We start from the raw sequence: 49,411 nt of genomic DNA, 5'->3' as shown, positions 1-49,411 counted from the left end.
CGGGGCAGGCGCCGGCCCGGGCCCCAGCCCGGGCCTCGGCCCGGGGAGCCGGTCGCCGCCGCCCGGCCGGTCGCGGCGGCGCATCCAGGCCCGGGCCGCGGCACCGGACCCGAGGGCCGTTCTACGGCACCGGGTTGAAGACCGCGTGGAAGCGCCGCGTGTGGTCCACGTGCCGCTCCGGCCCGGTCAGGGTGACCCGCGCGGTGAGGCGGACGTCGGTGCTGGAGGCGGCCAGACGCAGCTCCAGCTCCCCCGGTTCGACCACGCGGCGCCCGTCGCGGCCGGTGAAGGAGGCCACGTCGGCCGGCACGGTCACGCGCAGCCGCCGGGCCTGGCCGGGCGCGAGCGGCACGCGGGTGTAGCCGACCAGGCGCTGCACGGGCTGGACGACGCTGGCGACCGGGTCGTGCAGGTAGAGCTGGACGACCTCGGCGCCGGGGCGCTCGCCGTCGTTGCGGACGGTCAGGGCGAGACGGAACTCGCCGTCGGTGCCGGCCTGTTCGTTCTCCACGGTGAGGTCGCCGTAGGTGAAGGAGGTGTACGACAGGCCGTGCCCGAAGCCGAACGCGGCCGTGGGGTCGATGTTGGAGACCTCGCTGGCCTGGGCGAGGCGGGCGCCGAGGTAGGTTGCGGGCTGGGCGCCCGGTCCGCGGGGGACGCTGACGGGCAGCCGTCCGGAGGGGTTGGTGCGGCCGCTGAGCACCCCGGCGAGGGCGGTGGTGCCCTCGGCGCCGGGGAAGAAGGACTGCACGATCGCCGCGGCCTCGTCCACGGCGCGGCCGAGCGCGTAGGGCCGGCCGGCCAGCAGCACCGCGACCACGGGTGTGCCGGTGTCGAGCAGCGCGTCGAGGAGCTGCTGCTGGGCTCCGGGCAGGGCGAGCGACTCCGCGTCGCAGCCCTCGCCGCTGGTGCCGCGGCCGAAGAGGCCGGCGCGGTCGCCGAGGGCGGCGATCACCACGTCGGCGTCGCGGGCGGCGGCCACGGCCTCGGCGATGCCGAGGACGTCGCCGTCGTCGACGCCGGTGCCCTGCACCACGGTCAGCTCCGCGTCGGGGAACTCGCGGGCCAGGGCGTCCTGAAGGGTGGGCAGGTCCAGGCCGGCGGGGACGTGCGGGTGGTGGACGCCGACGTGCAGCGGGAAGGAGTAGCAGCCCAGGACGGCCGTGGGCTCGGCGGCGTTCGGGCCGACCAGGGCGATGCGGCGCGGCCGGTGGAGCGGGAGAGTGCCGTCGTTGGCGAGCAGCACGATCCCTTCCTCGGCGACCGCGCGGGCCAGCTCCCGGTTCTCGGGGGTGTCCAGGTCGACCGAACCGCGCAGGGACTCCGGGTCGTCGAGGTCGGCGCCGGCGAGGGCGGCCGGCACCGGGTCCCAGTCCGCGTCCAGCAGGCCGAGGTGGGCCTTCTGGGTCAGCACGCGGCGCAGGGCGCGGTCGATCAGGGACTCCGGCACGCGGCCCTCGGCGACGGCCTCGGCCAGGGGCGCGCCGAAGGTCTTCACGGTGGGCAGCTCCACGTCGACGCCGGCGCGCAGCGCGGCGTGCGCCGCGTCGGCCCAGTCGCCGGCGACGCCGTGCAGCGTGTGCAGGAAGGCGATGCCGAAGTAGTCGGCCACCACGGTGCCGTCGAAGCCCCAGGTGTCGCGCAGCAGCCCGGTCAGCAGGTCCTCGTCGGCGGCCGCGGGGATGCCGTCGGTGTCGGTGTAGGCGTGCATGACGGAGCGGGCGCCGCCCTCGCGCACGGCCATCTCGAAGGGCGGCAGCAGCACGTCGGCGCGCTCGCGCGGGCCCATGCCGACGGGGGCGAGGTTGCGTCCGGCGCGCGAGGCGGAGTAGCCGGCGAAGTGCTTGAGGGTGGCGACGACGCCCGCGGACTGCAGGCCCTGGACGTAGGCGGTGCCGATGGTGCCCACCAGGTAGGGGTCCTCGCCGATGGTCTCCTCCACCCGGCCCCAGCGGGCGTCGCGCACCACGTCCAGGACGGGCGCCAGGCCCTGGTGGACGCCGACGGAGCGCATGTCCCGGCCGATGGCGGCGGCCATGCGGCGGATCAGGCCGGGGTCGAAGGTGGCGCCCCAGGACAGCGGGACGGGGTAGGCGGTGGCGCGCCAGGTGGCGAAGCCGGCCAGGCACTCCTCGTGGGCGACGGCGGGGATGCCGAAGCGGTTGGCGGCGGCGATGCGCCGCTGCGTGCGCAGCAGGGACAGCGCGCCGAGCGCGGGGTCGACGGGGGCGGTGCCGAAGGGGCGGGTCAGCTGGCCGAGCCCGGCGGGCAGCAGGGACTCCAGGTCGACGGCCTCCTCCATCTCGTGCTGGTGGGGGGCGACTTCGCCGCCCTCGGCGGAGGCGCCGACCCAGACGCCGTAGAGCTGGGCGATCTTCTCCTGCAGGGTCATGGCGTCGATCAGGGCCGACACGCGGGTGTCGACGTCGCGGGCGGGATCGTTCCAGACGGGGGTTTCGGGAGTGGTCTCAACTGCCACGTTGGCGGTCACTTTCCTCCGACGCCCATGAGTCCCCGGACCAGGGCTCGGCGGGCGAACAGGTAGACGAGCAGGACGGGCACCATGGACAGCACCACGGCTCCCAGCAGTCCGGGGACGTCGATGCTGTGCGAGGTTTGGAAGTTGTACAGGCCCAGCGTGATCACCTTGGTGGAGTCGGACTGGGTCAGTACGAGCGGGAAGAGGAAGCCGTTCCAGGCCTGCAGCGCGGAGAACACCACGATCGTGGCGAGTCCGCCCCGGGACAGCGGCAGCACCAGCTGGAAGAACATCCGCCGCGGGGTGGCGCCGTCCATGGCCATGGCCTCGAAGAGCTCCCGGGAGATGTCGCGCATGGAGCCGCTGAGGATGAGCGCCGACATCGGCAGGCAGAAGGCGGCGGTCGGCAGGATGACCCCGAGGAGGTTGTCGTACAGGCCCGCCTTGCTGATCAGGTAGAACATCGGGACGATCACGGCCTGCGCGGGGATGGCCAGGCCCAGCAGGAACAGCCGGAAGATCTGCGAGGTGATCCGGCTGGTGCTGCGCACGATCGCGTAGGCGAGCGGCGGCACCAGCAGCAGCACCAGGCCGACCACGCACACGGTGACGACGATCGTGTTGAGGAAGTACCGGCCGAAGCCCGAGTCGAACGCCCCGGTGTAGTGGTCGAGGGTGAAGCTCTTGGGGAAGGCCAGCGGGCCGTTGCCGGCGTAGTCCGCGTGCGTGCGCAGGGTCGCGGCGAGCATCACGTACAGCGGCAGGCCGACCAGGAACAGCCAGACCAGTGAGCCGGCGCCGGCCAGGTAGTGGGGGCGTCGCCTCATGACACGCCCTCCATGGTGCTGCGCATCTTGTCGTAGCCGGAGACCCGCACGACGATCAGCGAGACGACCGTGGCCGCGATCACCAGGACGAGGGCGATGGCGGCGCCGGCGCCGAAGTCGAAGCCCTTGAAGGCCTTCTGGTACATGTAGTAGGCGCTGATCGTGGTGTCGGTGCCCGGGCCGCCCTGGGTGAGGATGAGGACCGTCTCGAACGTGGTGAGCCCGCCGACGATCATGATGATCATCGAGGTGATGACCGAGGTGCGCAGCTGCGGCAGCGTGATGTGGAAGAACTGCCGGTAGCGGCCCGCGCCGTCGATCTCGGCCGCCTGGTACAGCACCGGCGGGATCGCGCGGGCGGCGCCCTGGTAGATCAGGGTGTGGAACGGGGTGAACTGCCAGGTGCTGACGAAGGCGAGCACCCCGATGGCGGTGGACTGCTCGCCGAACAGGTTGCCGTCGCCGAACAGCCAGGTCACCTGGGCGGGGATGCCGAAGTTGGGGTCGAGCAGCGCCCGCCACAGCACCGAGACGGCGGTGGAGGACAGCAGCAGCGGGATGAAGTAGATCGCCGACAGCACCGCACGGTTGCGCTGCGGGCCGGCCGCCCACACGCCGAGCACGATGCTCAGCGGGGTCTGGACGGCCACGCCGAGCGCGGTGAGCAGCAGGGTCAGCCAGATGCTCTTGATCATCACCGGGTCGTCGAGGACCCGCCGCCAGTTGTCCAGGCCGGCGAACTCGGGCGAGCCGAGGCCGTTCCAGCTCATGAAGGACAGCACCGCCACCATGATCAGCGGCACGATCGCGAACACGGCGAAGAACAGCGTGGCGGGGAGCGCCCAGGCGAAGCCCGGGCGCCCCACGCGGGCGACGTAGGAGCTCTCCGCGCGCCGGGCCTTGCGCACCGGCCCGGCGACGGCGGGAGGGCTCGTCATCTGTGTGGTCATGGGAGGGTCACTCGGTCGGGAGGGCCTGCATGGCCTTGATGAAGCCGTCCGTGTCCAACTGGCCGTTGAAGAACTGCTGCACGGCCTGGCGGATGGGCGCGTTGGCCGAGGGCGGGTAGGCCTGGTCCCAGGACAGCTGGAACGACGGGGCCTTCTTCACCAGGTCGTACTGGAAGCGCGCGTAGGCGGGGCTGGCGGAGGTGTCCAGGAACTTCGGCGTGTTGGTCGTGGTCGGCAGGTTGCCGATGGCCAGCTGGGCCTTGACGAACTCGTCGGAGTACATGAGCTTGAGGAACTTCTCCACGGCCTCGGGGTGCTTGGTCTTCTTCAGCACCGAGTAGAAGTTGTTGGTGTTGCCCACGATGTCGGACGGGTCGCCCTTGCCGCCGGGCACGGTCGGGAAGGCGGTGTAGCCCAGGCCCTTCTCGGCGAAGTCCTTGGCGTCCTGCTGCTGCTGGGCGTAGTACCAGGAGCCCATCAGCTCGAAGGCGGCTTTGCCGCGGGCCACCAGCGCCGGGGAGGCGCCGTTGGTGTACTTCACCGAGTCGTAGTTGGTGCCGAAGGCGCCGGCCTCCACCAGGTCGCGGATCATGCCCAGGGCCTTCTTGCTGTCCGCGCTCGCCCAGGCGTCCTTGTCGCCGTTGACGGCCTTCCGGAACAGCTCCGGGCCGGCGACCCGGTCGTAGACGTACTCGAACCACATCAGCGTCGGCCACTGGTCGCCGCCGCCCAGGGCGATCGGGGTGACGCCCTTGGACTTGAGGGTCTTGACCGCGGCGAGCAGCTCGTCCCAGGTCTTCGGCGGCCGCACACCGGCGTCGGCGAGGACCTTCTTGTTGTGGAAGAGCAGCACCGGCTGGGTGCCGCGCATGGGGACGCCGTAGGACTTGCCGTCCAGGACGGCGCTACTGAGCACCGAGGGCAGGAAGTTGTCCTTGAGCCCGGGGTCGTCCTTGATGAAGTCGTCCAGCGGCATCAGCAGGTCGGCCTTGACGAACGGCTTGATGCTGCCGCCGCCCCAGTTGAAGAACACGTCCGGGGCCTGCGGGGTGTTGATGATGGTCTGCAGCTTCTGCTGGTAGTCGGCGCCGGGGATGGTGTCGAGGACGGCCTTGACCTTCGAGGTCTTGTTGAACGTGGCGACGATCTGCTTCTCGACCTTGTTGCTGGCGTCGCCGTAGACGAGGATGTGGATCTTCCCGTCGTCGCCGCCCCCGCCCCCGCCGCTGCCGCTGCCGCAGGCCGACAGGCTCACCGTCAGCGCCAGGGCGGCACCGCAGGCGAGCAGTCTGGGCCACCGCGCACGTGTCTTCATCGCCCCACCTTTCGAAAGTTTCGACAACATCGCCGAAATAACTTGCCGTCGGACAGTAGGAGCAGGCAGGCCATTTGGTCAACGGTCGTGCATGCATGCATCCAAACCGTTACCGGAGGCGTGCCCTATCCTTCGAGTATGCGCGAAAAAGACGAGGTGGACGGCAAGGTCACCCTGGCCGACGTGGCCAGGGAAGCCGGGGTGTCACTGTCGACAGTTTCGAAAGTCCTCAATGGACATTCGGACATCTCCAGCCCGACCCGCACCAGGATCGAGCAGCTCCTCGCCGCCCACGGCTACCGCCGCCGCCCCAAGGGCGCCCCGCGGGCCCCGCTCGTCGAACTCGTCTTCCACGAGCTGGACAGCATCTGGGCGATGGAGCTGATCCGGGGCGTGGAGAACGTCGCCAAGGAGCACCGGGTGACCGTCGCGCTCACCGAGTGCGGCACCTGGCACGCGCCCGGCCCCGAGTGGGTCGAGGGGGTGCTGCGGCGCCGGCCGCTGGGCGTGGTCCTGGTCTTCTCCAGCCTGCCGGAGGAGGTCAAGGAGCAACTGCGGCTGCGCGCCATCCCGTTCGTCATCGTCGATCCGGCCGGCGACCCGGACCCCGACGTGCCCTCCGTCGGCTCCGCCAACTGGTCCGGGGGCCTGGCGGCCACCCGTCACCTCACCGCGTACCGGCACGAGCGCATCGCGATCATCACCGGGCCGGAGGACATGATGTGCTCCCTGGCCCGGCTCGACGGCTACCGCTCGGCCCTGGCCATGGCGGGCCTGGAGGCCGATCCGCGCCTGGTGCGCTTCGGCGACTTCCACGTGCGGGGCGGCTTCGAGCACGCCATGGACCTGCTGGGCGGCCCCGACCGGCCGACCGCCATCTTCGCCGGCAGCGACCTGCAGGCGCTCGGCGTGCTGGAGGCGGCCCGCCTGCGGGGCCTGAGCGTGCCGGAGGACCTGTCGGTCGTCGGATACGACGACGTCCCGCTCGCCCAGTGGTCGAGCCCGGCCCTCACCACCGTCCACCAGCCGCTGCGGCAGATGGCCGAGGAGGCCACCCGCATGCTGCTGCGCCCCGCCCGGTCCGGCACGGCCGCCCTGCGCCTGGAACTCGCCACCCACCTGGTCGTGCGGCACAGCACCGCCCCGCCCCGAAGACCCTGAGTTCCGCGCGGCGGCGGGCCTCAGCCGTCGCCGGCCTCCTTCCCCTCGCCGACCACGGGCGGCGGAGGCGGGTCGAAGTGCACGGAGACCTTCTCGAAGCCCTTGAACGCCTCGGTGGTGGCGTACGAGCGGTAGGCGCGCAGGTCGCCCGAGCTGAGGTGGACCCGGTCGGTGAACGGCGTCAGCAGGCTGCGCGGCCACAGCCGCAGGCAGCGCACCGCGGCGATCTCGGCCGTGGTGAGGTACACCACGGAGCCGAGGTAGATCCAGGCCAGCAGGCCGAGCACGATCCCGAACATGCCGTACGTCGCCGTGGCGCCCCGCAGGACGTGCCCGACGTAGTACGACCCGCCCCACTGCAGCGCCTGCCACGCGCACGCGCCGCCCAGCGCCGGGCCGTACATCAGCCGGAACGGCAGCCGCCGCCGGGCCAGCAGGCGGTAACTGACCATCAGCAGAAAGGCGTTGAGCAGCACGCTCGCGGCCACCACGACGACCCGAACCCCGCCCGCCAGGCGGGTGCCGGCGATGCCCGCCGCGGAGTCCGCCGCCGACAGCGTCGTCGTGGCGAACAGGCCGGCCGCGAGCAGCAGCAGGAAGGTCAGGCCCCTGAGCCGGGAGCGCAGCGGGTCGGGGCGGGCGTGCCGCGGCACCGCGAAGATCTTGTTCAGCGCGTGCTGCGCGGCCTGCGCCACCCCCAGCGCGCCGTAGACGCTGCCCGCGATGCCCACGCCCACGGCGATCCCGCTGCCGTGGAAGGAGTGGATGTTGTCGCCGATCTGGTTCCCGATCACCGGGAACTCGCTCAGCGCCGAGTTCAGCACCGACTGCTGCAGGTGCGGGTTGCCGTTCAGGGCGGCGCTGAGCAGGGCCACCAGGAACAGCAGCAGCGGGAACAGCGACACGAAGCCGTAGTACGTCAGCAGCGCGGCCAGGTAGGCGACCTGGTCGTCGTAGAACTTGTACGTCACCGCCAGGGGCAGTCCCGCCCACCGGTGCCGTCGCTGGTACACGTCCAGCCGGGCCAGCACGTCCATGCGCTCTCCACCCTCCGGTGCGAGTCCGCACCACGGCGAACGCCGTAGCACTGTGGTGCCCCGCCGCGCCGAGGTCACTCCCGTCCGGTCCTCCCCGCCCGATCCTCCCCGCCCGATCCTCCCCGTCCGCCTTTCCCCGCCCGCCGCTTCTCGGCATCGACCGGAAAGGGACCGCACTCCTTCGTCTACACTTCCGTAGACGGTCTACACGGCGGTAGTCGGAAGGGCCCGTTCGTGAACCGCAGGGACACAGTCGAAGGGGCCCGCTCGTGAACCGCAGGGACGCCGCCGACCTCGCCGGCAGCGTGGGGCTCGGCGCGTGGGTGGCCTTCGGCCTGCTGGGCATGGTGGTGATCGGGGGCGGCGGCGCCCCGCTCTTCCCGGACCACGATCTGCTCGCCTGGTGCGCCGGCCACCGGCCCGCGGCGGCGGTGGCCCTCGCCCGCGGGGTGACCGCCACCGGGACGGGCGTGATCCCGTACGCCCTGGTGCTCCTGGCCGCCGCCGTCGCGGGGCGCACGGCGCGGCAGCGGGCGGTCGCGGCGGCGCTGGGCGTCGGCTGCCTCGCCGCCGGGCAGGCGGTGCGCCACGGCGTGATGGAGTTCGTCGCGCGGCCCCGCCCGCCGCGGCCGGAGTGGGACGCGTACGCCACGGGCTGGGCCTTTCCCTCCGGGCACACCACCACCGCCGCGCTCACCGCCGGGCTGCTGGTGCTCGCGCTGCGGCTGCGCGCCCCGCGCGGGCGGACCCCGCTGTGCCTGGCCGCGGGCTGCTGGGGGCTGCTGGTGGGGCTGACCCGCGTGTACCTCGGGGTGCACTGGTTCACGGACGTGCTGGGCGGCTGGCTGTTCGCCGCCGGCTGGCTGGGCGCGTGCGGGGGCGCCGCGGCCCGGTGGCTGCCGGGGTCGCTCGTCGGGGACGGGCGGGAGAGCGCGCGGAGTGCGGCGGCCCGGGACGGCGGCGGTCCGTGAGCCGACCGCACCGCCGTCACCGGTGAGGGCGGCCGGGGGACGGCCGGAGTCGGCCGGAGTCGGCCGGGGTCGGCCGGGGTCGGCCGGGGTCGGCCGGATGCGCCGGGCGGGGCCACCCCCTTCCCGCGCACCCCGGCCGGATCGCTCGCGTGTCGCCGGAATCCCGCTCGACCCCCGCGAGAGGGCAGACGTCGTCGGCACCCCGGGGAGGATCACGGGAGCGGCCCCGGCGCGGGATTCGGGCCCTGCGGGACCGGGGCCGAGGCCGGAACCGGGGCCGGAACCGGGGCCGGTGCGCGGGCCGCGGGGGCGACGTGGACGCGCAGGCCGCCGACCCGGTGGACGGGCCAGGCACGGGCGTACGCCGGCGGGAGCGCGCCCGCCGGGACGAGGACCGCCACCGGCTCGCGGCGGGCGGTCGCGGCGAGCCGGGCCGCGGTGGTGTTGGCGTTGGGGCCGCTCGTCGCGGCGGAGGAGCAGCCGGCGAGGAACGCGATCGGCAGGGCCTGGTCGCCGGTGAGGATGCAGGGCGGGCGGACGCCGAGGCGGTGCAGCGCGGCGGCGGTGTGCGCCCAGGTGCGGTGGTCGGCGACGGTGCGGTCCACGACGTGGCGCAGGACGGCGTACTGCACCGCCAGGTGCCCGGCGAGCCCCAGCGCCACCAGCGACGCGGCCAGTGGCCGCCACCGGGCCCGCGCCGGGGCGGCCAGGTCCAGCAGCCCGTCGGCGACGGGGAGGGCCGGCAGCGCGTAGGCGGGCAGCAGGAAGCGGGGCGCCGCGTAGTCGATCAGGAACAGGTAGGGGAAGGCGGCCGCGGCGGCGCAGGCCAGGGCCACGAGGGCGGGCGCCGGGCGCCGGGCGCGGCGCGCGGCCCGCGCCCCGAGGGCGGCGAGCAGGGGCAGGGCGAGCCACCAGGCGTAGGCGGCGGGATGGGGCAGCGGCCCGTCGCACGGCCGGCACAGGGTGCGCCCGGTCAGGCTGCGCAGCTGGTCGAGGACGGCCGCGTGCGGGCCGAGGCCGCCCTGGATGCGGGAGGCGTCGGCCAGCCGCCGCACGAGACCGCCGTAGCCGGTGCAGGCCTCGACGACCCACTCGGCCGACCCGGCGGCCAGTCCGGCCACGAGGGCGACGAGGAGCCGCCGGGACCGGCGGGCCGCGGCGAGGACGAGGAGCGGCGCCGTGACCCACACCGCGTCCATCGGCCGCATCCACGCCATGAGCGCCGCACAGCCGGCCGCGGCCCACACCGGGGCCCGGGCGCGGGGATCGTCGCGGGCGCGCAGGAAGCAGCCGGCGCAGCCGAGGGCGCCGACGGCGACCCAGAGGTTGGGCATGGCCTGCGGGCCATAGAAGAGGGTGATCCACAAGGAGGCGAACAGGGCCCCGGCCAGAGCCAGGACGCGGACCGGGAACAGCCCGCGCCACGCGGACAGGGCCAGGTGGAGGGCGAGTCCGGACAGCAGGGCCAGGTAGACGCGCAGCAGCGCGGTGGACGACGACCAGGCGGCGACCGGTGCCACGAGCAGCGGGACGCCGCGGGCGCGGGGCGCGCTGAAGAAGGCGGCCGGGGCGTGTCCGCCGACCTGGCTGACGTAGACCGTCTCGTCCCAGCCCAGGCCCATGTCCGGTGGGACGAGGAGGAGTTGGGCGAGGACGAAGGCGGCGGCCACGGCGGCGAGCGGGCCGCGGCCGCGGCCGCGCCGGGCACGTCGCGGCACGGCGGCGGGCGCCGCGGCGCAGGCGGCGTGCGCGCTGTGGGCCATCGTCCTCCTGCCGTCGCCCGCGGCACCGGAAGACCCGGACCGCCGCATACACGGAAAGACACGCTCAAATTAACTCGAAGCGATCAACCGTGGCGCGCGGGATACAGCCACGCGCCTGACGCGCGCCGCCGCGAAAGGGCCTCGGGGCGGGGGCGCACCGGCTGGGAGAATCGCCGCATGGCGGACGAGAGCACGGCATCCGGCGCCCCGGCGGGCGCCCCCGGAGAAGAAACCGGAAGAGGAAGAAGAGGAACCGGAAAGGGAAAGGGCCCGCTGGTGGTCGCGGCGGGCGTCATCGTCCAAGGGCGCCGCCTCCTGGTCGTCAGCAAGCGCGCCGCCCCGGACGTCTTCTACCTGCCCGGCGGAAAGCCCGACCCCGGCGAGACCCCCGAGGCGGCACTCACCCGTGAACTCGGGGAAGAACTGGGCGTACGGCCGGTGGCGCCGCGGTTGCTGATGCGCGTCGAGGCACGCGCGGCCCTGGAGGGCGTCCCCCTGCGGCTCACGGTCTTCACGACGGACATCGACGGCGTCCCGCGCCCGGCGGCCGAACTGGCGCACCTGCGGTGGATCACCGGCACCGGGGACGGCCTGCGGCTGTCGCCGGCACTCGGCGAGCACATCCTGCCCCGGCTGCGGGCGGACGGGCTCCTGGACTGACACCAGTCCGGTCCGGACCGGCGAGTGCCGGGGCGGCGCACGTCCGCTCCGGCGACGGCGACCACCACGGCGACGTCGAGGCGGCGCCGGCCGGCTACGAGAAGAGGATGTTCCCCCGCAGCGAGGTCTCCGCGTCCCTGTCCGTGCGAAGCGGCCGGCTGCTCTTCCGCGACGACGCGCCGCACGGCGTCCTGGAGCAGTTCGCCGCGCACGACGCCGCGTGAGACCGCGTGAGCGCGGGCTTTTACGGCGCGGCACCGCGTCGATCCGCGACGGGTGCGCACCCCGCCGGCCCCGCCGGCCCCGTCGGCCGTTCCTCCGGACGGTCAGCCGGAAGACCGGCCGCTCCGGCCGACGACGAAGACGAAGTCGCGGACCGCGAGCGCGGCCACCGGTGTGCGGCCGGCCAGGTATCCCAGCGGGCCGCGCGGGTCGGCGGTCAGCCGGGCGCGGCCCCAGGCCGGGCGCCCGCGCAGGTACAACGGCACCCTGCGGTGCGTGCCGTCCGCGGCCCGCTGCAGCAGGTACGCGCGTACGGCCGGCCGCCACGGCCACCGGAGCACGTCGCGGTCGTAGACGCCCGTGGCGTCGGCCTCGCCCGTCTCGGGATCCCGGGTCGTGGCACGCAGCCGGGTCAGTACGCCACCGCGCCCCGGGGGCGTACCGACCGGGGTGAAGGTGATCTCGGCCGGTTCCTTGGGCACCGCCCACAGCGCGCGCCCGCCGGCCCGGGACGGCTCGCTGTCCACCCAGGCCTGTACGGCGGTCGCGGCCACCGTGCGGCCGTGCCGCACGGGCAGCGCCACGAGCCACTCCCGGTAGGCGAGGACGCCTTCCGGCCGGTAGTCGGCCCAGAACAGCACGACCATCCGCCGGCCGGCCACCGACAGCGGGCGCGCGCCGTCGGGCAGCGGCCAGTGCGGCATCCGCGCGGCGGGAACCAGCCACAGCCCCGCGTACAGGTCACCGCGCAGGCGCCACGGCTCGGCGGGAAACTCCCCCTGCATGCCCTGCATGCCGTCCCTCCCCTTCCTCGCTCGTCCTTGATCGTCCTTGATCGTCCTCCCGCGAGTGATCCGGGGGCGAGGGGTCAATCCGGTCACCAGCGGGTGTCATCAGCGGGTGACCGTGCCCAGCGCGGCGCCGAGGCCGACGGCGCAGGCCAGCAGGGCGCAGGCGCCGGCGGCGTGGCGGCGCAGCAGGGCGCGGCGCAGGAGCGCGTAGCGGGCCTCGTACTCCCCCTGCAGTTGCTCCGCCCGGTGCACGATGGTGCGCAGCGTCTCCCGGGTGAGGTCCAGGCGCTGCTCGATGTAGTGGCGGGTGACCTCGTCGGCCTGGGCGGTGGTCAGCCAGGGCAGGCGTGCGCACAGGGCGGCGGCCTCGCGGCGGGCCTGGGCGTGGTGGGCGCGGGCCTGGAGGTAGCCCTCGGCCTGGGCGGCCAGGGCCTGGCCGGCCTCGCCGGGCGGGCGGCCGGTCCGGTCCCGGTTCATGGGCGGAGTCCGGGGCGGCCGGCGGGGTCGAAGGCGTCGCGGCGGCCGGCGTTCTCCTGCTGGTCGTAGTGGGCGATTTCGGGGTGGTGCAGGTCGAAGGCAGGGGATTCGGAGCGGATGCGGGGCAGGGTGAGGAAGTTGTGCCGCGGCGGCGGGCAGGAGGTGGCCCATTCCAGCGAGCGGCCGTAGCCCCAAGGGTCGTCGACGGTGATCCGCCGCCCGCTCCTGGCGGTCTTCGCCACGTTGTACAGGAACGGCAGGGTGGAGGCGCCCAGCAGGAAGGCGCCGATGGAGGAGACGGTGTTCAGCGCGGTGAAGCCGTCGGCGGCCAGGTAGTCGGCGTAGCGGCGGGGCATGCCGATCGCGCCCAGCCAGTGCTGCACCAGGAAGGTGGTGTGGAAGCCGACGAACAGCGTCCAGAAATGGATCTTCTCCAGGCGCGCGTCGAGCATGGTGCCGGTCATCTTCGGCCACCAGAAGCTGAACCCGGCGAACATCGCGAACACGATGGTGCCGAACAGCACGTAGTGGAAGTGCGCCACCACGAAGTAGCTGTCGGTGACGTGCCAGTCCAGCGGCGGCGAGCCCAGGATCACCCCGGTCAGCCCGCCGAAGAGGAAGGTGACCAGGAAACCGGCCGCCCACAGCATGGGCGGCTCGAAGGACAGCGAGCCGTGCCACAGGGTGCCGATCCAGTTGAAGAACTTCACCCCGGTGGGAATGGCGATCAGATAGGTCAGGAAGGAGAAGAACGGCAGCAGCACCGCCTGGGTGGCGAACATGTGGTGCGCCCACACCGTCATCGACAGCCCCGCGATGGCGATGGTGGCCCCCACCAGCCCCATGTAGCCGAAGATCGGCTTGCGGGCGAAGACCGGGATCACCTCGCTGATCACCCCGAAGAACGGCAGCGCCAGGATGTAGACCTCCGGATGGCCGAAGAACCAGAACAGGTGCTGCCACAAGATCGCCCCGCCGTACTGGGCGTCGAAGACGTGCGCGCCGAACTTGCGGTCCGCTTCCAGCACCAGCAGCGCCGCCGCCAGAACGGGGAAGGCCAGCAGCACCAGCAGCGAGGTCAGCAGCACGTTCCAGGTGAAGATCGGCAGCCGGAACATCGTCATCCCCGGCGCCCGCATGCAGATGATCGTGGTCAAGAAGTTGACCGAGCCCAGGATGGTGCCGAACCCCGCCAGCGCCAACCCCATGATCCACAAATCGGCGCCCTCGAACGGCGCGCGCACCGGCCCGGACAGCGGCGTGTAGGCCGTCCAGCCGAAGTCCGCCGCCCCCTGGGGGGTGAGGAAACTGCCCAGCACGATCAGCCCGCCCAGCACGAACAGCCAGTACGACAGCATGTTCAGCCGCGGAAAGGCCACATCCGGCGACCCGATCTGCAACGGCATGACCGCGTTGGCGAACCCCGCGAACGTCGGTGTGGCGAACAGCAGCAGCATGATCGTGCCGTGCATCGTGAACGCCTGGTTGTACTGCTCCGTCGACATCAGCTGCAGCCCCGGCCGCGCCAGCTCCGCCCGCAACGCCATCGCCAGCACCCCGCCGATCAGGAAGAACACGAACGACGTGATCAGGTACAGGTGCCCGATCCTCTTGTGATCCGTCGTCGTGATCCAGGAGACGATCACCTGTCCCCGGCTGCGGCGCTCCGCCACCGGTACGGGGGAGACGGGCTCGGTCGCGTGTGTGGCCATCGGCTTCCTCGTTCGGTACCCGCCGCGCAGCCGGAGCGGCGCCCGCCGGAAGGCGAGCACCGCTCCGCCAGGCCGTCGGGCGGTGCGTAATCAGATCGAGGCAACCCAACCCTGTTGCGCGGCCGCCGTCGTGCCGACACCGGGCGTCAGGGGCCCACACGGCTGTTTCTTCTGCCCGTCCGGGTGGTTTTCCGTGTCGTGCGGGGCGGTCGGCCGCCCGCCCGCCACGGCCGGTGCTCAGCGGGTGTTCGGCTTGCGGTGCGGCGGCTGCTCCGGGGTCGGCAGGGGCTTGACCGGGGGGACGGGCAGGGTGGTCGGGGCGCCGGTGGTGAGGGTGACCGGGTCGCCGTGGTGGCGGATCGTCAGGGACGGTCCGGACAGCAGGACGTAGGTGGCGCTCTCCTGCTGTATCTCCACGCGCAGGCAGCGGCCGCGGAACTGCAGGTTGAAGGCGAGCCGGCGGAACTTCTCCGGCAGCCGGGGCGCGAACCGCACGGCGCCGTTGTCGCGGCGCATGCCCCCGAAGCCGGCCACCAGCGCGATCCAGGTGCCGGCCAGCGAGGCGATGTGCAGTCCGTCGCGCGTGTTGTGCTCCAGGTCCTTCAAATCCATCAGCGCCGCTTCGACGGTGTAGTCGTAGGCGAGCCGCAGATGGCCGGCCTGGGCGGCGATGACGGCCTGCACGCACGCCGAGAGGGAGGAGTCCCGCACGGTCAGCGGCTCGTAGTAGGCGAAGTTGCGGGCGATGTGCTCGTCGTCGAAGAAGTCGGGGCAGGCGAACATGGCCAGCACCAGGTCCGCCTGCTTGACCACCTGCTTGCGGTACAGGTCGAAGTAGGGGAAGTGCAGCATCAGCGGGTACTGGTCGGCCCGGGTGCGCGCGAAGTCCCAGCGCTGGTAGCGGGTGAAGCCGGCGTGCTGCTCGTGCACGCCGATCTCCTCGTTGTAGGGGATGTTCATCGCCTCGGCGGCGTCCCGCCAGGAGGCGCTCTCCTCCTCGTCGGCGCCGAGCTGCTCCGCCTGGAGCGGGTGGCGCTCGACGGCCTCGGCGGCGGCCAGCAGGTTCCGGCGGGCCATGAGGTTGGTGTACGTGTTGTCGTCCGCGAGCGCGCTGTACTCGTCGGGGCCGGTGACGCCGTCGATGTGGAAGGCGCCCCGGTGGTCGTGGTGGCCCAGGGAGCGCCACAGGCGGGCGGTCTCCACCAGCAGCTCCACGCCGGTGTCGCGTTCGAACTCCTCGTCGCCGGTGGCCGCGACGTACCGGACGACGGCGTCGGCGATGTCGGCGTTGACGTGGAAGGCGGCCGTGCCCGCGGGCCAGTACGCCGAGCCCTCCTGGCCCTCGATGGTGCGCCAGGGGAACGCGGCGCCCTGCAGGCCGAGTTGGGCGGCGCGCTCGCGGGCGGCGGGCAGGGTGCTCTGCCGCCAGCGCAGCGCCTCGGCCACCGCGTCGGGCGAGGTGTAGGTCAGCACGGGCAGTACGAACATCTCCGTGTCCCAGAAGGCGTGCCCGTCGTAGCCGGACCCGGTCAGGCCCTTGGCGGGGATGGCGCGCCGCTCGGCGCGGGCGCCGGCCTGCAGGACGTGGAAGAGGGCGAAGCGGACCGCCTGCTGGATCTCCTCGTCGCCGTCCACCTCGACGTCCGCGCGGGACCAGAAGTCGTCGAGGTAGGCGCGCTGCTCCGCCGCCAGGCCCGCCCAGCCGCCGCGTTTGGCGGCGGCCAGCGCGGCGTCCACCTGGTCGCTCATCGCGGGCAGGGAGCGGGTGCCGGACCAGCCGTGCGCGACGAGCTTCTCCACCCGCAGCCGCTCCCCCGGCTTCAGCACCGAGGTGACGGTGAGCCGGGCGACGTCCTCGGTGCACTCGACGCTGGTGTCGGTGCGCTCCGGGCCGAGGACGGTGTGGTCGGCGGCGACCGCGACGCGCAGGCCGCTGTGGCGGGTGCGGTGCACCAGGCGCAGCCGGTGGCCGGCGGAGAAGTGCTCCTCCGGTTCCAGGGGCGCCTGCAGGGCCTTGGCGGCGCGCGGGTCGCCGGCGGTCTCCGGCAGCTGCTCGTTGGCGACCAGCTCGGACTGGATCACCACGCGGGTCTCGGAGTGGTCGACGGCCTCGACCTCGTAGGCGATCGCGGCGATCGCGCGCTGGGTGAGGGAGACCAGCCGGGTGGAGCGCACCCGGATCCGGGACCCGGCCGGGGAGATCCACTCGCAGGTGCGCTCCAGGACGCCGTGGCGCAGGTCCAGGGTGCGCTCGTGGGCGACGAGCCGGCCGTAGCGCAGGTCGAACGGCTCGTCGTCGACGAGCAGCCGGATGATCTTGCCGTTGGTGATGTTGATGACCGTCTGGCCGGACTCGGGATAGCCGTAGCCGGCCTCCGCGTACGGCAGCGGGTGCAGTTCGTGGACGCCGTTGAGGTAGCTGCCGGGCAGGCCGTGCGGTTCGCCCTCGTCGAGGTTGCCGCGCCAGCCGACGTGCCCGTTGGACAGTGCGAAGACGGACTCGCTCTGCGCGAGGACGTCCAGGGCCAGTTCGGTCTCGCGCACGGTCCACGGCTCGACCGAGAACGCCCCCTGGGTGATCACTTGTCGCCTCCCAGTTCCGCCAGGTCGTTCACGACGACGTCGGCGCCGTGCCGGTAGAGGGCGTCGCGCTGGCCGACGCGGTCGACGCCGACGACGTAGCCGAAGCGGCCGGCCCGGCCGGCGTCCATGCCGGCCAGCGCGTCCTCGAAGACGGCCGCCTGCGCCGCCTCGACGCCCAGGTCGTGGGCGGCGGCCAGGAAGGTGTCGGGGTGCGGCTTGCCCGGGAGCTTGCGCTCGGCGGCGACGACGCCGTCGACGCGGACGTCGAAGAGGTGCTCGGCGTCGATGGAGCGCAGCACGTCGCGGGTGTTGGCGCTGGAGGACACGATCGCCGTCTTCAGCCCCTGGGCCCGGGCGGCCTCGATGTAGCGCAGGGTGCCCTCGTACGGTTCCACGCCCTGGGTGCGGATCCTCTCCAGCAGGAGCTGGTTCTTGCGGTTGCCCAGGCCGTGCACCGTCTGCGCGTCCGGTGGGTCGTCGGGTCCTCCCTCGGGCAGTTCGATGCCGCGGGAGGCGAGGAAGCTGCGCACCCCGTCGGCACGCGGGCGGCCGTCGACGTACTCGTCGTAGTCGGCGATCCTGTCGAACGGCCGGAAGTCCTCGCCCTCCCGCTCCCGCAGGAACGCGTCGAACGTCTCCTTCCAGGCGGCCGCGTGCACCACCGCCGTCCTGGTGACGACCCCGTCGAGGTCGAACAGGCAGGCCAGGATCCCGTCGGGCAGACCGAGCTTCGTCATACAGGCACCTTTCCCCGATCATCGGCTTCCAGCCGGTGTCGAGTGCCACATCCGTCGTCCTTACCAACCGGCGAGGTCCCGCCATATTCGACAACCGACGAAGCCCCGTCATCCTTACCAGCCGGCGAGATCCCGTCGTCCTTACCGGCTTACCGGCCGGTGGGGTCCCGTCGTCTCCGTCGGCCGACCGGGTCCCGCCCGTTCCGCCGCCCGGCCGGTGCCGTGCGGCCGGGGGATGGCACACTCGGCCGTGTGCCGCTGACCTTCGACGACCTCCTCGACCGCGCCCGCCGCCTCGCCGCCGGCCGGCGGCGGGCCCTCCTCGGCATCGCCGGCAGTCCCGGAGCGGGCAAGTCCACGCTCGCCGAGCACCTGGTGCGGGCCCTCAACGGCACGGGCGAGCCGTGGGTGGCGCACGTGCCGATGGACGGCTTCCACCTCGCCGACGCGGAGCTGGAGCGGCTGGGACGCCTGGACCGCAAGGGCGCGCCGGACACCTTCGACGCGGCCGGGTACGCGGCGCTGCTGCGCCGCCTGCGCGAGGACGCCGACGGCGAGACCGTGTACGCGCCGGGCTTCGAGCGGGTGCTGGAGCAGCCGCTCGCCGGCGCGATCCCGGTGCCGGCGTCGGCCCGGCTGGTGGTGACGGAGGGCAACTACCTCCTGCTGGACCACGGGCCGTGGGCGCGGGTGCGGCCGCTGCTGGACGAGGTGTGGTTCTGCGAGCTGGAGGAGCGGGAGCGCGTGCGCCGGCTGGTCGCCCGCCACGAGCGGTTCGGCAAGCCCCGCGACGCCGCGGTCGCCTGGGTGCACGGCAGCGACCGGCGCAACGCCGAACTGGTGGCCGCCACCCGGGACCGGGCCGACCTGCTGGTGCCGCCCACGGCGGTGCCGGACCCGTCCGAAGTGCCGGGCGCGGTCGGTTAGCCTGCGCGCGGGGGCCGGACGTCACCGTCCTGTGGTGGGCGCGTCACCGTCCTGACTGGCGCGTCACTGTCCTGGCGGTCGGCTGGACACGGCCTGAACAGGCGCCTCCCGAAAGGCGGTCGGAGCCGCTGGAGGAGGCGGCGCGGCCCGGCGAGCGGATCGGGGCGGCCGGATCGAGGCAGATGGATCGAGGCGGCCAGATCACGGCAGGCAGATCGAGGCGGCCGGGATGAACTTCCCGGGGCCGCGGGCCGTATCCGTGGGCACGGCGGAAGGTCTGCCGGTACGACTGGATGATGCGGTGACGTCGCCGGGGACCGCGGCCGGTGCCACGGCGGGCGTGGCGCCGGTTGCGGGTGCGCGCCCCGGGGCCGTGACCGCGGGGCGGACGATGGCGCACGAACGGCAGCAGGTCCTCGAACCGCAGGCGGGCCCCGGCGGCGGGCCACCCGGGCCGCGACGTTCCCTGCCCGCCCGCCTGCGCGCGGCGGCACGGCGGCGCCGCCGGTGGCTGGTGCCGCTCGTGGTGGCGGTACTGCTGGCCGAGACGGCGGCCGCGGCCCTCACCCAGGCGGCCCGGCAGACCCCCACCATCGACGAGCCGGTGTACGTCGGCACCGCGGCGAGCTACCTGCACGAGCACCGCCTGCGCTACAACCCCGAGCACCCGCCGCTGGGCAAGCTCGTCATCGCGGCCGGGGTCGCCGTCGCCCGCCCGCACTACGACGCGTCCTTCACCGGCGACCAGGGGCGGCTGGGCCGGCACCTGCTGTACGAGTCGGGCAACGACCCGTGGCGGGTGATGCTGTGGGCGCGGCTGCCGGTGATCGTGCTGACGCTGCTGTTCGGGCTGGTGGTGTTCGCCTTCGGCCGCGATCTGGCCGGGACCGCGGGCGGCCTGGCGGCCCTCGCCCTGTACGCCTTCTCCCCCGACGTCCTCGCGCACGGCGCGCTGGCCACGCTCGACGCGCCGGCCACGGGTTTCGCGCTGACCTCGGTGTGGCTGCTGTGGCGGGCGCGGCGCCGCCCCCGCCGGTACCTGCCGCTCGCCGGGGCCGCGCTGGGTGCGGCGGTGGCCACCAAGATGAGCATGCTCCCGGCCGTCCCCGTGGTGCTCCTGCTCACCGTGGTGTCGGTGGCGGCGGCCCGGGGCCGCGGACCGCGTGCCGCGCGGGGCCGGACGCTCGCCCTGGGCGCCGCGGCGGCGGCCGGGGTGGCGGCGGTCGCCGTCGCCGTCGTGTGGGCCTGCTACCTGGCCGTCGACCCGCGGTTGCGCTGGCGGCCCGAGCAGCCGGTGCCCGCCGTGCACGGCCCGCGGGCGCTGCTGGTCGACCTGCTGCCGCTGCCCCCGGCCTACCGGGACGGCATGCGGGTGCAGTTCGGCCTGGAGGACTACCCGTGGCAGGGCTACCTGTTCGGTCACCTGTACACCGGCTCGCGCTGGTACTACCTGCCGGCCGCGCTGCTGGTGAAGACGCCGCTCGGCCTGCTGGTGCTGGGCGCGGCCGGCGCCGTCGCGCTGTGCGCGGTACGGCGGCTGCGCCCGGCGGCGCCGTACGTGCTGCTGCCCGGGGCGGTGCTACTGACCGCGGCGATGCGCTCCTCCCGCGACTTCGGCACCCGCTACGCCCTGTTCGTGCCGATGCTGCTCGCGGTGGCCGCCGGCGCTCTGCTCGCCGTGCGCGGGCGGTGGCCGCGTCCCGCGGTCGCGGCGCTGACCGCGTTCGCGGCGGCCAGTTCCCTGGCGACGTACCCGTTCTATCTCCCGTACGCCAACGAGGCGTTCGGCGGCTCGGCCCGCACCCACCGGCTGCTGCACGACTCCAACGTCGACTGGGGCCAGGATCTCGGGCGGCTCGCCGACCGGCTGCGCGAGAAGTACCCGGGGCAGCGGATCTGGCTGGTGTACAAGGGCAGCGGCGTGCCCGCGTTCTACGGCATCCACGCCGCCGACCCGCGCACGGTCCCGCCGCGCCGGGTGCGCGGGGTGCTGGCGGTGTCCGACTCGGCGGCCGCCAAGGCCAGGGGGCGGCTGGCCGCGCTGCTGGCGACGAGCCGGCCGGTGGACGACGTGGGCCACTCCATCACGATCTACCGGCGCTGAGCCGACGAACGCTCCGCCCGGCCCGGGCACCGCGGGAGCGGCCGCGTCCCGCGGTCCGGCCGGGAACCCGGCCCGGCCGGGTCTGCCGTCCGCCGCGTACCGGCCCGCGGTTCATCCAGGCCTGCGGTCCGTCCAGGCCTGCGGTCCGTCCAGGTCCGCGGTCTGTCCGGGTCTGCGGTCTGTCCGGGTCTGCGGTCCCGTCCCGGCCCGCGGTCTGTCCGGGTCTGCGGTCTGTCCGGGTCTGCGGTCCCGTCCCGGCCCGCGGTCCGTCCGGGTCTGCGGCCCCGTCCCGGCCCGCGGTCCGTCCGGGTCTGCGGCCCCGTCCCGGCCCGCGGTCCGTCCGGGTCTGCGGCCCCGTCCCGGCCCGCGGTCCGTCCGGGTCTGCGGTCCCGTCCCGGCCCGCGGTCCGTCCGGGTCCTCGCCCCGTCGGCGGTGGTCCCGGTGGTCATCGCCCGGGTCGCCGGACCGGCCCAACCGGCCCCGCCCGCCCCGGAGTTCTCAGCGGCCCGCCCGCCCGGCCCCCGCGTCGGCCGGGGCGTCGAAGGCGGCGGCGCTCACGTGTGTCAGGACGCGACTGGTCACGCGGTAGCGGCCGTTGGGGACGCGGGCCGAGCGGGAGACGCGCACCGTCAGCGGGCCCGCCCACTCGTAGCCGTGGGCCTCGGCGTGCCGGGCCAGGCTGTCGGTGAGGGCCTGGCCCACCCGGCTGCCGTGGCGGGTCAGTTCGTCGTGCACGTAGTCGGCGAGCTCGACCTCGTAGGCGTTGGGCACCACCACCCGCGTCTCGCTGCACACGACGGCGTTGCCGTCGCACTCGCGGCACAGGGCCTCGACGAGTTCGACGGGCTCCTTGTCGGTGATCCGCGCCCAGAGCGCCTCCCACCGGCTCTCCAGGGCCTGTTCCAGCGCGCTCAGTGCGCTCATCGCCTGTCACCTGCCCGAATCGTCATTCCTCCGTGAAGTCCTCGGGGCGCACCTGCGCCTCTTCCAGTGCCTCGCGCAGGGTCCGGCCGGTGCCGCCCTGCGACTCCCGCTCCTCGCGCTGCTCGCGGCCCTCCGGGTCGTCCAGGAAGGCGTCGGTGGTGCCGGTCTTGGACCGGTTCTCCTCGGGGACGGTCATCGCTTGTCCGCTCCTCGCATCGGGGGACCCCGGGCCTGCGGCCGGGGCGTCTGTCGCTGCGGCGGGTTCCCGCACGGGGCGCGGGTATCCATCCGCCCGACCGTTCCGCCCGCCCGTTCCGCCCGCCCGTTCCGCTCGTCCTTCTCCGCCCTCCCTCCCCGTCCTTCCTCCCCATCGGTCCCGGCCGTCCGCTCCTCTATCCCCGGGCGCGGGACGGGTGGCCGGGACCGGCGCGCGGGCCCCTGGCCGCGCGGTGGGGGTGAGCTATGTTGAATCTCCGTGGGACATGAAGGAGGTGCCTGAAGTGCCATCGCCGCAGCAGGCTCGCGCACAGGCATCCGCGATCACCTCGGGAAAGACGGTTCCGGAAGCGGAGGCCGCGCCGACGTCCCAGCTCAGGGAGCTCTTCGACGGCCCCCACCTGTCCCCCGGGCAGCGCCGCATCGCCCAGTACCTGATCGAGAACATCGCCGAGGCCGCGTTCCTGTCGATCACCGAGCTCGCCGACCGGGTCGGGGTCAGCCAGCCCTCCGTGACCCGGTTCGCCGCCGCGGTCGGCTTCAGCGGCTACCCGGCGCTGCGGGAGAAGCTGCAGACCATCGCCCTGCGCACGCTGGCCGGCGGCCCCGGCGCCGACGAGGACCGGGCCAACGAGCTCCAGGCCGCCGTCGACGCCGAGATCGCCAACCTGGAGAACCTCCGCCGCGACCTCGCCGACCCCGGCCGCATCATCGACATCGGCCGCGCGCTGTCGGCGTCGATGCCGCTGACCGTGCTCGGCCTGCGCATCTCCGCCTCCCTCGCCGAGTACTTCGCCTACGCCGCCCGCCGCATCCACCCCGACGTGCGGCTGGTGACGCGGGGCGGTTCCGTCGCCTACGACGCGCTGCTGCAGTCCCGCGAGGCCGGCGGCACCTGGGTGCTGGCGTTCTCCATGCCGCGGCACGCGCAGGAGACGCTCGCCGCCGTGCGCGTGGCGCGGCACGCCGGGCTGCGGGTCGCCCTCGTCACCGACCTGGCGCTCGGCCCGGTGGCCGACGAGGCCGACGCCACCTTCGCCACCGGCACCGGCTCCCGCCTCGTCTTCGACTCCTACGCCGCGCCGGGCGTCCTGTGCGCCGCGCTGCTGCAGGCCATGACCGACGCCGATCCGGAGCGCACCCAGGCCCGGCTGGAGGAGTACGAACAGATCGCCGACCAGCACCAGTTCTTCCTGCGGGACTGACCCGCCGGCCCTCCGGACCCCGGCCACGCACCTCTGGACCCGGCCCGCCACACCTCCGGGCCCCGGCCACGCACCTGCGGATCCGATCCGCCGCGCGCGGACCGGTGGCGTCGTACCGATCTCAGATCCGCATGAATGTTTTCATACGTCTTGCAAAGCGGACGGCATATATAAATACTGCTCACGCGGTCCGGCCCACCGGAACCGCATCCGGCCCGCACCAGCCCGCCAGAAAGCCGACGGACCCGCCCATGCGCACCCCCGCTCCACCCGCCGCACGGGCCTCGTCCACCGCGCAGGGCTCCTGTGCGAACACCCCGAGCCCGGCTCGCCCACCCGCGACGGCGCCCGGGGCGTTCGGCCGGGCGGCGCCGCCGCGCCAGCCCGTGGCGGCCCCGGTCATCCCCTAGGCCGGGGCCGCCCGCCCCGTCGGACCACCCCACACGACGCCGCACACCGGAAGCGATGACCATGCCCCTGACGACCACGCGCATCAGCCCGGACTGGCCCTGCCAGGTCAAGACGCCCGGCAGCTACGACTGGGAGCGCTCGGCGGTCAGATGGCTGCGCGAGCTGGTCCCCGCGCGCTACGCCGGCTATCCGGCGTTCATCCGCCACCCCGTGCTGCTCGCCCGCCACGCCGAACTCCAGGTGCAGCAGGAGATCCGGGTCGCCCGCACCGCCCTGCAGACCGCCCGCGCCGACCTCCCCCGCCACGGCATGCCCGAGTCGGTCATCGAGCACACGATCAAGCTGTACGCGGCGGAGGTGCTGCAGCTGCAGCACATCGCGCGCAGCGTCCGCGCCGTCACCCGGGCCCTGGTGGAGAGCGGCGCCGGCCGCTGACCGCCGGCCGCCGCCGCGCGGGGCATGAGCCGGCGCCCGCGTGGCACACGGGGAAACCATGAGCACCCCCCACGCTCCCCGCGGCGAACCGGTCACCACCGTCTTCACCTGGCAGGTGCGGCCCGGCCACGAGGACGAGTTCCAGGAGTGGACGCACGGCATCACCCGCTGCGCGCGGCGCTTCCCCGGCAACGAGGGCATCGCCTGGCTGCGCCCGGAGGGCGGCCACCGCTTCCACGCGGTGCTGCGCTTCTCCGACCCCCACCGCCTCACCGCGTGGCTCGGCTCCGCCGAACGCGCCGAGTGGCACCGCAGGATCGAACCGGTCGCCACCGAGGTCAGCAGCGAGCGGCAGTCGACCACCGGCATGGAGACGTGGTTCAGCCTGCCCGGCACCACCGTGCAGTCCCCGCCGCGCTGGAAGATGGCGCTCACCACGTTCCTCGGCGCCTATCCCTTCACCCTGCTCGTCCAGTGGCTGGTCACCCCGCGCAGCATGGGCTGGCCTCTGCCTTTGCGGGCCGCCGTGTTCCCGGTGCTCCTGCTGCCCACGCTGACCTTCGCCGTGATGCCGCTGCTGAGCCGGCTGCTGTGGCACTGGCTGTATCCGTCGCCGGACCGCTGACGGCGATGCCGCCGCCCGCGTCCCACCGCCCGCGTCCCACCGGTCGCGTCCCACCGGTCGCGCGACGCCGCGGACCGGGGCACCGCCGCGGCCCGGACGGCGCCGCGGCCGGGGCGGCGCGTCCGGCGCTCCGGCGCTCCGGCGCATCCGGCACATCCGGCGCGGACCGTGGGTGGCCTCACTGCGAGAAACGGCGACGAGGCCGCGATCGAACGCAGCCGCATGTGCCATGCTCGTGGCGTGACGAGCGAGCCCGCGCTGCCCGCGGACTCCGGCGCCGTGCCCGACATGGCGGCGCCGGCGAAGGTCGTGGCCGGGCAGCGTGCCGAAACGGACCGGCTGCAGGATCTGGTCGCCACCTCGGCCGTCCTGGAGCGGGCCAAGGGTGCGCTGATGACGCTGACCGGGTGCTCGCCGAACGCGGCGTACGAGGAGCTGCTGCGGCGGGCCAGGGCGGGCGCCCGCACGCTGCTGGAGGAGTGCTGGATCACCCTCGGGTCCCTGACGCCCCCGTTCCTCGGCGGTGCGGCGTCGGAGACCCCCGTGGACGAGGCGGAGGAGGCGCCGCCCCGTCCGCCCGCGGCCCTGGACCGCGCGGACGCCGCCGTCCTCGCCCGCCTCGGCCTGGCCCTGGTCCACGTGGCCACCCCGCAGGACCTCGCCCGGCAGCTGCTGGAGCACCTCAGGCCGGCCGTGGCCGCGGACGCGGTGCTGATCTACCGGCGGCCGCCCTCGGGCGGGCTGGAACTGACCGGGTACGCCGGTGTCGAGGACACCCTCGCCGACCAGTGGCGCCGGATACCGCCGGTGAGCGGGATCGTCGCGCTGGACGTGCTCGCGACCCGCGAACCGCGCTGGCTGGAGGACGCCGGGCAGGACCGGAAGCGGTACCTGCTGATCGGCGACCCGCCCGACCGGTGGCGGGCGCGCGCCTGGCTGCCGGTGGTGACGGGTGACGTCGCCGACGTGGCGATCGGCGTGCTGCGCCGCCGCAGCGGGCCGTTCACGCCGCGCGCCCGGGAGCTGCTGCTGGCCGCCACCCGGCTCTGCGCGGGCCGGATCAGCGCCTTCGGCACGCGCCCGCGCCTGCCCGCGGGGGGCACCGGCACCGTCGTCCAGTCCCTCTTCGACGCCCTGCCGGGCACCACCCTGCTGCTCTCCCCGCTGCGCGCGCCGACCGGCGAGGTCGTCGACTACCGTATCGACGCGGCCACCCCCCACGCCGTGGACGTGGTCGGACGCGCCGGGCGGGAGCTGCTCGGCCTGCGCGTGCTGGAGTGCTGGCCGGCCATCGCCGGGAGCCCGCTGTGGCAGGGCTGGCTGACGGTGCTGGACACCGGCAAGCCGTACGAGGGCGAACCGTTCGCGCGGCAGGACGCCGCGGCCGGCGGCCGGGAGCTCGCCGCGTACTCGGTGCGCGCGGTCCGCCTGGAGGGCGGTGACGCGCTGGTGGTGACCTGGGTGCGGCACGACTCCTCCGACCGGCGGGAGCAGCGCCTGGCGGACCTGCAGCGGCTGGGCAACGTCGGCTGGGCGACCTGGAACCTCGCCACCCGCGAGATCACCTGGTCCTCGCAGGTGTACACGCTGTTCGACCGGGACCCGGCGCAGGGCCCGGCCGCCCTGGAGGAACTGGCGGGCCTCGCCCTGCCCGAGGACGCGCCGCAGCTCTCCGCCGCCGTGCACCGGCTCCTGACCGAGGGACGGCCCTTCGACGTGCCGTTCCGGATCCGGGCCCGTACGGCCGGCGGGGTACGGCATCTGCGGGCCGTCGCCGAGGTGGTGCCGGACGACCGGGGCACGCCGCTGGAGGTGCACGGCATCGTGCAGGACCTCACCGCGCAGCGCAGCGCGGAGCTGGCGCTGGTGGAGAGCGAGCGGGCGATCCTGGCGCAGCACGGCGTGCTGCAGGCGGAGCGCACGCTGGCCGGGCGGCTGCAGCACGCGCTGCTGCCGCTGCCGCGCCACCCGGTCGACCTGGCCGGGCTGCGGGTGGAGGTCGCCTACCTGCCCGCCCAGTCGGGCATCCACGTCGGCGGCGACTGGTTCAGCGCCATCCCGCTGCCCGACGGCGACGCCCTGTTCGTCGTCGGTGACGTCACCGGGCACGGCCTGGACGCCGTCGCCACGATGGCCCAGCTCCGCTTCACCGCCAAAGGCATGATCATCACCGGTTCGTCGCTGACGGACGCGCTGTCCCGGCTCAACACGCTGCTGCTGCACACCCGGGACAGCCACGCCAACGCGACCATGGTGCTGGCCCGCTACCACCCGGACGAGCGCCGGCTGCGGTGGGCGCAGGCGGGCCACCTCCCGCCGCTGCTGCTGCGCGACGGCCGCGCCCGCTACCTGGACCGCCCGCGCGGCGTGCTGCTGGGCGCCACGCCGTCCCCGGTGTTCGAGGAGGCTCAGGTGCGGCTGCGGGCCGGCGACCGGCTGCTGCTGTACACCGACGGGCTGGTCGAGCGGCCGGGCGAGGGCCTGGACGCCGGCCTGGACCGGCTCGCCGGGGCCGCCGCAGGCCCCGGCGACGGGCAGCACTCGCTCAGCCCGCTGCTCGCGGCGATGCTGGAGGGCGAGTGGCGCGACGACGTGTGCGTCGTGGACATCCGCGTCCCGGACACCGGCTAGGTTCCCCGGGTTCTGCATCTCCCCTCCCGCCGCCCGGAGTTCGGCGGTCGGTCCCGGCCGGGCGGCGGGAGGGCGGTCAGTCGTCGTCGCGGTGCCGGACGTACCAGACGGCTCCCACGACGAGGGCCAGGAGGAACACGGCCGGCAGCAGCAGGCCGGGGATGCGGGAGCCGCTCATGGGCACGGCCTTCGGTTCGGAGCGGCCGGCGCGGCACGGGCCCCGCCGGATCGGACACGGCTCCTGTGCCCGGCCGCGGCGCGCGCCACTCCCGCCGCCGCGGGTTTTCACGCGATGGTGCGGTGCCCGGGGCCCGGTGCTCAGTGGGCCGGGTGCTCAGTGAGCCGGGTGCTCAGTGGGCCCGGTGCTCAGTGGGCCGGGTGGCCCGGCCGGATGGTGACGGCGTCGGACAGGCGCAGCAGCGGTGTCCCGTCCCGCCGCTCCCCGCCGACCTCGACCGGTTCCAGGACGAACCCCACGTGGTCGCCGCCGTCGGTGCGCCGCACGACCCGGCCGACGAACCACGCCGCCGCGTCCCGCAGCACCACCGCCCCGCCGTATCCCCGCACCCAGTCGGTGCGGGCGAGCTTGTCCTCCTCGTCCCCGGTGCGGCCGCCGAAGAGCTCGGCCAGGTCGCGCTGGTCCCGGGTGAGCAGGTGCACGGCGAGGACGTCCGCGCGGCAGGCCACCCGGAAGGTCCGGTTGACCCGCGACAGCCACACCGCGTACCGCAGCGGGCTGATCGAGCACTGCGAGGAGAACCCGACCAGGCAGCCGTCCCGCTCCCCGTCGGCCGCGGCCGTCACCACGCACATGTCGGGGTCCAGCCGTCCTGTGAACACGTCCGTATCAGCCATGTTCCGCTGCTACCCCGGTTCCTCCGCGCCATCTCGGCCGGCCGCCGGTCAGGCCCACCGGTCAGCCCCACCGGTCAGGTGCGGGACTCCAGCGCGCGGCGGGTGTCGTCGCCGTAGACGCCGGTCTCGTCGCCGACGATGCCGTACCACTCCTGGAAGCGGGCCACGGCCGCCTCGAGAGCGGCGTCGTAGCGGCCGTCGGTGGAGCCGCCGGTGTAGACGTCCGGGACGCGCAGCAGGCGTTGCTGCAGGTCGGCGACCTGGGGGCCGGTGTCCCCCCGGCGCAGGGTGCCGGCTCCGTCCGGGTCCGCGGGCGCGGCGGAGGCGGATGCGGTGACAGGGACGGACGCGGTGACGGTGGCAGTTGCGGTGGCGGTGGCGGTGGCGGTGGTGGGATTCGGCGCCGGGGGCGCGGTGGACGCGTGGGGGGCCGCCGCCGCGGCGGCGTGGCGGTGCGGCGGCAGCAGGGCGGCGGCACCGAAGCCGACGAGCGCCGCCGCGGCGACGACGAGGACGGCGAGGACGGCGCCCGTCCGGCGCGGGACCGCGCCGGACGGGCGGCCGGAGGTGCGCGGGGCCTCGGGGACGGGCGGGAGTTCCCGGGTGTCGTCCTCGGCGCCGGGGTGCGGCTGCGCGGGCGGCCCGGCCGGGGGGCCGCCGGCCGTCAGCTCGTCCAGCTCCCGCATGAGTTCGGCGAGGGTGTCCGTACGGCGGGGGCGGATGACGCGGATGGGTTCCAGGGGCGGCCGGGCGGTGCCGGCCGGTCCCGGGTCGGAGGGTGTCGACACGCTGCACTCCTTCGCTGCGGTGCGCTCTGCGATGTGCTCTGCGGTGTGCGCGGTGTGCTCGGCCGTGCACGGGCGGTCCATCCCCGCGCAGTGATACGTACCGGGCGCCCGCGTGGTTCAGCGCGGCCCCGGCCACCGCCTCAGGAGCGCACTGAGTTCCCTGTTCTTGCCATTCGGCAGCACTGAGTGCCATTCGGCGCGGCCGGGTGCTACGTTCCCGTTCATGAGCTCCAGCAGTGCGGCACCCCGCCGCAACGACAAGGCCGAGAAGGTCGAAAAGGCCGAGAAGGTCGAAAAGGCTGAGAAGCCGCCGATCCGGGACGCCCTGATCGCCGCGGCCTTCCAGTTGTTCCTGGAGCGCGGCTTCGAGCAGACCACGGTCGACGACATCGTCGCCCTCGCCGGGGTGGGGCGGCGGTCGTTCTTCCGCTACTTCCCCTCCAAGGAGGGCGTGGTCTTCCCCGACCACGAGCGGTGCCTGGCCGACACCACGGCCTTCCTGGCCGCCGGGGAGGAGGACGAGGACCCGGTACGGCGGGTGTGCGACGCGGCCCGCCTGGTGCTGCGCATGTACACCGAGAACCCGGCATTCTCGGTGCAGCGCTACCGCCTCACCAAGAAGGTGCCGGGGCTGCGGGCGTACGAGCTGTCGGTGGTGTGGCGCTACGAGCGGGCGTTCGCCGGGTACCTGCGCGGCCGGTTCGCCGGCCTGCCCGACGGGACGCTGCGGGCCGACGTGATCGCGGCCGCCGTGGTCGCCGCGCACAACAACGCGTTGCGCTCCTGGCTGCGCGCGGACGGGGAGGGCGACGCCGAGGCGGCCGTGGACCGGGCGCTGCGGTACGTGCAGGAGGCCTTCGGCGGCACGGATGCGTCCGGTGCCGCGGAGGGCGGGCGCCCGGACGGCCGCGACGACGTGGTGGTCGTCGTGTCGCGGCGCGCGGCACCGCTGTGGCGGGTGGTGCAGGAGATCGAGTCCGCGCTCGGCCGCGACTGAGTCCGGCGCCGCCGCCGGGTGCCGCCGGGAGATCCGCGAAAATCGAGGGTACGCAGTACCTTTACGAGTGGCACTGCGTGCCATACTCTGACCTCGTGCACGGTGGCACGCCAGCCGCGCACGTGCGTGCACGGGTGACCGCGCACGCGGGATTCCGGCCGAGCGCAGGCGATCATCCGCGCCAGGACAGGGAGTTGACCAGCGTGTACCAGCACTCAGCACATGCCGCGCACCCGGCAGCCGGCGCCCCGGCGGGCGTCCTCGAGCCCGAGGCCCCCGGCGGGGAGGCCCTGTACTACCAGCGCTGCACCTGGTGCGGCACCGCGATGTACCACCGCGTGCTGTGCCCGGTGTGCCGGGGCAGCGACCTGCGCACGGAGCGCAGTGCGGGCACCGGCACGGTCCGCCACTCCACGGTGGTGCACCGCAACACGCCCGCCGCGCGCAACGTGTCGCTGATCGAGATGGCCGAGGGCTTCGTCGTCCGCGGCCGCGTGATGGGTCCCCCCGTCGGCATCCACTGCGGGGACCGGGTGCGGCTGTCCACCGCCAAGGACCCGGTGCGCGGCGAGCCGGTCTTCCAGCTGGTCGACGAGCCCTACCGCGCCTGGAGCTGACGGCTTTCTCCGTCCGCCCCCAGGCTCCCGTGGCGCGGTGCCGCGCCGTGTCCGCACAACGCCGCCGTCCCGTCGGGGAGTTGACGACGACGGTACCGCGGGAGCACCGGCACGCCGGGCCGCCACGCGCCAACGGTGCGCGCGGTCGGCGGAGTTCCGCCCGACGGCACCCGCGGCACCCGCATCCGGGGACGCGGCGGTGACGGGAGCGCGCCGGGACGGCGCGGAGCCGGCGCGCGTGGCCCGCCGTGCCGTACGGCCGACGGCTCCCCGAGGACGCCTCCGGCGTGCCCGCCGCCCGCGAACGGGCCCTTCACCGGGGTCGCCCGCCCTCTTTCGGGGGATCATCCTGTAAGACGGCACGGGCGACAGGGAGCTGCGGTGTGAGCACGAACAACGGGGACGACGGAGACGGCGGGGAAGACGGGGACGCGGTACGGGCGGCGAACGGCGGCGGGACACCGCCGGGCGCCGCGGAGGTGGCGTGCGACGAGTCCGGCTCGGACGGGGAGAACCTCACCACCGGCAACACCGACGTCTTCGCCCACGCCAGCGTGTGCATGCCGCTCGCCGAGGCGGCGGCGTACGTGCAGGAGGTCCGGGACCGGATCCGCTCGCCGGCGGAGGAGTACAAGGCCACCCACCTGTTGCGGGAGAAGCACCGGGCGGTGCTGGAGTGGTTCCTCTCCCCCAGCGGCCCGCTGCACGGGCGGGCCCATGTGGACCTGACGGAGAAGGCGTTCTTCGTCGTCGAGCGGGCGGTGACGCTGCTGCTCGGCGGGGCGGCGGACGCGGCGGCCCCGTTCCGGGCGGGCCCGGAGGTCCTCGACGCGGCGGCCCTGTTCCGGGCGGGTGCGGAGGTCTTCGGGGAGAGCGCGTGGCGACGCTTCCTGGCGGCGTCGAACGGACTGCTGCGCGGCCGCAACGCCGGCGACCCGGCGGCGCCGGTCGAGAACTTCTTCCACGCGCTCGGCGCGCTCGACCGCACCCGGGCCAGCGCGGAGGCGGCGGACGTCCTGGCCCGGCTCGCGGCGGCGCGCCCGCGCGCGGGGGCGGTCCGCTCGGGTCTGGTGCTCGCCCCGCGGACGGCCGTGCCCGTCCTCAACCCGTTGGTGCCCGCCCTGCTGCGCACCGCCGCCCACTGGAGCGCGGACGGCCGTGCCGTGCGGCTCGTGCACGACGAGCAGAACGTACTGACCCCGGACCGCGTCGCCCGGATCGTGCACGAGGCCCGGCGGGCCGGGATCCCGCTGGCCGGGCTGCGGCTCGTCGACTCCCGCCGGGACGCCCGCGTCCAACTCGCCGACTTCCTCGCCGGCATCGCCCGCAAGCTCGCCTCCGACGAGCTCAACGGCCGCGGCGAGGCGGCCCTGACCGCGCTGCTGCGGCCCTACGTCGGCCCCGACTCCGTCTGGGGCGACCGGCGCAGCTGGTACCGCCTGGGCCCGGTCGCGACCGAGCCCGGGGCGGCCCGGGAAGCGCTCCCCGGCCACCGCGTCGGTTCCGGGCCCGCCCCGGTACGCGCCCAACACCTGTGAGTGCGCGCGCAACACCCGTGCCCGCACGTGCCGCGATGAAGACCCGCGCGCTGAACACGCCCGCGTTCCGGCACGTATGGAGGTGAGGGGCGCTCGACGACCGGAGTGCCCCGCGGTGTCGACGCCGCACGTTCGCAGGTTCGGGAGCCATCCATGAGGCACGCACGACGACGGTTCGTCAAGCGAGTGGTACGGCTGGCGGCCGTCGGCGGACTCCTGCTCGGGGGCGTGATGGTCACCCAGGCCGTGGCGAGTGAACCGCCCGGCACCACCGCCGCTCCGCGCACCCTGGCGAAGCCGGCCGCCGGCGTCGGCGAGCAGCTCGTCTCCCGGCTCGGCACGGACCGCACGGCGGGCACCTGGATCGCCGCCGACGGGCGGCCGGTCGTCGCCGTCACCGACGCCCGTGCGGCGGCACAGGTGCGGCAGGCCGGGGCCGAGGCGAAGATGGTGCACCACAGCATGCGCCAACTCAAGGCGGCGGCGGCCGCGTTGCGGGCCGCACCCCGGGTGGCGGGCACGGCCTGGTCGGTGGACTACCGGACCAACGAGGTGGTGGTGCAAGGCGACCGGACCGTCTCCGCCGCCGACTGGTCCCGGCTGACCCGTGTCGCCCACGGCATCGGCGGCTACGTCCGCATGGAGCGCACCCGGGGCGCCTTCACCACCCGGCTCAACGGAGCGCAGCCCATCCTGTCCACGAACGGGCGCTGCTCGGCCGGCTTCAACGTCACCGACGGGCGCAGCGACTTCATCCTCACCGCCGGGCACTGCGGGCCCACCGGCTCGATCTGGTTCGCCGACAACCAGGGCGCGCGGCAGCTCGGCAAGACGGTCGCCGGCACGTTTCCCGGCAGCGACTTCTCCCTCGTGCAGTACGCCGACGGCCGGGCCGGCGACGGGGCCGACGTGGTGGCGGTCGGCGGCGGCAAGGGCGTACGCATCACCGGGGCCGGCGAGGCGGCCGTGGGGCAGCGGGTGTTCCGCAGCGGCAGCACCAGCGGGCTGCACGACGGCGAGGTGACCGGGCTGGACGCGACCGTGAACTACCCGGAGGGCACCGTCACCGGCCTGATCCAGACCACGGTGTGCGCCGAACCCGGCGACAGCGGCGGCCCGTTGTTCTCCGAGGGGATCGCCCTCGGGGTGACCTCGGGCGGCAGCGGCGACTGCGCGAGCGGCGGGACGACGTTCTTCCAGCCGGTGACCAAGGCACTGTCCGCGCTCGGCGTGAAACTGATCGTCTCGGCCCAGGAGACCACCGGCCGGACCGGCTCGCCCTCCGCCACGCCCGGCTCCTCGGGCGCGCAGGGCGGCGCGGCGGCCCCCGGCTCGGCCGCGCCCGGTGCGACGGCGCCGATGACGGGCGGCGCGTCGGGCACCACGCTGCTGTCCCGCCTCACCGACCGCCGCAACGCCGGCCCCGGGCTGCTGGTGATCGCGGGCAGCCTGATCGCGCTGGTGGCGACCCGGTACATCCGCGCGGAGCAGGACCGCAGGGACTTCCGGCGCCACTACTCGACGATGTGGGGGTGACGGGCCGCCGGGCCGGCCGGGAACGGCGCCGGGGGAACGGCACCGGCCCGGCTCGCGCCGACACGGCGGGGCGGCCGGGCGGCGGACCGCCGAAGTGATCGAGAGTGATCGAAAGGAATCGAAGGAGTTCACGACGCCGCGGCGGACGGCGGGGGCCGCGCGAGAAGGGCGCCGGCCCGCTCAGGGGGTACCCCGCCGCGGAAATCCGGGCCGGGGCGGGGTAGGCGGTCAGGCGGCCTTCGCCGGGCGCGGCAGGGCGGCCGCCCATTCCAGGACGAGCCGCCGGTACTCCTCGCGCTGCTCGACGCTCAGTGTCCCGCCCGACCGGAGCCACAGGGCCCGGATCTCCTCGTTGACCTCGGCAGCCGATCGCTCGGAGACGGGTTCAGGAGTGGTGGACATGCTGTGAAGCATACGGGGCCCGGCGTGAAGGCGGAGTGAGTAAAAACCGAACAACACGGATATCGCGGACGTGTCGCTGCTCACGTCCCACGGGCTTGTCCCCGGCGGGAGTTGCGCAGGTCACGCCTCCACGGCGCCGAGCACCAGAACCTGGATGGCCAGCACGGCGGCGCCGCGCGCCCAGTCGTGGAAGTCGGAGACCCTGACCTCCAGGTCGACGGGTGCGGCCATCGGATGACGGTGCGCGCGCAGCGTGGTGCGCACCGTGTCGCCGGCCACGTCCATCAGCCCCACGCCCTCACCGGCCAGCAGGATCTTCTGCGGCATGACGAAGTTGGCGATCTGGGCGACGAGGATGCCCAGGGCCCGGGCCGCCTCGCCGACGACCCGGGCGGCCATGGGTTCACCGGCGGCGGCGCCGGCGAGGATCTCCTCGTAGGTCGTCTCCCGGCCGGTGGCGGCCTGAACCTGGTAGCGGATGCTGGGGATGGTCAGCAGGGAGACGGCGCTGCCGCGCTCGCCGGTGGGGGTGAGCGGGCCGTACGGATCGATGATCCAGTGCCGCCCGAACCCGCGGTCCTCCTCGGCGCAGGGCACCCGCCTGCCGCCCAGCACCAGCCCGTAGCCGAGGCCGGCGCCGATGGTCAGCACGACGAACCGGTCCAGGCCGCGGCCGGCGCCGAACCAGGTCTCGGCCTCGACCAGGGCGGCGACGTCGTTCTCCACGACGGCCGGCAGCCCGGTGCGCTCCTCCACCAGTGCGGCCAGCGGTACGTCGCGCCAGTGCAGGAAGGGCGACTCGGCGACCACCGACCGCTCCCGCACCAGTCCGCCCACGCCGATGCCGACGCCCCCCAAGGGCGGGAAACCGGCAGCCAGCTCGCCGGTCATCGCGGCCAGCAGGTCGGCCACCCGGCCGGGGTCGTGGGTGGTCAGGGGGCGGTCGAGGCGGGCGACGATGTCGCTGCGCAGCGTGGTGACGACGCCGTAGACCATGTCCTCGGTGACCTTGAAGCCGACGAAGAAGCGGGAGTCGGCGACGACGTCGAGCGGCTGCGAGGGGCGCCCCTGGCGGCCGGCGGCCGGGGCGCCGTTCTCGGGCGTCTCGACGAGCAGGCCGGACTCGATCAGCGGCTTGGTGAGCCGGGTGAGGCTGCCGGCCGACAGGCCGAGCCGCCGGGCGAGCTCGGTGCGCGACAGCGGCCCGTGCACCAGCACCTCGATCGCCACCGCGCGTTCGCCCGGGCTCAGCGGCAGCCAGCTGGCCATGCGTGCGGTCATGGACGTCGCACTCCCCCAATTTTTTTCGTCACGAAATCAACGAGGTCACTGTAAGGCCGGAATCCTCCGAGACGAAAGATTTCTGCACACCTCTTGACGCGTTGATTCTTCCGCACTGAAAGTAAGTGGCCATCCAGGACGAGCCGCCGCGGACGAGGGAGTCACCGATGACCATCGCCTCCAGCAGCCCTCCGCCCAGTCTGCCGCTGCGCGGTGCGGAGGGAGCCCCGACCACACCGACGGCACGCGGGGCGAGGACGCGCGAGGACGGGGGCGACGGGCGCCTGGCGGCGCTGTTCGTCGCCCCGGCGATGCTGGGCTTCCTCGTCTTCCTGCTCTGGCCGACGCTGCGGGGCATCTATCTCAGCTTCACCCGCTACAACCTGCTGACCCCCGCGGAGTGGGTGGGTCTGGACAACTACGTCCGCATGGTCAACGACCCCATCTTCTGGAACTCGCTGTGGGTCACCGTCGAGTACGTGGTGATCAACATCGGGGTGCAGACCGTCGCCGCGCTGGCCATCGCCGTACTGCTGCAGCGGCTGTCGCAGTCGGCGGTGCTGCGCGGGATCGTCCTCGCGCCGTACCTGCTGTCGAACGTCGTCGCGGGCATCGTCTTCCTCTGGATCCTCGACACCCAGCTCGGCATCGGCAACGAGATCATCGGGGCGCTCGGCTTCGACCACATCCCGTTCCTCGCCGACGAGCACTGGGCCATCCCGACGATCGCCCTGATCAACGTGTGGCGGCACGTCGGCTACACCGCGCTGCTGCTCTTCGCCGGTCTGCAGGCCATCCCCAACGACATGTACGAGGCGGCGAAGGTGGACGGCGCCGGCGAGTGGCGGATGTTCTGGCGGATCACGCTGCCGCTGCTGCGTCCGGTGCTGGCGGTCGTGCTGATCATGACGGTGATCGGTTCGTTCCAGGTGTTCGACACGGTCGCCGTGACCACACAGGGCGGTCCGGCCAACGCCACCAACGTGCTCCAGTTCTACCTCTACGGCGCCGCCTTCGGCCGCTTCCAGTTCGGCTACGCCTCGGCGATGTCGGTCGCCCTGCTGGTGGTGCTGACCGCGATCACGATCATCCAGTACCGGCTCACCCGGGCCGGCCGGACCGACCTCGGCTGACGGAAGGGAGTTGACCGACATGGCTGCCGTGGCCACCACCACGCCCCCCGTGCGCGTACGGCGCAGGCCGTCCGTCGGCCGGATCGCCGCCTGGACGGTGATGGGCGCGATCGTCCTCGTGACGCTGCTGCCGTTCTACTGGATCCTGCGCACCGCGCTGTCGGCCAACCCCGCGCTCGCCGCGCACCCCGGCGACCCGCTGCCCGTGGACTTCACGCTCGGGGGCTTCGAGCGGGCCCTCGGCCTGCAGTCCACCGCTGAGGCGATCGCCCAGGGCGGTGCGGGCGGCGGGCTGAAGTTCTGGCGCTACCTGCTCAACTCGGTGTTCGTCTCCACGCTGATCACCGTCTGCCAGGTGTTCTTCTCCGCGATGGCCGCGTACGCCTTCGCGCGGCTGCGCTGGCGCGGCCGGGACAAGGTGTTCGCGCTGTTCCTGGCCGGCCTGATGGTGCCGTCCATCTTCACGCTGCTGCCGAACTTCGTGCTCATCAAGCAACTCGGCCTGGTGGACAGCCTGCTGGGCATCGCACTGCCGACGATGTTCATGACGCCGTTCGCGGTCTTCTTCCTGCGGCAGTTCTTCATGAACATCCCCCGCGAGGTGGAGGAGGCGGCGCTGCTGGACGGCGCCGGGAAGATCCGGGTCTTCTTCAAGGTGATGCTGCCGATGGCGTCCACCCCGATCCTGACGCTGGGCGTGCTGACGTACATCACGTCCTGGAACGACTACTTCTGGCCGCTGATGGTCTCCTACAGCGACAGCTCGCGGGTGCTCACCGTGGCCCTGGCGATCTTCCGGGCGCAGACCCCGCAGAGCGGCTACGACTGGTCCGGTCTGATGGCGGCGACGCTCATCGCCGCGCTGCCGATGCTGGTGCTCTTCGCCTGCTTCGCCCGCCGGATCGTCAGTTCCATCGGCTTCACCGGGATCAAGTGAGGGGACAGACATGCGAATTCGTACAGTCGCTGCGCTGACGGGCGCGCTCGCGCTGTCCCTGACCGGGTGCGCGAACGGCAATGGCGCCCAGGGCAGCGGGCCGAACACGGTGACGTACTGGCTGTGGGACGCCAACCAGCTGCCCGCCTACCAGGCCTGCGCCAAGGGCTTCGAGAAGGAGAACCCGGGCCTGAACGTCCGGATCACCCAGCTGGGCTGGGACGACTACTGGACCAAGCTGACCGCGAGCTTCATCGCGGGCACCGAGCCGGACGTGTTCACCGACCACATCCAGAAGTTCGGCCAGTTCGCCGACCTGAAGGTGCTCGAGCCGCTGGACGACCTCGGCATCAACCCCTCCGACTACCAGAAGGGGCTGGCCGACAACTGGATCGCGCAGGACGGGCACCGCTACGGCGCCCCCAAGGACTGGGACACGGTCGCCCTCTTCTACAACAAGAAGATGACCGACCAGGCCGGGCTCACCCCCGAGAAACTCAACAGCCTGGACTGGAACCCGAAGGACGGCGGCAGCTTCGAGAAGGCGATCGCCCACCTCACGATCGACGCCAAGGGCCGCCGCGGTGACGAGCCGGGCTTCGACAGGAACCACGTCAAGGTGTACGGCCTGGCCACCAACGGCGCCGGATACGGCGACGGGCAGACCCAGTGGAGCCCGTTCACCGGCTCCACCGGCTGGAACTACACCGACAAGGCACGGTGGGGCACGAAGTACCAGTACGACAGCAAGACCTTCCAGTCCACCATCAAGTGGTACTTCGGCCTGGCGAAGAAGGGATACCTCGCCCCGCTGACGGCCTACAGCGGCGGCGCCAACCAGGCCAACGCGCAGGTGGCCTCCGGCAGGGCCGCGATGGCCTTCGACGGCGCCTGGATGATATCGACGTACTACGGCTTCAAGGGCGTCAAGATCGGTACCGCGTTCACGCCGGTCGGCCCCAGCGGCAAGCGGGCCACCATGATGAACGGCCTGGCCGACTCGATCACCAGGAACGCCCGCAACAAGCCGGGCGCGATCAAGTGGGTGAAGTACCTGTCGTCCGACAAGTGCCAGAAGACGGTGGGCCGTTACGGCATCGTCTTCCCGGCCACGCCCGAAGGCACCCGGGCCGCGATCGCCGCCTACCGGAAGAAGGGCATCGACGTCACGGCCTTCACCCGGCCGGTCGCCGACAAGAAAAACTTCAGGACCTTCACCTACCCGATCACGGACTACGCGGCCGATGTGACCGCGCTGATGGCGCCGGCCATGCAGGCGGTCTACAACGGCAGCGCGCCGGTGGGCAGCCTGAAGAAGACCACCGCCCAGATCAACCTGATCCTCTCCCAGTGAGTCAGCAGTCCCGACCAGTGAAGGGCACGCATCCATGACCTTCTCCCTCGGCATCGTCGGCGCCGGGCAGTTCGCCGGCTCGTTCGCCAAGCTGTTCCAGGCGCACCCCGGCGTCCGCGACGTCCACGTCACCGACCTGCTCCCGGAACGGGCCGAGCGGCTCGCCGCCGCGGAGGGCCTGGCCGGCACCTTCCCCTCCTACGAGGCGATGCTGGAGTCCCAGGACGTCGACGCGGTGGCGATCTTCACCCAGCGCTGGACGCACGGCCCGCTGGTGCTGCAGGGCCTGAACGCCGGCAAGCACGTGTACTCGGCGGTGCCCATGGCGATCACCGTGGAGGAGATCGCGGCGATCATCGACGCGGTCAGGGCGACCGGGCTGACGTACATGATGGGCGAGACCAGCCAGTACAACCCGGCGACGGTGTACGCCCGCGAACGGATCGCCGAGGGCGCCTTCGGGCGGCTGTTCTACGCCGAGGGCGACTACGTCCACGACATGGACCTGGGCTTCTACGACGCCTACCGCTACAGCGGCGGCGAGGACTGGAAGGCCACCGCCAGCTACCCGCCGCTGCTGTACCCGACCCATTCCGTCGGCGGCGTGCTCGGGGCCTGGCGGACGCACGCGGTGAGCGTGTCCGCGATCGGTGTCGTCGACGACCGCGGCGACGGCGTGTTCGACAAGGAGGTCAGCCGGTTCGGCAACGACTTCTCCAACGCCACCGCGCTGTTCGAGGTGGCGGGCGGCGGCTCGTTCCGCACCAACGAGTTCCGCCGGGTCGGCTACCCCTCGCACATCCGCGAGTCCCGTTTCCGCTTCTTCGGCACCGAGGGGAGCATGGAGCAGCTCGCCACGGTCGCCCTGTGGCAGGACAAGGAGGGCGTGAAGGACATCTCCGAGCTGCTGGAGCCCAAGCCCACCCTGGCTCCCGACGACCCGTCGCTGCAGCACGTGGCGCCCGAGCTGCGGGCCGCCTTCACCTCGGGCTCGGCCCCGATCCACGACCGTTCCCGGCTGCCGCGGGAGTTCGACCACCTGCCCAACGGGCACGAGGGCAGCCACCACTTCCTGGTGGACGACTTCGTCACCGCGGTCAACACCCGCAGCCTGCCCCCGGTGAACGCGTGGGTCGCGGCCCGCTACACCCTGCCGGGGATCGTCGCGCACCAGTCCGCCCTGCGGGGCGGAGTCCGGCTGGAGATCCCCGACTTCGGGGACGCCCCCGAGGCGTGACGTCCCCTCCGTACGGTCCGGCCGGGTGCCCGTGCCGCGTCAGGTGCCCGGCTTGCGGCCGTAGACGTACACGTCGTCGCCGGTCTTCAGCAGCGACCAGTACTTCTTGGCGTCGGCGGTGGTCATGTTGACACAGCCGTGCGAGCCGGGCGGATTCCACATGCTGAGGTTGACCGAGTGGAAGGCCTGCCCGCCGTCGAAGAACTGGCTGTAGGGCATGGGCACGTGGTAGACCGTCGACACGTGGTCGATGTCCCGCCAGTAGATCTTCTTCAGACCGGTGCGGGTCTCGTACCCGTCGCGCCCGGTGCGCACCGGCACGGGGCCGTACACCAGCCGGCTGCCGTCCTGGATCCAGCTGAGCTGGAGCGTGAGGTTCACGCAGGCGATACGGCCCTTGTCGGTGGGGCACTTGCCGTCCTTGTTGGGGTTGTTCCCCACGGCCTTCTGCTTGTTCATCAGGTCCATCACGCCCCAGGTGACCGGGCCGGCGTAGCCGATGGCGGGCGTGATGCCGTGCTTGTTCTGGAAGGCCTGGATGGCCTTGCAGTCGGCGGAGGACTGCCTGCCGTCCACCGGGCGGCCCAGGAACTTCTCCACCTGCTTCTGGTACGGCCCGGTCTGCGTCGTACAGCTCGCGGCCTGCGCCGGTGCGGCGCCCAGGGCGAGTGTGAGCGGCGCCACCAGCGCGGTGGCACCCAGCGCCGCGGCGCCTCGTCTGCGTGCGGTTCCCATCGTGTGCGGCCTCCCCCTCCGTGCGGTCGTCGGATCGCATCCCGCGGTCCCTGTACGTTAGACCCGCGTCCGGGGGCATCGGTTGTAGGGGGGTCGGCCTGGGACGAAACGGTGACACACGTCCCCGCCCGGGCGGTTCGGGCGGGGATGCGCGCGTCAGCGGTATCCGGTCGTGTCCGCCGGCCGGCCCGCGTCCTGGACCTCCACCAGGTAGCGCCACGCGTCGGGGCGGCTGCCGTCGAGGTCGGTGAAGCCGTAGACCTGGGCGAGGCCGCCGCTGGAGAGCGACCGCCCGTTGAAGCGGGCCCGGTCGGGGTCGGCGGCGAGGGCGGCGACGGCGCGGCCGACGTAGCGGGGCGTCTCGGAGATGGCGAAGTGGGGGACGCGGTCGAGGGCCTCGCGCCAGGTCTCCTCGGTGACGCCGAAGTGGTCCAGCATCATCTCCGAGCGCAGCCAGCCGGGTGTGAGCGCGACGGCGGTGGCGCCGCGCGGGCCCAGTTCGTGGCCGAGGGCGAAGGCCATGCGCAGTACGGCCGCCTTGGCCAGGTCGTAGAAGAAGGACACCCGGTAGGTGGTGCGGTTGTACTCCTCGGTGCCGTCGGTCATCTCGACGACCAGACCTCCGGGGTGGCGGAGCAGCAGGGGCAGGGCGTGGTGCAGGGTGATCGCGTGGGTGTCCACCGCGAGCCGCAGCAGCCTGAGGCCCTTATCGAGGTCGTGCTCCCAGACGGGGGTGTCCCACTCGAAGAGGGTCTCGCCGCCCCAGATGTCGTTGACGAGGACGTCGAGGCGGCCCTGCTCCCGGTCGACGCGCTCGACCAGCGCCCGCACCTGCGCGGGTTCGAGGTGGTCGGTGGGGACGGCGATGCCCTTTCCGCCGGCCTCGGTGACCAGGTCGGCGGTGTCCTCGATGGTCTCGGGGCGGTCGTACTCCGAGCGGCGCCGGCGCGTGGTGCGTCCGGTGACGTAGACGGTGGCGCCGGCCGCGCCGAGTTCGACGGCGATCCCGCGCCCCGCTCCGCGCGTCGCCCCGGCGACCAGCGCGACCCTGCCGTCCAGCGGACGTGACATGTCCGGCCTCCTGCTTCCTGTCTGCTTCCTGTGCGTGCCTCGTGCCGACGTGTGCCGTGGTGCGCCGCGCCGTCCCAGGCTCGCGTGGAAGCCGGACATCTTCTGTCGTCTTTTCCTGCGGCCTTTCCCGTCGTCCTTCCCTGTCGTCCCTGTCGTCCCTGTCGCCCTCTGCCGTTTTCTGCCATTTTCTGCCGTTTCCCCCTGTCTTCCCGTCGTCTTCGGCCGGGCGGTGCGCGGGAGCGTTGCCGCTCCGGTCCGCGCACCCCCCGCGGCGCCGCGCCCCGGCGGCTCTCAGTACCCCCGCGCGATCCACTCCTGGAGGTGCGGCGCCTCCGCGCCGATGGTGGTCTCCTCGCCGTGTCCGGTCAGGACCCTCGTCTCGGGCGGCAGGGTCAGCAGGCGGTCGCGGATGGAGTCGATGATCGTCGGGAAGTGGGAGTAGGAGCGGCCGGTGGCGCCGGGGCCGCCCTGGAAGAGGGTGTCGCCGGTGAAGACGACGCCCAGGCCGGGGTCGTACAGGCAGACCGCGCCGGGCGCGTGGCCGGGGGTGTGCAGGACGGTGAGGTCGGCGCCCGCGGCCTCGATGACCTGGCCGTCGATGAGCCAGGCGTCGGGGTCCCGGTCGGGGTGGGTCTGCTGCCACAGCGGCAGGTCGTCGTGGTGCAGCCAGATGGTGGCGCCGGTGCGCGCGGCGAGCGCGGGTGCGGCGTTGACGTGGTCGTTGTGGGCGTGGGTGCACACGATGGCGGTCAGCCGGCGGTCGCCGACGGCCTCGGCGACGGCGTCGGCGTCGTGGGCGGCGTCGATGACGACGGCCTCGTGGTCGTCGCCGACGATCCACACGTTGTTGTCGACGTCCCAGGTGCCGCCGTCGAGGGTGAACCGGCCCGAGGTGACGAGGCGTTCGATGCGGGCGGCCGTCACAGCACCACCACCGAGCGCAGCACGTCGCCGTGGTGCATCCGCTCGAACGCCTTCTCCACCTCGTCCAGTTGGATGGTCTCGGTGACGAACGCGGCGAGGTCCAGCCGTCCCTGCAGGTGCAGGTCGATGAGCATGGGGAAGTCCCGGGAGGGCAGGCAGTCGCCGTACCAGGAGGACTTGAGCGCGCCGCCGCGGCCGAAGACGTCGAGCAGGGGCAGCTCCAGCTTCATCTCCGGGGTGGGCACGCCGACGAGGACGACCGTGCCGGCCAGGTCGCGGGCGTAGAAGGCCTGTTGGTAGGTCTCGGGGCGGCCGACGGCGTCGATGACGACGTCGGCGCCGAAGCCGCCGGTCAGGTCGCGGATCGCCTGGACCGGGTCGGTCTCCTGGGAGTTGACGGTGTGGGTGGCACCCATCGTCCGCGCGGTGCGCAGCTTCCGCTCGTCGATGTCCACGGCGATGATCTTCGCGGCGCCCGCCAGGCGGGCCCCGGCGATGGCCGCGTCGCCGACGCCGCCGCAGCCGATGACGGCGACCGAGTCGCCGCGGGTGACCTGACCGGTGTTGACCGCCGCGCCGATGCCCGCCATCACGCCGCAGCCGAGGAGCCCGGCGACCTGCGGGGAGACGGCCGGGTCGACCTTGGTGCACTGGCCGGCGGCCACCAGGGTCTTGTCGGCGAAGGCGCCGATGCCCAGGGCCGGGGACAGCTCGGTGCCGTCGGTCAGGGTCATCTTCTGCCGCGCGTTGTGGGTGTCGAAGCAGTACCAGGGCCGCCCGCGCCGACAGGCCCGGCAACGACCGCACACGGCACGCCAGTTGAGGATCACGAAGTCGCCGGGCGCCACGTCGGTGACGCCCTCGCCGACCGACTCCACCACGCCGGCGGCCTCGTGGCCGAGGAGGAAGGGGAAGTCGTCGGTGATGCCGCCCTGTTTGTAGTGCAGGTCGGTGTGGCACACACCGCACGCCTGCACCTTCACCACCGCCTCTCCCGGCCCCGGGTCCGGCACGACGATGGTCTCGATGCGCACGGGCTCGTTCTTCCCGGGGGCGATCACACCGCGTACTTCCTGCGCCATGGTGGCGGCTCCTTCCGTCGCGTCGGGCGGTGTCCGTCCGTGCCTCCGACCCTACGCGCGACTGATCGCCGGCGACACGATGCGGCGCCCGGCGGGGTTCCGCTTGCCGGGTCCGGTCCGGCGGAGGACCCTCGTACTGGGGCCGTTCGCGGTCCGTCGCCGGCGGGCCGCGGTCCCGTCAAGGAGGTTCATCATGGGCATCGCGGCAGGCCCCGTCTTCGACATGGAGACACTGCGCCGGGGCATCGAGGGAAACACCGCGGAGACGCTGCTGTCGCTGTACGCCGACGACGCGGAGATCCGCATCGTGGACCGCAACGCCCAGCCCAGCCGCCCGATGGTCCTGCACGGCCGTGACGAGATCGGCATGATGCTCAACGACGTCTACGGCCGCAACATGACCCACCGGCTGGAGCAGTGCGTCGTCCAGGGCGACCACGCCGCCTTCGTGGAGTCCTGCGAGTACCCCGACGGGGTGCGGGTGCTGGCCGAGTCGATGCTGTCGCTGCGCGACGGCAAGATCGTCGACCAGATCACGGTCCAGGTCTGGGACGAGTAGACGAGCGGACAGGCGAACGGACGAACAGGCGAACGGACGAACAGGCGGACAGGCGGGCAGGCGAGCAGGCGAGCAGGCGAGCGGAGGACGCAGAGCAGGGAGCAGGACGGAAGCAGGAAGCGGGCGGGTGAGCAGGCGGGTGTCGGACAGGGGGCGCACGGTCCCCGCCCGGCCGCCCAGCCGCCCGGCCCGGTCTTCGCGCCGGCGCCACGGCGCCCGGGGCCGGGCGGCGTCGCGTCCGGGCGCGCTGGGCCGGCCGGACGGACGGGTGCCGCCGTCTGCCGTGTCGCCGCGGGCCGGTGCGGCGCACCGGTGAGGATCGGGGGATGGGCTTTGTGCTGCCGACCCTGTTCGCGCTGCTCGCCGCGTGCTGCAACGCGCTCGCCACCGTGCTGCAGCGCCGCGCGGCACTCACGGTCGAGCAGTCCTCGGGGTTCCGCCTCCGGCTGGTGGGCGACCTGCTGCGGCGCCCCGTCTGGCTCGCCGGCGTCCTGGCCATGACCGCCGCGGGGGTGTGGCAGGCGGTGGCCCTCGCCACCGGTCCGCTCTCCCTCGTCCAGCCGCTGTTCGTCCTCGAACTGCCGCTGGCCCTGCTGTTCGCGTCGCTCGTCACGCGCCGGCGCCTGCCGGGCGCGCAGGTGCGGGACGTGTCGGTCGTCGTCGCCGGGCTGGCGCTGGCGCTCCTGTCCGCCTCGCCCGCCGGCAACCGCACGCGCGTGTCCCTCGACCGGTGGCTTCCCGTCCTGGTCGGGTGCGCGGCCGCGGTCCTCGTCCTGGCCGCGGCCGGGCTGAGGCGCCCGCCCGGCAGGGCGCGGGCCGGCTGCCTCGGCGCGGCCACGGCGATCTGCTTCGCGGTGACGGCCGGTCTGATGAAGACCGCGGTGCACGTCCTCGCCGAGGACGGTGTCACGGGGTTCCTCACCGCCTGGCAGACCTACGGCTTCGCCGCCGCCGGCGTCTGCGCCGTGCTGCTGCTGGGCCACGCCATGCAGGGCGGGCCGTTGGTGGCCTCCCAGCCCGCGCTCACCCTCGGCGACGCCACCGTGAGCCTGCTGCTCGGCGTGCTCGTGTACGAGGAGCACGTGCGGACCGGCTGGTGGGTGCTGCCGGAGCTGCTGGGTGCCGGGCTGGTCGTCGGCGGGGTGTTCGGCCTCGCCACGAGCGGGGTGAGCTCGGCGTAGAGCGGAGACGGAAGCCGGGGGACGGGGGACCGGGGACGAGGGCCGGGGGCCGGGAGTCCGGAGCCGGAGCCGGGAGGGGCCGGGAGGCGCCGGGGACGGTGCCGGTACGCCGGCTCCGGCGCCGCGCCGCCCGCCTCCTACCCGGCGGGACCGCTCCCTTCCTCCCGGCGGTGGGCGGTGCGGCGGCCGGACCCCGGCCAGTCCGGGGGGCGCAGGACGGCGAGGAGCTGGCGGACGAGTTCGTCGACGACCTCGTCCAGGGTGGCGTCCACCCAGCCGGCGTTCCAGTCGTGGAGGAGGCCGTTGACGCTGCCGATGAAGGCGGTGGCGGCGATGCGGTAGTCGCGTGCGGCGGCCTCCCCGCGGGCGGCGGCCGCGTCGGCCTCGGCGCAGATGAGGTCGACCCAGCGGGCGCGGCGGGCCAGGCGCTGCCGCTCCAGGCGGGGGCTGACGCCGACGATCTCGACGAAGGTGATGCGGATGCGGCGCGGGTCGGCGGTGACGCTTCGGGCGTAGGCCCGGAACAGGGCGGCGGCGCGCTCGGGCAGCGGGAGGTGGGCGGCGTCGGCGGAGGCGGCCAGGACCGCCTGCTCGGCCCAGTCGTTGACCTGGAGGTGGAGGGCGGCCAGGACGTCCTCCAGGGTGCGGAACTCCTCGTAGAACTGCCGTGTCGACAGACCGGCCGCCTCGCTGAGTCCCGCCACCGTCGTGCCGCGGAAGCCGGGGCTGTCGCCGAAGAGTTGGAGGGCGGCGTCCAGGAAGCGGCGGCGGCGTTCGGCCTGCCGCTCGGCGGCCGACTTCCCGGCGTAGCGGCCGGTCGGCCCCCTCAGCCTGCCCGCCACGGTCCCTCCCCTCGTCCGCGCGGCCGTCCCGCCCGGCGGCCAATTTTGTCGTGTACGCAGTCTTGTGGAGAAGGCCACCCCCTCCTTACTTTTCAGTAAGTTCTTTTGAATGCACGCGTGTTCAGATTCTCCGGCTCGCGTGTTACGGACCTCGGCTCGCCGCGCCCGGAGCCGCCGCGCCGCGCGAGCGTTCCCCCACACCCCCGAGGAGTACATCCCCATGCCTGCCTTCAGACCCGGGCACCTCTGCTCCATGGCCGCCGCCCTCGCCCTGCTGGCCGCCGCGCCCGCGTCCGCCGCCACCGCGGACCCCTCCCCCGGCCTGCGCGAGGTGCTGTTCGTCGGCAACAACTGGGACGGCACCGCGGACGTCATCGAGTCCTCCGGCGACTTCGCGAGGATCGGCCGCATCAACGTCGTTCCCGACAAGGCGCAACGGATGGCGGAGATCAACGCCGACCCCGTCCGGTGGATCTACTTCCAGGCGATCCGCAACAGCGTCGGCGAGGGCCACGACCAGTTCGTCGACGACATGTACTCCACCCCGGACGGGAAGTCCGTGGTCGTCTCCCGGCCCAGCTTCGCCGACGTCGTCTCCCTCGACCTCGCCACCGGAAAGATCAACTGGCGTTTCCCGGTGGCCGGTTACCGCTCCGACCACATGGCGGTCTCCCCCGACGGCACCCGGGTCGCGGTCTCCGCCTCCACGGCGAACAAGGTGCACGTGCTCGACATCGGCACCGGAAAGGAGCTGGGCTCCTTCGCCACCGGCGACAAGCCCCACGAGAACATCTTCACCAAGGACGGCAAGTACCTCTGGAACATGTCCATCGGCGACGTCAACACCGCGCTCGACGACCCGGGCTGGGACTGGACGAAGGGCGACCGGCACATCACGGTCGTCGACGCGGACACCTACCGGCAGGTCAGGGTCGTCGACATGCGGCAGCGCCTGGACGCCGCCGGTCTGAAGGACTTCTCCGACGCCGTCCGCCCCGCCGTCTTCTCCCCCGACGAGTCCAAGCTGTACTTCCAGGTCTCCTTCTTCAACGGCTTCCTGGAGTACGACGTCGCCACCGACCGGATCATCCGGGTCAAGACCCTCCCGAAGAACCCGGCGACCAGCGAGGACCGCACCACCTGGGTCAACGACTCGCGCCACCACGGGATCTCGATGAACCCCTCCGGCACCAAGCTGTGCGTGGCGGGCACGATGGACGACTACGCGACCGTCGTCGACCGCGCCACCCTCCAGGAGGGCCCGCTGGTCGCCGCCTCCAAGCCGTACTGGGCCACCGTCAGCGGCGACGGCAAGGACTGCGTCGTCTCCGAGAGCGGCGCCGACCGGGTCACGGCCATCGACTTCGCCACCGGGCGCAAGACGGTGTCCGTGCCGGTCGGCGACCACCCGCAGCGGGTACGGCTGGGGCACGTGGCCGCCGACTGGACCTCGCCGCCGGCCGGCTGACCGGCTTCGCGGCCCGCGCCGGCGGCCGTACCGGTCGCCGGCGGTGCCGCGGGTGGAGCCGGAGACGGTGCGCCCACGTCTGCCGGGTGTGGTGCGGTTCGGTCACGTCTGCCGGGTGTTGGGCGTTTCGTTCACGTCTGCCGGGTGTGGGGCGGCACCGGCGGTCACCCCGCCGTCCGCGGCGGCAGCCGGTGCAGCCGGACCTCCGCCAGCGCGCCGCCGGCCACGGTGGCGGTCATGTACGTGCAGAAGGGCTGACGGCGCCGGTCGGTCGGGGAACCCGGGTTGAGCAGGCGCAGTCCGGTGGGCGCGGTGGTGTCCCACGGGATGTGGCTGTGGCCGAAGACCAGCACGTCCAGGTCCGGGAAACGGGCGGCGCAGCGGGCCTCGCGCCCCCGGGCGGGCCCGGTCTCGTGCACGACGCCGAGACGCAGCCCGTCCAGCTCCGCGCGGGCCACCTCGGGCAGCCGGGCGCGCAGGTCGGGGCCGTCGTTGTTGCCGTACACGCCGATCAGGCGGCGGGAGCGTTCCGCCAGCAGGTCCAGGGTGGCCGCGTCCACCCAGTCGCCGGCGTGCACGACCACGTCGGCGCGCGGCAGTTCGGCCAGCAGCGGTTCGGGAAGCCGCTTGGCGCGCCGGGGCAGGTGGGTGTCGCTCACGAGAAGCAGCCGCACGTCTCCAGCGTAGTGCGGGCCACGGCCGCGACCCTGGCCGCCCTCGAGGGCCACGGGCTGATCCGGCGCACCCCGGACCCCGGCGACGGCCGCCGCCGGCTCGTCACCCTCACCGAGGCCGGCCGCACCCGCATCGAGGGCGGCCGCACCCGCATCGAGGGCGGCCGGCAGGTGCGCGAGGAGTGGCCGGCCCATGCCCTGCAGGAGCGCTGCGTGGAGGAGGAGCGGGCCACCGTCCTCCAGGCGCCGGCGCTCCTGGAACGGCTGACATGGCCATGAGCTCCGAACCGATACCCGCCGGCCGGGAGGCGGACCGCGCGGCCCGCACCCGACGCATCTTCCCCCGTCCGGGCGAGACCGGCGGCACCGCCGGGATTCCGGCGCTCCTGGCCACAACGCACCGCTGACGCGCGGAGGGGGAACCGTCCCCATCCACCGGTGAGCGCCGTGTTCCGCGTCCTGCCGTCACTCCGGGAGAGTTGTGGACATTCGCCGCACAGATGTCCGGGTTAGCATCAGGCCACGTACACGGTGCCACCCGTCGAACGGCAGGCGACAACCTAAGGGGGCCAAGCCGGATGCCGGTCAAGGTCAGCGTCATCGTCCCCGTCTACAACCCCGGTCCCTACATCGAGGACTGCGTCGCCTCCCTGCTGCGCCAGTCGCTGCCCCCCGACGCCTACGAGGTGATCTTCGTCGACGACGGCTCCACCGACGGCACCCCCGCCCGGCTGGACGCGCTCGCCGCCGAACACCCCCACGTCCGGGTCATCCACCAGGAGAACTCCGGCTGGTCCGGCAAGCCCCGCAACGTCGGCATCGCCGCGTCGCGGGGCGAGTACGTGATGTTCGTCGACAACGACGACTACCTCGGCGACGAGGCGCTGGAACGGATGTACGACTACGGGGTGGCCCACGGCGCCGACGTGGTCGTCGGCAAGATGGCCGGCAAGGGCCGCCCGGTGCCGGTGGAGCTGTTCCGCGTCAACCGCCCCCGCGCCACCGTCGAGAACGCGCCGCTGATCGACAGCCTCACC

Annotated in this window: 45 protein-coding genes (1 of these 45 only partly in view); 22 read left to right on the top strand and 23 right to left on the bottom strand. The window is 73.5% G+C overall.

What is annotated here, in order from left to right:
* Positions 1 to 121: 121 nt before the first annotated feature.
* The 4 genes from IE225_RS11665 to IE225_RS11650 are packed head-to-tail and all read right to left on the bottom strand — an operon-like array spanning position 122 to position 5,571.
* On the bottom strand, positions 122 to 2,491 hold the full coding sequence (locus IE225_RS11665) for a beta-xylosidase/alpha-l-arabinosidase (RefSeq protein ID WP_190057352.1): 2,370 nt from the start codon (positions 2,489 to 2,491) through the stop codon (positions 122 to 124).
* The gene (locus IE225_RS11660; protein ID WP_190057351.1) at positions 2,488 to 3,306 is read right to left on the bottom strand and encodes a carbohydrate ABC transporter permease; all 819 of its coding nucleotides are present in this window, start codon (positions 3,304 to 3,306) and stop codon (positions 2,488 to 2,490) included. Before IE225_RS11660 ends, IE225_RS11665 begins: the two co-directional genes overlap by 4 nt.
* Complete coding sequence (locus IE225_RS11655; RefSeq protein WP_190057350.1) at positions 3,303 to 4,256, bottom strand: carbohydrate ABC transporter permease; 954 nt, start codon at positions 4,254 to 4,256, stop codon at positions 3,303 to 3,305. Before IE225_RS11655 ends, IE225_RS11660 begins: the two co-directional genes overlap by 4 nt.
* A gap of 7 nt (positions 4,257 to 4,263) precedes the next feature.
* Positions 4,264 to 5,571 carry an ABC transporter substrate-binding protein gene (locus IE225_RS11650; RefSeq protein ID WP_190057349.1) on the bottom strand — a complete coding sequence of 436 codons (1,308 nt, stop codon included), beginning with the start codon at positions 5,569 to 5,571 and terminating at the stop codon, positions 4,264 to 4,266.
* A gap of 138 nt (positions 5,572 to 5,709) precedes the next feature.
* On the opposite strand from IE225_RS11650, the gene IE225_RS11645 reads away from it, so the two are divergent.
* Positions 5,710 to 6,732: a LacI family DNA-binding transcriptional regulator gene (locus IE225_RS11645; protein WP_190057348.1), complete on the top strand. Its 1,023-nt coding sequence runs from the start codon at positions 5,710 to 5,712 to the stop codon at positions 6,730 to 6,732.
* Between the two features lie 20 nt (positions 6,733 to 6,752).
* Here the strand turns inward: IE225_RS11645 and IE225_RS11640 are convergent, their stop codons facing one another.
* A complete protein-coding gene (locus IE225_RS11640; RefSeq protein ID WP_190057347.1) occupies positions 6,753 to 7,769 on the bottom strand; it encodes a YihY/virulence factor BrkB family protein in 1,017 nt (338 codons plus the stop codon).
* A gap of 269 nt (positions 7,770 to 8,038) precedes the next feature.
* On the opposite strand from IE225_RS11640, the gene IE225_RS11635 reads away from it, so the two are divergent.
* Positions 8,039 to 8,740, top strand: coding sequence for a phosphatase PAP2 family protein (locus IE225_RS11635; RefSeq protein ID WP_190057346.1), 702 nt, complete (start codon positions 8,039 to 8,041; stop codon positions 8,738 to 8,740).
* A gap of 212 nt (positions 8,741 to 8,952) precedes the next feature.
* Here the strand turns inward: IE225_RS11635 and IE225_RS11630 are convergent, their stop codons facing one another.
* A complete protein-coding gene (locus IE225_RS11630) occupies positions 8,953 to 10,503 on the bottom strand; it encodes a hypothetical protein (protein ID WP_229879438.1) in 1,551 nt (516 codons plus the stop codon).
* A gap of 177 nt (positions 10,504 to 10,680) precedes the next feature.
* Between IE225_RS11630 and IE225_RS11625 the strand changes: the two genes are divergently transcribed.
* Positions 10,681 to 11,163 carry an NUDIX hydrolase gene (locus tag IE225_RS11625; RefSeq protein WP_190057345.1) on the top strand — a complete coding sequence of 161 codons (483 nt, stop codon included), beginning with the start codon at positions 10,681 to 10,683 and terminating at the stop codon, positions 11,161 to 11,163.
* A 326-nt stretch (positions 11,164 to 11,489) separates the two neighbouring features.
* Here the strand turns inward: IE225_RS11625 and IE225_RS11620 are convergent, their stop codons facing one another.
* The 5 genes from IE225_RS11620 to IE225_RS11600 form a co-directional block, all read right to left on the bottom strand.
* Positions 11,490 to 12,179, bottom strand: a complete 690-nt coding sequence (locus IE225_RS11620) for an acetoacetate decarboxylase family protein (protein ID WP_190057344.1) — start codon at positions 12,177 to 12,179, stop codon at positions 11,490 to 11,492.
* Between the two features lie 99 nt (positions 12,180 to 12,278).
* Positions 12,279 to 12,653, bottom strand: a complete 375-nt coding sequence (locus tag IE225_RS11615) for a hypothetical protein (protein ID WP_190057343.1) — start codon at positions 12,651 to 12,653, stop codon at positions 12,279 to 12,281.
* On the bottom strand, positions 12,650 to 14,365 hold the full coding sequence (ctaD, locus tag IE225_RS11610) for an aa3-type cytochrome oxidase subunit I (RefSeq protein WP_190057342.1): 1,716 nt from the start codon (positions 14,363 to 14,365) through the stop codon (positions 12,650 to 12,652). The genes IE225_RS11615 and ctaD overlap by 4 nt, the downstream gene beginning before the upstream one ends.
* Positions 14,366 to 14,602: 237 nt before the next feature.
* Positions 14,603 to 16,948: a glycoside hydrolase family 65 protein gene (locus IE225_RS11605; RefSeq protein ID WP_190057341.1), complete on the bottom strand. Its 2,346-nt coding sequence runs from the start codon at positions 16,946 to 16,948 to the stop codon at positions 14,603 to 14,605.
* Complete coding sequence (locus IE225_RS11600) at positions 16,945 to 17,685, bottom strand: HAD family hydrolase (protein WP_190057340.1); 741 nt, start codon at positions 17,683 to 17,685, stop codon at positions 16,945 to 16,947. Before IE225_RS11600 ends, IE225_RS11605 begins: the two co-directional genes overlap by 4 nt.
* 252 nt (positions 17,686 to 17,937) lie before the next feature.
* Between IE225_RS11600 and IE225_RS11595 the strand changes: the two genes are divergently transcribed.
* Together IE225_RS11595 and IE225_RS11590 are read left to right on the top strand one after the other, a co-directional pair.
* A complete protein-coding gene (locus IE225_RS11595) occupies positions 17,938 to 18,612 on the top strand; it encodes a nucleoside/nucleotide kinase family protein (RefSeq protein ID WP_190057339.1) in 675 nt (224 codons plus the stop codon).
* Positions 18,613 to 19,003: 391 nt separating this feature from the next.
* Positions 19,004 to 20,716 carry a phospholipid carrier-dependent glycosyltransferase gene (locus IE225_RS11590; protein ID WP_229879436.1) on the top strand — a complete coding sequence of 571 codons (1,713 nt, stop codon included), beginning with the start codon at positions 19,004 to 19,006 and terminating at the stop codon, positions 20,714 to 20,716.
* A 498-nt stretch (positions 20,717 to 21,214) separates the two neighbouring features.
* Here IE225_RS11590 and IE225_RS11585 read toward each other — a convergent pair whose 3' ends face one another.
* Entirely contained in the window at positions 21,215 to 21,640 is a 426-nt protein-coding gene (locus tag IE225_RS11585; protein WP_190057337.1) for a DUF3662 domain-containing protein, read from the bottom strand.
* A 22-nt stretch (positions 21,641 to 21,662) separates the two neighbouring features.
* Positions 21,663 to 21,836 carry a hypothetical protein gene (locus IE225_RS11580; protein ID WP_190057336.1) on the bottom strand — a complete coding sequence of 58 codons (174 nt, stop codon included), beginning with the start codon at positions 21,834 to 21,836 and terminating at the stop codon, positions 21,663 to 21,665.
* 304 nt (positions 21,837 to 22,140) lie between these two features.
* Here IE225_RS11580 and IE225_RS11575 point away from each other — a divergent pair, with 304 nt between their 5' ends.
* The 4 genes from IE225_RS11575 (at position 22,141) to IE225_RS11560 (ending at position 27,163) form a co-directional block, all read left to right on the top strand.
* A complete protein-coding gene (locus IE225_RS11575) occupies positions 22,141 to 23,061 on the top strand; it encodes a MurR/RpiR family transcriptional regulator (RefSeq protein ID WP_190057335.1) in 921 nt (306 codons plus the stop codon).
* A 465-nt stretch (positions 23,062 to 23,526) separates the two neighbouring features.
* Positions 23,527 to 23,907, top strand: a complete 381-nt coding sequence (locus tag IE225_RS11570) for a hypothetical protein (protein WP_190057334.1) — start codon at positions 23,527 to 23,529, stop codon at positions 23,905 to 23,907.
* Between the two features lie 58 nt (positions 23,908 to 23,965).
* Positions 23,966 to 24,532, top strand: coding sequence for an antibiotic biosynthesis monooxygenase (locus IE225_RS11565; RefSeq protein ID WP_190057333.1), 567 nt, complete (start codon positions 23,966 to 23,968; stop codon positions 24,530 to 24,532).
* A gap of 288 nt (positions 24,533 to 24,820) precedes the next feature.
* Positions 24,821 to 27,163, top strand: coding sequence for a SpoIIE family protein phosphatase (locus IE225_RS11560; protein WP_190057371.1), 2,343 nt, complete (start codon positions 24,821 to 24,823; stop codon positions 27,161 to 27,163).
* Between the two features lie 366 nt (positions 27,164 to 27,529).
* Here the strand turns inward: IE225_RS11560 and IE225_RS11555 are convergent, their stop codons facing one another.
* Complete coding sequence (locus IE225_RS11555; RefSeq protein ID WP_190057332.1) at positions 27,530 to 28,018, bottom strand: flavin reductase family protein; 489 nt, start codon at positions 28,016 to 28,018, stop codon at positions 27,530 to 27,532.
* A gap of 74 nt (positions 28,019 to 28,092) precedes the next feature.
* Positions 28,093 to 28,806, bottom strand: a complete 714-nt coding sequence (locus tag IE225_RS11550; RefSeq protein ID WP_229879434.1) for a peptidoglycan-binding domain-containing protein — start codon at positions 28,804 to 28,806, stop codon at positions 28,093 to 28,095.
* Between the two features lie 223 nt (positions 28,807 to 29,029).
* Between IE225_RS11550 and IE225_RS11545 the strand changes: the two genes are divergently transcribed.
* The 4 genes from IE225_RS11545 (at position 29,030) to IE225_RS11530 (ending at position 33,494) form a co-directional block, all read left to right on the top strand.
* Entirely contained in the window at positions 29,030 to 29,803 is a 774-nt protein-coding gene (locus tag IE225_RS11545) for a TetR family transcriptional regulator (protein WP_190057330.1), read from the top strand.
* Positions 29,804 to 30,006: 203 nt separating this feature from the next.
* Positions 30,007 to 30,420: a Zn-ribbon domain-containing OB-fold protein gene (locus IE225_RS11540; RefSeq protein ID WP_190057329.1), complete on the top strand. Its 414-nt coding sequence runs from the start codon at positions 30,007 to 30,009 to the stop codon at positions 30,418 to 30,420.
* Between the two features lie 383 nt (positions 30,421 to 30,803).
* The gene (locus IE225_RS11535) at positions 30,804 to 31,958 is read left to right on the top strand and encodes a hypothetical protein (protein ID WP_373303168.1); all 1,155 of its coding nucleotides are present in this window, start codon (positions 30,804 to 30,806) and stop codon (positions 31,956 to 31,958) included.
* Positions 31,959 to 32,111: 153 nt separating this feature from the next.
* Complete coding sequence (locus IE225_RS11530) at positions 32,112 to 33,494, top strand: S1 family peptidase (RefSeq protein WP_190057328.1); 1,383 nt, start codon at positions 32,112 to 32,114, stop codon at positions 33,492 to 33,494.
* Positions 33,495 to 33,722: 228 nt separating this feature from the next.
* On the opposite strand, the gene IE225_RS11525 is transcribed toward IE225_RS11530, so the two are convergent.
* Positions 33,723 to 33,908 carry a hypothetical protein gene (locus IE225_RS11525; protein ID WP_190057327.1) on the bottom strand — a complete coding sequence of 62 codons (186 nt, stop codon included), beginning with the start codon at positions 33,906 to 33,908 and terminating at the stop codon, positions 33,723 to 33,725.
* 108 nt (positions 33,909 to 34,016) lie between these two features.
* The gene (locus IE225_RS11520; RefSeq protein ID WP_190057326.1) at positions 34,017 to 35,177 is read right to left on the bottom strand and encodes an ROK family transcriptional regulator; all 1,161 of its coding nucleotides are present in this window, start codon (positions 35,175 to 35,177) and stop codon (positions 34,017 to 34,019) included.
* Positions 35,178 to 35,344: 167 nt separating this feature from the next.
* Between IE225_RS11520 and IE225_RS11515 the strand changes: the two genes are divergently transcribed.
* From IE225_RS11515 to IE225_RS11500, 4 genes are read left to right on the top strand one after another with little or no spacing between them, the layout of a single operon-like run.
* Complete coding sequence (locus tag IE225_RS11515; RefSeq protein ID WP_190057325.1) at positions 35,345 to 36,310, top strand: carbohydrate ABC transporter permease; 966 nt, start codon at positions 35,345 to 35,347, stop codon at positions 36,308 to 36,310.
* A gap of 19 nt (positions 36,311 to 36,329) precedes the next feature.
* Complete coding sequence (locus IE225_RS11510) at positions 36,330 to 37,247, top strand: carbohydrate ABC transporter permease (RefSeq protein ID WP_190057324.1); 918 nt, start codon at positions 36,330 to 36,332, stop codon at positions 37,245 to 37,247.
* A 10-nt stretch (positions 37,248 to 37,257) separates the two neighbouring features.
* Positions 37,258 to 38,601, top strand: coding sequence for an ABC transporter substrate-binding protein (locus IE225_RS11505; protein ID WP_190057323.1), 1,344 nt, complete (start codon positions 37,258 to 37,260; stop codon positions 38,599 to 38,601).
* Between the two features lie 34 nt (positions 38,602 to 38,635).
* Positions 38,636 to 39,838 (top strand): Gfo/Idh/MocA family protein, encoded by a 1,203-nt coding sequence (locus IE225_RS11500; RefSeq protein WP_190057322.1) that lies wholly within the window; start codon positions 38,636 to 38,638, stop codon positions 39,836 to 39,838.
* A 39-nt stretch (positions 39,839 to 39,877) separates the two neighbouring features.
* On the opposite strand, the gene IE225_RS11495 is transcribed toward IE225_RS11500, so the two are convergent.
* From IE225_RS11495 to IE225_RS11480, 4 genes are all read right to left on the bottom strand, one after another.
* A complete protein-coding gene (locus tag IE225_RS11495) occupies positions 39,878 to 40,573 on the bottom strand; it encodes a L,D-transpeptidase family protein (RefSeq protein WP_190057321.1) in 696 nt (231 codons plus the stop codon).
* Positions 40,574 to 40,729: 156 nt separating this feature from the next.
* The gene (locus IE225_RS11490) at positions 40,730 to 41,644 is read right to left on the bottom strand and encodes an SDR family oxidoreductase (protein ID WP_190057320.1); all 915 of its coding nucleotides are present in this window, start codon (positions 41,642 to 41,644) and stop codon (positions 40,730 to 40,732) included.
* Between the two features lie 291 nt (positions 41,645 to 41,935).
* The gene (locus IE225_RS11485; protein ID WP_190057319.1) at positions 41,936 to 42,568 is read right to left on the bottom strand and encodes an MBL fold metallo-hydrolase; all 633 of its coding nucleotides are present in this window, start codon (positions 42,566 to 42,568) and stop codon (positions 41,936 to 41,938) included.
* On the bottom strand, positions 42,565 to 43,650 hold the full coding sequence (locus tag IE225_RS11480) for an S-(hydroxymethyl)mycothiol dehydrogenase (protein ID WP_190057318.1): 1,086 nt from the start codon (positions 43,648 to 43,650) through the stop codon (positions 42,565 to 42,567). The genes IE225_RS11485 and IE225_RS11480 overlap by 4 nt, the downstream gene beginning before the upstream one ends.
* Before the next feature lie 193 nt (positions 43,651 to 43,843).
* Here IE225_RS11480 and IE225_RS11475 point away from each other — a divergent pair, with 193 nt between their 5' ends.
* Both IE225_RS11475 and IE225_RS11470 read left to right on the top strand, forming a co-directional pair.
* Positions 43,844 to 44,209 (top strand): nuclear transport factor 2 family protein, encoded by a 366-nt coding sequence (locus IE225_RS11475; protein WP_190057317.1) that lies wholly within the window; start codon positions 43,844 to 43,846, stop codon positions 44,207 to 44,209.
* Between the two features lie 326 nt (positions 44,210 to 44,535).
* The gene (locus IE225_RS11470; protein ID WP_190057316.1) at positions 44,536 to 45,390 is read left to right on the top strand and encodes a DMT family transporter; all 855 of its coding nucleotides are present in this window, start codon (positions 44,536 to 44,538) and stop codon (positions 45,388 to 45,390) included.
* A 137-nt stretch (positions 45,391 to 45,527) separates the two neighbouring features.
* Here the strand turns inward: IE225_RS11470 and IE225_RS11465 are convergent, their stop codons facing one another.
* Complete coding sequence (locus IE225_RS11465; protein WP_190057315.1) at positions 45,528 to 46,232, bottom strand: TetR/AcrR family transcriptional regulator; 705 nt, start codon at positions 46,230 to 46,232, stop codon at positions 45,528 to 45,530.
* 220 nt (positions 46,233 to 46,452) lie between these two features.
* Here IE225_RS11465 and IE225_RS11460 point away from each other — a divergent pair, with 220 nt between their 5' ends.
* Entirely contained in the window at positions 46,453 to 47,700 is a 1,248-nt protein-coding gene (locus IE225_RS11460) for a YncE family protein (protein ID WP_190057314.1), read from the top strand.
* A gap of 164 nt (positions 47,701 to 47,864) precedes the next feature.
* On the opposite strand, the gene IE225_RS11455 is transcribed toward IE225_RS11460, so the two are convergent.
* Entirely contained in the window at positions 47,865 to 48,374 is a 510-nt protein-coding gene (locus IE225_RS11455; RefSeq protein ID WP_190057313.1) for a metallophosphoesterase family protein, read from the bottom strand.
* Here IE225_RS11455 and IE225_RS11450 point away from each other — a divergent pair.
* Positions 48,345 to 48,653 (top strand): winged helix DNA-binding protein, encoded by a 309-nt coding sequence (locus IE225_RS11450; RefSeq protein ID WP_308432480.1) that lies wholly within the window; start codon positions 48,345 to 48,347, stop codon positions 48,651 to 48,653. The genes IE225_RS11455 and IE225_RS11450 overlap by 30 nt on opposite strands.
* Positions 48,654 to 48,952: 299 nt before the next feature.
* Positions 48,953 to 49,411: the beginning of a glycosyltransferase family 2 protein gene (locus IE225_RS11445; protein ID WP_190057312.1), read on the top strand. 1,500 nt of this gene lie beyond the right edge of the window; only the first 459 of its 1,959 coding nucleotides appear in the window; the start codon lies at positions 48,953 to 48,955; its stop codon lies off the right edge, out of view.

Source organism: Streptomyces echinoruber (assembly GCF_014651135.1).
Lineage (GTDB): Bacteria > Actinomycetota > Actinomycetes > Streptomycetales > Streptomycetaceae > Streptomyces > Streptomyces echinoruber.
This window is presented reverse-complemented; position numbering and strand designations above follow the sequence as displayed.

Coding starts and splice junctions, on each gene's coding strand:
- IE225_RS11655 (WP_190057350.1), bottom strand. CDS start 4,256: ATGACCACACAGATGACGAGCCCTCCCGCCGTCGCCGGGCCGGTGCGC.
- IE225_RS11630 (WP_229879438.1), bottom strand. CDS start 10,503: ATGGCCCACAGCGCGCACGCCGCCTGCGCCGCGGCGCCCGCCGCCGTG.
- IE225_RS11580 (WP_190057336.1), bottom strand. CDS start 21,836: ATGACCGTCCCCGAGGAGAACCGGTCCAAGACCGGCACCACCGACGCC.
- IE225_RS11500 (WP_190057322.1), top strand. CDS start 38,636: ATGACCTTCTCCCTCGGCATCGTCGGCGCCGGGCAGTTCGCCGGCTCG.
- IE225_RS11545 (WP_190057330.1), top strand. CDS start 29,030: ATGAGCTCCAGCAGTGCGGCACCCCGCCGCAACGACAAGGCCGAGAAG.
- IE225_RS11460 (WP_190057314.1), top strand. CDS start 46,453: ATGCCTGCCTTCAGACCCGGGCACCTCTGCTCCATGGCCGCCGCCCTC.
- IE225_RS11510 (WP_190057324.1), top strand. CDS start 36,330: ATGGCTGCCGTGGCCACCACCACGCCCCCCGTGCGCGTACGGCGCAGG.
- IE225_RS11570 (WP_190057334.1), top strand. CDS start 23,527: ATGACCATGCCCCTGACGACCACGCGCATCAGCCCGGACTGGCCCTGC.
- IE225_RS11660 (WP_190057351.1), bottom strand. CDS start 3,306: ATGAGGCGACGCCCCCACTACCTGGCCGGCGCCGGCTCACTGGTCTGG.
- IE225_RS11530 (WP_190057328.1), top strand. CDS start 32,112: ATGAGGCACGCACGACGACGGTTCGTCAAGCGAGTGGTACGGCTGGCG.
- IE225_RS11565 (WP_190057333.1), top strand. CDS start 23,966: ATGAGCACCCCCCACGCTCCCCGCGGCGAACCGGTCACCACCGTCTTC.
- IE225_RS11495 (WP_190057321.1), bottom strand. CDS start 40,573: ATGGGAACCGCACGCAGACGAGGCGCCGCGGCGCTGGGTGCCACCGCG.
- IE225_RS11520 (WP_190057326.1), bottom strand. CDS start 35,177: ATGACCGCACGCATGGCCAGCTGGCTGCCGCTGAGCCCGGGCGAACGC.
- IE225_RS11555 (WP_190057332.1), bottom strand. CDS start 28,018: ATGGCTGATACGGACGTGTTCACAGGACGGCTGGACCCCGACATGTGC.
- IE225_RS11480 (WP_190057318.1), bottom strand. CDS start 43,650: ATGGCGCAGGAAGTACGCGGTGTGATCGCCCCCGGGAAGAACGAGCCC.
- ctaD (WP_190057342.1), bottom strand. CDS start 14,365: ATGGCCACACACGCGACCGAGCCCGTCTCCCCCGTACCGGTGGCGGAG.
- IE225_RS11590 (WP_229879436.1), top strand. CDS start 19,004: ATGGCGCACGAACGGCAGCAGGTCCTCGAACCGCAGGCGGGCCCCGGC.
- IE225_RS11470 (WP_190057316.1), top strand. CDS start 44,536: ATGGGCTTTGTGCTGCCGACCCTGTTCGCGCTGCTCGCCGCGTGCTGC.
- IE225_RS11505 (WP_190057323.1), top strand. CDS start 37,258: ATGCGAATTCGTACAGTCGCTGCGCTGACGGGCGCGCTCGCGCTGTCC.
- IE225_RS11625 (WP_190057345.1), top strand. CDS start 10,681: ATGGCGGACGAGAGCACGGCATCCGGCGCCCCGGCGGGCGCCCCCGGA.
- IE225_RS11615 (WP_190057343.1), bottom strand. CDS start 12,653: ATGAACCGGGACCGGACCGGCCGCCCGCCCGGCGAGGCCGGCCAGGCC.
- IE225_RS11475 (WP_190057317.1), top strand. CDS start 43,844: ATGGGCATCGCGGCAGGCCCCGTCTTCGACATGGAGACACTGCGCCGG.
- IE225_RS11515 (WP_190057325.1), top strand. CDS start 35,345: ATGACCATCGCCTCCAGCAGCCCTCCGCCCAGTCTGCCGCTGCGCGGT.
- IE225_RS11525 (WP_190057327.1), bottom strand. CDS start 33,908: ATGCTTCACAGCATGTCCACCACTCCTGAACCCGTCTCCGAGCGATCG.
- IE225_RS11650 (WP_190057349.1), bottom strand. CDS start 5,571: ATGAAGACACGTGCGCGGTGGCCCAGACTGCTCGCCTGCGGTGCCGCC.
- IE225_RS11490 (WP_190057320.1), bottom strand. CDS start 41,644: ATGTCACGTCCGCTGGACGGCAGGGTCGCGCTGGTCGCCGGGGCGACG.
- IE225_RS11585 (WP_190057337.1), bottom strand. CDS start 21,640: ATGAGCGCACTGAGCGCGCTGGAACAGGCCCTGGAGAGCCGGTGGGAG.
- IE225_RS11640 (WP_190057347.1), bottom strand. CDS start 7,769: ATGGACGTGCTGGCCCGGCTGGACGTGTACCAGCGACGGCACCGGTGG.
- IE225_RS11620 (WP_190057344.1), bottom strand. CDS start 12,179: ATGCAGGGCATGCAGGGGGAGTTTCCCGCCGAGCCGTGGCGCCTGCGC.
- IE225_RS11600 (WP_190057340.1), bottom strand. CDS start 17,685: ATGACGAAGCTCGGTCTGCCCGACGGGATCCTGGCCTGCCTGTTCGAC.
- IE225_RS11560 (WP_190057371.1), top strand. CDS start 24,821: ATGGCGGCGCCGGCGAAGGTCGTGGCCGGGCAGCGTGCCGAAACGGAC.
- IE225_RS11645 (WP_190057348.1), top strand. CDS start 5,710: ATGCGCGAAAAAGACGAGGTGGACGGCAAGGTCACCCTGGCCGACGTG.